This is a genomic window from Desulfovibrionales bacterium (genome assembly GCA_028715605.1).
In the GTDB taxonomy this organism is placed as follows: domain Bacteria; phylum Desulfobacterota; class QYQD01; order QYQD01; family QYQD01; genus QYQD01.
Map to the genome: position 1 here is coordinate 57672 of JAQURM010000001.1, position 57671 is coordinate 115342.

The following is a 57671-nucleotide window of genomic DNA, read 5'->3' on the forward strand; positions in this document are numbered from 1 at the left end:
TTCGTGGGGCATGCAATCATCATTATGTATGAAACTCCGTAATTGGATCTCAATCCCCTCATTTAGTACTTCTAGCTCATTTAGATAAGCTCTAGCTGCTGGACCGGTTAGATATTTTGTTGACTTACATTTTTTCAACAGTTCTAGCACTCTTTCGCTTTTTCCTCAGCCGATCCCGCTATGACCGCAAACAATTGCCCGTCTTAGTATGTTGAACAAATTTTTGCCTTGTTAGCCCTGCCATAGGGAAAGGATGATTTATTTTTTGTTGAAATATGGATAATTGCATAATTTTTCGCTGTTTTCGGCAAAAGTAACCTGTTTATCCTTCTCCGTCAATAAAATTGGGAAGAAATCGCTCTTTGAAAACCTATTTCGCAGGGGCACTCATTCTTGCAGCGCCACCGCGCTACCAGGTGAAGCAACTTCTTCTCACTCTATTTCACGTGTCCACCGACTCAGCAAATTCGGATTTACCCCTAAATTCCGTCCGGCTTCAGCATATGAATATCCTCGTTCGCTGACCAGTTTGACCGCCTCTTCCTTGAATTCTTTTGAATAGTTACGTCTTTTTCTTGCTCCCATCGAACACCTCCAGAATGATGATTAAATCACTCTTAAGAAAGTGTCCATTAATTCATTACCACTTCAGCCAAAAAGGGTTTGGTAATAATCTACATCAGTAGGTAATTTGCTTTTGAACATCAAGAGATGTAGTTTTCAAAACCTCAATAATCTTTTCAGCCGCATAACCATCCCCATAAAGATGATCAGTTTCATATGGACCATGTTTTATCTGATACTTGACGGCGCTTAAAATTTCAGTGCGATTATAACCGACATCTATTACGTTTTTTCCACGCTCCCTGCCATTTTGCCGTGAGCCAATATTGACAGCCGGCGTCCCAAGAAAAGCAGCCTCCCGTATGCCACTTGATGAATTTCCCAAAATACATACCGCATTTTTCAAAACAGGTGCATAATATTCAATCGGCAGGCTCTTAAAAAAATGGATATAATCGGGTGATTCACGCTCCCTTAACCTGCGAACTGCTTTATTAATGCCGTCAGCGCCAGCATCCATGTTCGGCATAATCCACAGGGTTGGCATCCTAAGCTCTCTTAAAACCGCAATCGTTTCATTAATATGCTCAAAATTATATTCATATTCAGTGGTAACGGGATGCTGAATAAGAACGAGATATTTATTAGCCTCAATATCTATTAACGGCCCCATACCCCATTCCTTTTGATAACTTCTTACCGGTTCCAGGTCTTCAAGATCCAATTGACGAATGATATCCATGCTTGTTCCGCCGACAGGAAATATGGTAGATTCATCCTCGCCCATGCGCTTAATACGCTCGGCAGCCTCCTGCGAGGCAGGGAAATGGATATGAGATAATTTTGTTATGGAGTGCCTTATGGATTCGTCAATGGATCCTGAAACTTCACCTCCTTCAATATGGGCAACGACAATATTCATATAAGCGGCGGCCATTGCGATCGGCAAACACTCAAACCGGTCCGCAATAACCAGAACAATATCCGGCTTAAGCTCTTCAAAAGCATTTGCAAATTCTATCACAGCCAACCCTGCCGATTTGGACATTGTTGCAAGATTTTCTCCTTCAATAACAAAATTAATCCTTCTTGCCACAAACGATCCGCCATTCTCAAGGGTCTGCAAGATGCGTCCATACTTTTCAAGAACAATCATGCCGCCGATTACAAGTTGTAATTCCAAATCGGGAGCTTCCTGAATAAGGGCCATAACAGATTTCATTTTCGCATAATTGCCGCGAGTAGTTAATACCGCGCATATCTTACGTTTTTTCATTCCAAATCCTCAAATTTTATGACGTTATCCCTTCGTATATTGACCTTTATTTTACGACCTACTACCTGTTCAATCTGTGAAGGCGGGATACCAGTCCCCGGTCTTTTCGACACCACATCATCACGTGTTAACAATGATCCTGCGGAAATGTCATGTTTTGCCACCAAACTCTTTCCCGCCCAAACCAAACTCTTTTTTTCGCCCTCGGTTGGTCCGCTTTCTCGAACTCTTAGAGCAGCTTCGATCTGCCGAACTTGTCTTATGAAGATCCCCAAATTATGCGGCCCGCACGATACCTTCCAGTCCTGTGCATCCGGCACATCAAAATCGAGGCTGATATGTTTTTCTATAATTGCTGCGCCTAAGGCCGCTGAAGCCAGGGGGATATGATACCCCTCAGTATGGTCAGAATATCCGGATATGACATTAAAACGTTCTCGAATCAATGCGATATTGCCTAGACTTACCTCTTCCGGCGGAGTAGGATAACGAGTCACGCAATGCAATACTGCCACGTCTGTATTGCCGGTTGCAGCCACTGCATCTAACGCCTTTTTGATTTGGCTAATTTGATACATACCCGTTGAAAAGATTATTGGCTTTCCAAGGGCTGCCACACGGGATAAATATGGCCAATTGCCTACTTCGCCTGAACCGACCTTATAAACCGGAACATCAAGACTCACCAGAAAGTCCAGAGATGGTTCATCATGAGCTGTAGCAAAAAAAGTGATCCCTTTTTCACGGCAGTACCTCTGTATTCTCTCAAAAGCCTGAAACGGCAATTGTCTGGACCGAAGACGATCCTTCCAATCATTAAGTTCGTCGGAGATTAATGCATTAACATCAAAGACTTGAAATTTAACCGCATCGGCACGCGCTTCAACTGCAAGGTCCACCAATCTATAAGCTTTTTCTTCATTGCCGAAATGGGCCACACCCGCTTCTGCAACGATGTATATCGGATTGCCCTCTCCAACAGTTCGGCCATCAATACTAATATTTTTGGAGAATATCATTTTAATTATCTCAACACTTATTACCTTTTATGAGCGCATATTGTGATTTCCCACGTATCTCATGCACAAGTATTTCAGGGTTGGGAAGATACTTTTGCAAATCATTTTTAATTGACGTAATCAATAGTATCATCCGGCACGAATTAACAATCTTCTTGATAAACTCACCATAACCGTCGTACCCGTAAACATGGTTGAGCCAACTATTTATAAACACATAGTCACAACCATCTGGGATCAATCTTTCTAAAACACCTTTCTCAAGTGAAGAAAGCGAATAAAATTCTACATGCTTATCCCAACTTGCTCGCTTAGCCACCTCAATCGCTGGTGAGTAAACATCAACCCCAATGCCTTTACAGCCAAATTTATCGACCAGATAAAGAAGATGCCTGCCTGTGCCGCAGCCAGGATCAAAAATCAAAGTATCCTTATTAATATTGATGTGACCATTGCATAATTTAAGCAGAAAATCTGCATCAGCGGTAGATCTGTTGAGATAAAAATGTTCTGCAGATAACTCCTCATCATTTTTGATCTTTACTCGACACAATTCACGATTAAGAAATGTCAGAGCAACCTCTTTTCCAATCACGGCATGACCTACATTCTTCTTGCTCTCACGAAGGCATTGTTTATGTCTGTATATCTCATCATAATCACGCAAAACAACCCTCTTACACCCATAAATGAGATTAAAAATTCGAAAAAAAAAGGAGATGCCCGCCGTTGGGTATGACTTAATAACTAACAAAAAGCGAAGCGCCGTCCTCAAAGGATATGTGAACCTTTTTTTCATTACGAGTAATTTCTTGATATTGAGGCGACACCGGGAGCTAAAACATTCCGGCCAGTTTGTTGCTTTGCCAATTAAAGCGTCACGGATTCAGGAAATTAGGCTTCCAATGCCTCCTTGTTTTTAAACATATCAATGGCTTTTCGTATGGATGCTTCCGTTCTTCTACAAGCTTGACCATCAGGTATGTATATTCTGTCACATAACAATGACTTCAATTCTTCATTATTAATAGCAATGGCACTACCTTTTGAAACAATACGTTCAATGTCTTCCATATTTTTTGCATAATTAGCCAAATTAGGATATTCCTCAAAAAAATCATGAATTATTCCGCCCCTAAAGTCTGGTGTAATAATCAGCCGGCAAGCGGCAAAACCTTCCAACAATGCCGTTGAGTTATAACCAATAATAGCGAAAGAGTTTTTTATATGGTCGTATACATTTCCAGTGTTTGTGATTAAAAGATTTTTTAAATTCGAATATCCGTTATTTTTAGCTATTTTTTTCACATAATTCAGGTACCTAATATTGCGTTTAGTTTTTATAACTACATTCTGCCCAGAATTGGATTTTGCATACCTCATTACCTCGATGTGGAATTTTTCACTCTTATCTATATATTCATTGAGCACTTCTTCAGATAGCTCCAAGTGACGAGCCTTATCCTCTATAGAAAAAGAAAAAAATACAATATTATTTCCTTGTGTCTTCAATTTAAAGTATCTATCAAATCTTGGTATGCCGACAATCTCTACCGTATCTCGGCTAATTCCTTCAATATTTGCATTGACAAAAGCATTTCTTGTTTTTTCGTTATAAACAAGCAGCTTAGTGCCTATAAATTTATTATTGGTATAGGCGTTCACTAATAGATCATGGGCATCTTGTGAAGCATCCCCCCCCTTATACACGGGAGAAATCCCTTCTTTAAACAACACAACAAAAGGTATCTTGGCCTCATTACAAACAACAGCTAACTCCTGTTGCCATGCATAGACATAATTTGCAGACATTACAGCGTTAATGCCAGAACTCTTGGACAACTCACTCAAAAGTGCTTTAAGAAACCGCCTATACATCTCTTTCTCATGATTGAAGCCCTTAAATTCATGATACTTAATATGGCTTTGACTTAATGGCATTTGCGAAAAATAATGATTAAATATGCTTATAAAAACAAATTTTGGAATAATGAGATAATTAAGTGTTGAACCATATTTTGCCAACTCTTCAATGTCTTCATCAAAAATCGAGCGTCCTAGACAAAGAACATTATACTTACTGCCCGTATTAAATGATTTCGATAAAAGCATTGCAAGTCTTGCCGTAAGAATAGGCATACCGAGGCGAACACTCAATTGAACCAGGTTAAAATGAACAATTAAGCTTTTAGCAATACGAGAAAATTTCAATCCTATCCTCTATTGTTGAGAAATACCGGCATGCTAAAGAATCACGGCACTGTTGGATTATTACTAAACTACTTCATACGCACCGAAACCTTCAACGAAATATTCCAGGCCCAAGGCACGGGCTAGAGGTTGGCAGAAAGGACGAGACATTTATCGGAATGATTTATCTGGTTGCTGCACCGATTCAAAATATCTTGGAATCCACATAAAAAGTCGAGGAGCCAAAACTAAAACTTGCTTATCAAATATTTTCCGTAAATCGCAAAACACTGTGCATTATGGACTGACTTTACTACGAAGAGTTACTCGACAACCCTCGCCTTTAAAGCTCCCCTCTAAGACCAATTCCCCCGTCAGGGCACTATATGCGGAAGGTTCACCAAACCATTGGCGAGCAAGTACTCGGCGACGCGTAATTCCCATTCATGATCAATGTCCCATGAGTAAATAGGGTCAATCAGCACCGCGCCTTTGACGCGTCCAAAACGGCCAACGCTGAGCATGGTCTCGGTACGGGCAGCAAACAGATTGCCGAACTTCAGCGCACTCGGTTTGCTCTGACGGCTACGCGCCTGATTACGTTCTTCTTCGAAAAGAAACTCCCAGCGGCCGTCCGCCTTCATGAAGGCCAGGTTGTAAGGATGGTGGCGGTGGTCCAGCTCTGCCATAGTAGTCACCGAATCCAAGTCGGGCTCGGCACGCAGGAGTTCCACCGCCGCGTCAATGTGAGCAGCAGTGACAAACGGGGAGGTGGGTTGGATCAGCACAACCATATCAATATTCAGACCGTGCTCGCCCTGCAGACGACGCACCAGATCAGCCACTGCCGCATCTGCAGGCACTTGATCACCAGCCAGTTCCTCCGGACGGCGGAAGGGCACCTGTGCGCCATAGCGTTTGGCTACCGCCGCGATCTCGTCGTCCTCCGTCGAAACATACACAGCATCGATACTCCGTGCCTGCTGCGCTGCCGCAATGGAATAGGCCAGCAGGGGACGCCCCGCCAGTAACGCAATGTTTTTGCGCGGGAAGCGCTTCGACCCCCCGCGTGCCGGCACAACAACAATTGCCCGCCCCTCACCGGAAACAACGGGCTGTGAATCCGTACTTGTCATTATGCCAGACACAACTTTCCAGTCTTCAAATAGTGCTCGTAATCGCGGTAGACAGCCTCACTTAGACGCTTCTCTTCGTCAGTCTGACCCCGGAAGGGCTTGGCCACATATTCCTTACAGATGCCGCGCAACGACAACAGATATTTGACCTCCGCAGCTGACTCCCCGTTGTGCCAGTAAGCTCCTTTAGGTAGGCGCTTGAGAAAGCTCATGATCTCGTCGTTCTTGGCGCGCGCCCTACTCAGGCTATCGGACTGGATTGATACATAGAGCTCTTTAAACAGTTCAGGAAAACAAGCCGCGGTGCTGCTGGAACTCGCTTCCAACCCATGGCATAGGAACGAAAACATCTGGCAATCGGCCGAGCCAAATACCTGGAAATCCGGTGAGTTGAGCGCCATGAACCCCTGGTTTACCCGCAGATCGAACCCCGCCAGCTTGACGCCGTGAATGTTCGGGTGGCTTTTCAGGGACTTGACCACCTCAATGGGAATACCACTGGTACGGGTGGTATTCTGATACAGCCAGATAGGAAGCGGCGATCTATCGGCAATCCCGCGGTAGAGCAATTCCACTGCCTCACCGCTTATCTTTTTGTCATACGGGATGACGTGAATACCGTCAATACGGCAGTCAGCGACAGCGCCGATAAATTCCAGTGAGTCGCGCACGCTAAAACTGCCGCCACCTACAAGCAGTGGTACGCGTCCGTCGTTGACCTCTGCCATCTTGCGCGCAACCGCAACACGGGTGGCGAAAGAGAGGTTCATGCCTTCGCCGGCCGAACCGAGCGCGAACAGCGCAAGGCCATGACCAGCGAGGAAATCTATCAGACGCTCAATGCCTTCCAGGTCAGCGTCTTCATTTGCTGTGAGTGGCGTCGGTACGACCACCATCACCCCCTTAATTCTTCTCATAATAATTCTCCAGTGAGACTGTCAACCGATCTTTCTGCCAATAGTAATCAATTTGTAACCCAGCTTGTTTTTATCCATATAGCGCTCCAGCGCCTCCCGCACCTCGGTAGGAATGGTAAACTCCTCAGCGCACTCTACGTCGGGCTCACGGTAGAGCGTATTATATTGTAGGAAATGCTCGATTTCGTGTAGCTGTGGCAACACAGAAAACTCAACGACCTTTTTGAAGCCGCTCTTACGCAGAATTTTGTCCATGGTTTCAGGGGTGAAATACCACAGATGGGCGCGCCCAGATACCGTGGAATTGTGCTCCCGGGTCATGCGAATAATCAGGCTGTGACCATTAGGCACGAAAAACAGCACTAAACCATCATTCTTAAGCACACGGCGGATAGTTTGCAACATGCCATTGGGGTCGGTGAGGTGTTCTAAAACACCCCAGAGAGTCACAACATCGAATTCGCCACCGGCAAAACCAGCCTCTTCCAATTTCTTCTCGTGGATCGTCAAACTGTAATCACGGCGTGCGATGGCCGCCGCGTCGGCATTCAGTTCCACGCCCATGACATCCCATCCGGCGTCACGAGCCAGGCTCAGGAACTGGCCGATGGAGCAACCCACATCTAGCAGTTTTCCACCCTGCGGGTAGATGCGACGCAGTTCCTCAAGAGCAGGCAAGTACTTCTTCTCCGCGTTCCAGGTCTGTTCCTTGGTCTTCTTCTGAACCTTGATCCAGTGGTCAGCAGTCTTGGACTGCTTGTAGATGGAATCCTGTATCTCGGCGGTGAGTTGTGGGTTGACGTACAACAACCCGCAATGACGGCACCTTACGAAGTCGAATCCAGCCTTGTCGAACACCCACACGGAATCGTCCACATCGCATACCGGACAGTTGATGCGCTCGACCATATGCGCATGAATCTTCCCTGTGTCAGGGTCGATGAAACGCTGCGCTTCCTCGTGCTTGATACGCAAGAACTCCTGCCTGTCCTTATCCATGAAATCAAAAACTTTAGCCATAGGTTAGCTTCTTGTTTTGCTGCCGGGTCCTAGCCTACAACACCCGCCACGTTTAGTTTAGGGAAACTCCGATTAATCAGAGTTTCCCTAGATATTTACTATTTTTAAATTTCAAAGTTAACGTTGTATTTCCGAAGATCTTAAAGCTTTCAGCGAAAGCGTCAGAAGGTGTTATTTCGTCAAAATGCAGGATATCCTCTTTCGAGCATGGATCCACGAAGCCCAAATGTTTTAATGCATTATAACGTACTTTCTCTGTTCCAAATACTTTCTGGAGTACATAACAGGTACTTACTCTTTTATCAATTATAGCAGATACAGGCGTTTTTGAATTTTTTACGATGTACAAGTAATCATAGTCAAAAGCAATTGTTCCATCTGAAGGCGCTATGTAGCTTGGTCCATCGACATAAACAAAATCGTATTTTTTGTTAGGGATATTTTTGTATCGTACACCTCGAAAAAGTGAATAATAATCTTCAATGACAGGACTAAAAATAATATCAACATAAGGCATCATAAATTTCGGCAATAGTATTTTTGCCATGTTATAATATTCTTCAACTGATTCCATCGAAGTAATACTTCCCCTAAACCCCTCTTTTTCATTTTCGATTAGAGCATAGGCTATTACAATGGTTGAAATTCCGGTACCGCACTCCAAAATTTCTTTTGGTTTATTTTTTCGTACAAAATTATAAAGCGTCCAATAATCACCGAAACCACAGCCTGTCGATCCTGATGCTAAAATATAACTATTCAATATCTCCCATAACTCATTATTTTTTTTAAAATTTGCTAAATATCTTTTTTCGATCTCTCGCCTTGTTATATTTAGCGTATATGATTTTATTCTATTTGCGACTGTTATCATTCAGTTACTCTCAAAAATCATTTTTTTCTCTTCAGAGAATTTTAACTATCTATGATTTGTCTTTATCGCTTGAATAATGCTGCCGAATCATTTTCATCGTTTTATACTTATGCCAGCTTTGTCCGGTTATACCGTAACAATGAACGAAAGTTGTTATCTTATCAATAGGCTGTCAATTCCAAGGGTGCTGCATAACAAACGAAGACAACTCTCGCAAATCTTCCAGCATGTATTCAGGACTAATGTCAAAACGGGAAATATCTTTGCCGACTCCTGCAAAATAACAGCCTGCCCGCAAGGCAGCCCGCCGATCGACCTCACTGTCGCCCACATAAAGGATATTTTCTGCCGAACATTGCCAGGTTCTCATGATTTCAGCCACGTGTTGCTCCTTACTTGCTGGACAGCCATATATCTTATTAAATACAGGCCCCCATCCCCGCTTAAGTATGATATTTTTTAAGGTTAATTCCGGGGTCGCGGAACTGATCATCAATTTGATACCCATGGCATATAGTTCAGCTAGCGCTTGCGTTGCTCCTTTAATCTCATGAGCTTGTATAATTTTTTCCTCACACAACTTGGTATAGAGGGCAGATAGCTCCAGGGAATCAACAACGACTCCTTGATTTGTTGAATTTAACCGTTCAGAAACGTATGTAAATATTGCATTACGGTCTCCAAACTCAGGATCCGACAGTACTTTATCTAGAAGTGGCTTAGCGCCAGGCAAGTGATCGGTAACTTCAAAAAAAGTCTGCCGCTTAATCTCATTTGATTCAACTAAAGTACCATCAAAATCAAACACCACAAGCTTTATCATAAAATCACTATCAATCAGCCCCAAACTGGAATCGGCCCCAGTGTTCCACAGCGGTTTTCCTTTCACTTCTATCAAGCGCGTTTATCCGCCTGTCATTATACACGGAATCATTATTGTAATGTGTGGTGGAAACCTCTTCCACAATGCAGCCGGTATCGGACCAAAAATGATGCCAAACCCCAGGCTGCACCAGGGCAATGTTACCAGGATGCAATGTTCTCCTGTGTCCATCTATCTCACATTCAAAAACTCCGCTAAGAACCTGAAAGGATTCCTCCTTGCGTTTGTGGTAATGCGCCGGATGTCTTTGCCCGGGCAAAACAACAATTAGTTTTTTACAATACTCACGGTTTATGCAATCAATAATTACGGCGCCAACTTCTCTGAAATTTTTTGCTCCATAATGATGGGAAAACTCAATATGGAACCCACTATCAAGCGCTATTGACGCCTCGTTCAACATGGCTTTTACTTCATGAATCGCCTTTTTAAGCACCGAAGTATCTGTAGCGGGCGGGATGGATACGCTGTTTTTCCAGAGCGGATCATCTTTTTTTAGCGATTCTTTAGCAACTATTCCCTCTTGCCAAACCCCGTTTGGAAGTTGCCCCTCGGAAAATGGCATTGCAAAATAAACATCATCACGAGTTAATACTGTGCCCTTTTTAACATTCCTCTTTAAGAATACGCCCCTTTGCAAATCATCTAATGATTTTTTTTCCAAGTCCGTAACAGGACGTTTATTTTTTATTCCACAGAGAGTTACGGCATGTTTATAGGCCTCCAGCCATTTATCGAGTTGCTCGGGCGTAGATGAATAGGAATTAAGTTTGATTTGGTCGGTCTCAACTCCCACATGTCTCTCAAATATCCTGGCGCCTTTTGCAACCGCGATTTGAATAGCAACAGTTTCATTAGGATCTTCATGTGTCGACCAACCGATTGTATGATCCCGATAACGGCTGCGCATAACGTCAATATAGTTCAAGTTGAACAGATTGTTAGGGATTGGGTAAACCGAAACACAGTGCATCAATGCATGTTGTACGCCTCTATGTTCAAAAAAGCTGGTGATGTTGTCTATATCGCTAATTTCCAATCCCCCGGTTGAAACAAGCACCGGCATAAAAGAATCAGCAATTGCCTCAAGCAAAGGCCAGTCTTTTGCAGAGCAACTCGCAACCTTAATAATATCAAAGCCCATATCGGTTATTACCGGCACCGACTCATCATCAAACGGGGTACACATCGTCAGCATGCCTTCATCCTTGACAGCATCGAATAATGTTTGCCACTCCTTGTCACTGAGACGAGTTGCGAGAAAACGTGGTATGTGTTTATTATCGCTTGATTTTTTATGCGCAGGATGAATGAATGTGTCTAATTGGCGGAACTGGAATTTTAAGGCGGCACGAACCTTATGCTTTCTCACAATTTTTCCACATTCTCTGATCACCTTAAGTCCATGATCCATGCTTCCTTGGTGGTTATTGGCCAGATCCAAAACAAACAAATCATTAAAATCAAACTCTGTCATAATCGTCCCTTTACTATTTAAGATTGAAAGAAAATTAGCGATCTTAAAAACCAAGCTAGCCGAACAAGCCGCCTGTTTGATAGACGAAAAAACACACCGATAAATTATTTCATGAGTGAAAGAGCATCAATTTTATAGCCGGCTGAATAATCAATCTTGACGGAACATTTTTTCTGCGCAGAAAGATGTGCGGCAGCGATAACCAACATCGTATCAAGCCCATGTGCTAATGAAATGGGAGAATCCTTACGGCTTCCAGTACCTAAGATTGATTCAATATGCCTTAATTCCTGAATAAAATCATCCGGCCTTGTCTTTGTAATTTCTGATGTAGTCACTTCTCCTGTATTTAAACCAGATTCCACTGTATCTAGTCCAGGTTTGTTGCCACAATACCATTCAACATATCCGTTTTCACACTGAGCCCGCGCCCATTTCCTTGTCGGCCGGGTGACTACGTCCTGAACAACCCGACCGACAAATCCGTCTTCGGTGACAAGCTGGAGCAAACAGATACTGTCGTAATCAATGACACCATCTCTGACATATTTCATCGTAGATGAAACCTCAACAACTCTTCCTTTTCCTGCCTGACGGGCCAAATTCTGCCAAAGGTTAATGGCGTGAGAATGTTCGCCGCACGCGCCACCGCCACGCTCCCAATACCCAAGATATGTATCAGCCGGCCCATTAAGCCATGGATGAGCCTTGAAAATCCCCCCCCAATGTTCACGAAATTCAACATCCAGTGTTTGTATTTCCCCTACTTCACTGGACATTAAATAATCCGCCATCCGAGTTGCGGATTTACCAACAGCATGATCGTAGCCGACAAAAACTGTGCAACCAGCCTCATTGGCCTCTTCAAATAGCTGTTGTGCTCCCTTTAGATCTGGAGTACAGAACGGTTTTTCAACCAGTAATGTTTTTGCGCCTTGTTTAATGGAAGAACGAGCAACCGGCATATGACTATCAGGGGGTGTTCCAATAACAATCAGATCGTAATTCCCGTCCGATATCTCGTTGCAATCATAAAGACCTATGGAGTCATCCCACTTACCATATCGTGAGGGATATATTTCATTCTTAGCTCTTTCTAGAGCATCCTTATTAATATCACAAAGATCAACACTCCACCCCATCTGCCGTGAGGCATAACTGAGATGGTTTCCGATGGACCCGGCCCCGTAAATTTTAACTTTTTTCATCACTCCCTCATGTTAAACCATCAAATCATGTATTATCATCATTAATAACTGGAACAAAAAATCACACCTTGCCTATCATATTGGTCCCGACTATTTTCTCGTAATCACCCTTGCGAACTATACGTCCATTATCAATTTCATATATAATATCACAATGCTTTAGCGTAGTAAGCCGATGTGCAATGACGATTAAGGTTATCGAACCTTTCAAGAGCGATATTTCATCAACAACTTCTTTCTCTGTTTTATCATCAAGGGCGCTGGTTGATTCATCCATTACTAAAATTTTTCTATTATGATAAAATGCGCGCGCAATAGCAATTCGCTGCCGCTGTCCACCGGATAGCCTCATGCCCCGCTCTCCAACAACACTATGAATACCATTCGGCAAGTTATTGACCAGATCTTCTAATCTGGATTGCTTTAATGCGTTAATGACTCGCTTGTCGTCAATCTCACAACCTGGGACACCAAGGGCGATGTTGTTGCGGAGTGTATCATCAACAATGAACACATCTTGAGGCAAGTATGCAAATTCCGACATCCAGTTACATGAATTATCATCAACCGGCGTATGATCAAATAAAATCTCTCCACCCTGGGGCTTTAATAAACCCAATATAATATCAACCAACGTCGTCTTACCAGACCCAGACATACCTATTATGCCAACAGAGGTCCCCCTTCCTATTTCCAAGTTTATATTAGAAAGCGTGGGCGACAAATTTCCAGGATAGGTAAATTCAACATTCCGGAGTCTCAGTACATTGAAATTATTGCAATTACTGTGAGCGATTTTTGTATTTTTTCTGCAAGCCAAATCGTATTTTTCAAAATCCTGCCTCACCCTGTTGCTATCTATCTTTTTTAAATCGTTATATAAAATATCCACCGTGTTTTTCCCATAACGTATTTTTGTTGCACAGCTCAATATTTGATTTGCAGACGGCATTAACCTCATTGCAGCAATAGCAAATACAGCTATTGTTGCAATAATAGAATCAACCGTTCTACCGGTCAAAACTGAGACTAAAACCAACAAAACAACGAACAGAATCAATACAAATTCAACGACATATTGGGAAGAAGTAGTAATAACCTGAGACTTAACTCGCGCATCAGCCAGCCCCTTTGCGTTATCATTCACCATTTTATTGAAATAATGCGCAGTCCCATAAATTCGATTTTCGCGAAAGCCATTCATTCCTTCTTGTATGGCTTGAACCATTCGTGTAGAAAATTTATTTGAGATTATGCCATAAAGCTTATTTTTGTTTTTAAAAAACTTATCATAACAAACAATAAGAGCAGCCAATAAAACTATTAAGATACTCAGAGACTGCCAATCATTGATGGCCAAAAAAACAATTATTGCTAAGCAGATAACGCCGTCACTTATTATCCGCAGTAGAGACTGTGTAATACTAACTGCGAACTGACCAACAATTGTCTGGATATTATACACATATTCAGAGCTATTCCGACGCAGATAATCTACATAATTCATTTCCTGATAAGCGCTCATAAGATATGAACGCAGCTTCACAGTCTGATCGAAACATAACCGAAATATTTTTTTGTTGATCAAAATTGCCGTTACAGTTTTGGTAAAAAAAGCTAATATGATAAAAAAGCAACCGACAAAAATTGCTACCTTAAGCTCATCATTCCCCATAAATTTAATGCGGCCTAAGTAGGGTGCAAAAAATTTCCCCGATAACCTATCATGGTTAGTCAAAATAGTAACAAATGTTGCTACTAAACTGATCCCAAGCAAATCAAGGATTGATGAAAATAGGAATAGCGGCACCAGCCAAAGAATTTTATTCCTATCTTTGCCAAGAATATAATTAACTTTATGAAAATACTTTTTAATGTTTAAAGGAATCACTGTCTTATTCAATTAAGTGATTAGAACTGTGTCGATTAAGCACTCATGGATATTTGTATAAATTTACTTCCCCTCTTTTTACACTTCAGCCGCCCCTTTGCATCCGCACCAAACGAAGAAAGAACTCCCCGTATTTCATCAACGGTAAAATTATCAAACTTATGAGAAGTGTAATCACGCCAAACGCTGTTCCTCCGTATAACCATTGCTGCGACGTCTCGCAAAAAAAATAAGAGCCTGCCTGTATATTCATGATAGCATCTGTTATTATTCATACTGCTTTTGTATTTCTCCGACCTTCGGTTGGCTATAGATGATATCTCGTCAACCATCAATTTTGCAGACACAATATCACCAATATTCAATACGTAATCCGAATAATCTTTTTTAGGTGTCACGCAATGTTTTTTGGAGGAAGAATCAACCAAACAATCATGTACAGCCTTAACCAGTTCCTCAGGCGAAGAACATACCTTAGAACATTCAAAAGGAATTTCCTTCTCACTTAATGGATCCGCTTCAGGGCGCAAGGAGAACCTCGGAACATTAGCGGCATATGCTTCAACTGCAGTTGCACAATAATGATGAACAAGCGCTTCCGCTGCCAGTATCCACGGATGCACAGAGAAAATGTTACTTTCGACGTGAACGTTGTTAAATTCCCTGGCGAGTTTGACATAAACCTCTTTGTTCTCAGAGGGATGAGGTCTGACAACAATATCTGTGCCCGGACACTTTTTTGCGAGTAGAGGTATTGCCTCCAAAAATGAATGCAGGGTTTTTGTCTTGATCTTTTGATATCTTTTGAAATTATCGATAGATTCTTGGCTCTTAAGAACCTTTTTGTCAATTAAAGACTGGACATAATCAATGCCGGGCACAAAGTGGTTACAAGAGGGGAAAGAAGTACAGATTAATATGTACTTATTGTATTTTTTCCTTATAATAGCAATTTCTTTTTTGTAAACATTCGAAAATTCCGGTTTTAATAAATCAAATCTAGGGTGTCCTGTTATCTTAATTTTATGAGACAACTCCTTTTTATTAGATGAAATTATGTTTCGATTATCCGCTCCCCAGCTGAACAATAGATCTACGTATTCCATAGCTTTTGAAGAAATCCTCATATCTAAATACATATCATCAGTATAAGTAATGAGTCCCTCTTCTTCGCATACGACAACAATATTTCCTAATTCAAACAAGGTGCGATAAAAATTCTTATAATTCTCAGGAACACCTAATCCGAAGTATATGCCTGCAGGCATTCGCAAAACAAGTCTATTTAGATCGTTTTTCCTGCCCAAAATTACATTAAAGCCCTTTTCAGCCGCATATTTTGCAAGCAACACTTTTGAGTATAATTCTCTATTCTTAACTTCAACCGGAAGATATAAATTCATAAACATCTCAACGCGCTTTATTGCGCAACTGCCATTTTTTCGTTATTAGGGTTGTCTCCCCCAACCAGCCCTGAATCCATCATAAAATCAGGCAGACCCTCCCTCTCCGCTAATTAGTCTTTTGCGAAAACTACCATTTAACCCCCTTAAATATTACTTCCTTACGAATGTTACTTTTGTATTGCTCAACAACCGCCATCATATTTTCCAATAGTTCATGCGTGAGATAATGCGGCTTAACGCCCAGGTCCAAAAGCCCTTGGTAGCGCGGATTATAATAATGCCCTTCCGCTTCCTTGCGAGGATTTTCAAGATGATTTATCGTTACATCATAACCAAGCTTTTTAGCAACGTTCTGCGTCATCTCCGCCAACTGATTAACGCTGAAGGTTTCCATGATTTGGTTGAATATGCGCAATTCTCCCTGGGCAGGCGGATTTTTCATAGCGAGATGAACGCACTGTAATGTATCGTTGATATTCAAATATCCTCTTGTCTGACCGCCTTTTCCATATACGGTCAAAGGATAACCAATAATAGCCTGGACAATAAATCTGTTTACCACGGTTCCAAAGATTTCGTCGTAATTGAAAATTGTCTTCAGCCGGTCATCTATTTTAGATTCCTCCGTCTCAATTCCGTAAACCGGACCTTGCATAAGGTCAGTGACCCGCAGATTCCACATTCGAACGCCAAACCAGAGGAGATCAGTATCCATAATCTTTGATGTATGATAAAGAGAACTGGCCTGGCGCGGATAAAGAAATCTATCGCTTCTGCCGTTGTGCTCAATATTCAGCCATCCTTCCTCAATATCAATATTTGGGGTGCCATATTCACCCATGGTGCCAAGCTTTACAATATGTGTATTTCTCGAAAAGTCACGGACCGCAAACATCAGATTGTTTGTGACCAGCAGATTATTGGTAATGGTCAGATTGGCATAATGATAATTGAGAAGGGAATAGGGGGCAGACGGTTGTTCGGCATAATGCACTACGGTTTCAGGCATGCCTGTAAATTTTCTGTTAACAGCCCATGCGTAATCAATATTACCGGTAAAAAGAGAACGCATAAGAATTGGATCCGTCAGGTCGCCAATTACAACCTTGATTTCCTTTGCTGTGTGTTCGTGCCAGATTCTAGCCCGTTCAACCAAAGAAGGAACAGGGTAGAGCATTCCCACATCAAGCTCGAGACAGCTATTTCGCCGAAAATAATTATCTACCACCGTTACATCATAGCCCCGGTGAGAAAAATACATGGCGGTCGGCCAGCCCAGATAACCGTCACCCCCGAGAATTAATATGCGCATCAGGCCAGTTCCTCCCTTTCCCCTGGCCAATAGCATCGATCAGGGAGATCTGTCCGCTTGTTCTTCATCGACAATAGATCATTAGTTATTAAGAAGTTTCGCAACTCATCCGGGCTTAAGGGCGTTTCGTTTGCAGAGATGTAAGGATTTCTGACTTCGGTGGATACAATAACTGGGTAGCTATAGTTAATATTCCGATAGATGCCACGAAATGCAGGCAAGACGGCAAAGTAGAGAGGAAGCTCAATAGCCCGGCGGGTTTCTTCCAGGCTGAGGAGTTCCTCATACATTTTCTCCCCTGGTTTTGCTCCGATGTTGAGTATTTCAACACTAGCTGGTTCATGACCATATACGGGAGCAAGCTCCTGGATCATAACCTCAGCCAGATCCTTAATACGAATGACAGGCATTTTAGTGATAAAAACCTCCCCGCCCCGGGCTAAGCTGGCTGAATCGATAACTAAACGCACGGCCTCTCGGATGCTCATGATAAAACGGGTCATTTCAGGATCAGTAAGGGTAACTGGCCCTCCCTTCCTAATCTGTTCATGGAAAATAGGAATTACCGAACCGCGGGAACCAAGGACGTTTCCAAAACGGGTGGAGGTAAACAAGGGGCCTTTATTGCGAGAATTGCTATTGGCCGCAGTCATTAGTTTTTCGCCCATAAGCTTTGAAGTCCCCATTACATTAGTCGGGTTTACTGCTTTATCAGAACTGGTGAAGATAACCCTTTCCACATGGTTTTCACAGGCGGCATAGATAATGTTTTGGACACCAACGATATTGGTCTGTACGGCCTCAAAAGGGGATCTTTCGCACAAAATAACATGTTTGAAGGCAGCTGTGTGGAAAACAATATCAACGCCGTGCATTTTTCGGCATAATTTGTCCCGATCTCGTACATCTGCCAAGAAAAAACTGGCACGACTGTCGGATATAAACCGCTGCTCTAAAAAGAACAATCCACTTTCGTTGTTGTCCAGTGCTATGACTTCCGCAGGCTGGTAGTTATCCTCAAGGAGCTGACAAACCAGCTCGGAGCCTACGGTGCCGCAAGCACCGGTAACTAATATGCGTTTGTTGTTTAAGAATATATTCCGTTTATCCATTAATTATCTCAAAAACCTATGTCATTCATATACCGTTTCTCAAATTTGCTAAGTTTATGGCCTTTATCAGAATCACCAGTATGCGTTTGTAATGCGGGTCACCGTCACCTCATTAGTTATTTATTGATTTTATATTTTCTGGATAACCGTGCTTGCCATGCTTTCAGAGCCCACATTCCCTATGCTTCCTATTTTCAAAATCAGCTCAGAGCAGTAGCTCTTGGGGAGCAGAAAGCTTATGCCGGCAGCCGATATAGCGCAGAGGAGGGTAATAGACAAAATAAGCGCCTTTCTTTTCCAAAGAACTTCAAGATAAGCCCATAAGTCTATTTCGTCTTCGTAGATATCAGGAAGTCTTTCGTTGGTATTCATGGGGTCTCCTTAGCAAACTAACAAGCTGACAGGCTGGCAAGCCTGCAAGCCGATATTTTCATCTCCCTTTTATATCTTCAGGCATTCTCTTGAAGGGCAGGAATCAGCGTCGCATTTTCATTTATCATTTGACGCATACTTGGAAGCTCAGAGCTGAAGGCTTAAACGCATAAGGCAGAAGAAAGGCCTAGTTCTCTAAAGATATTCCCACTTTTCAAAAGAAATTTTCTTGCCTATCCCATGTTCAATCTCATTGAGAAGCATCTTAACTTGTGGAACAGAATATTCTTTGCTGCTTGGCAGAGTAAGTGTATATGTACCATAACGCATATAGAAATGACGTCCTCCCGGTTCGGGTAACCCGAAACCAAGTTTCTTTAACTTCCTTATGAAATCTCTTCGCTTACATGGTCTCCATTTAGCCATGGGCGACGGCCTCGGCCTTTGTTGAAGCAGGCATTCTTTTGTTCAGATTGATCCTGCCCATCACCGGCAAGTTATCACCATGTCTAATTTTTACGATCAGCCACCCCTCAAGCGCAGACCTCAATTCTTGCTGGCATTGGTACAGCGTTTCTCCAAAGGCGATTACTCCCGGACATCGCGGAATTTTACCGGAGAAACTACCATCTTCCAGCTTATCATAAGCCGCTTTGCTCATTGCTTTATTGATATATTCGATAAGCATACAAAATACCTCCTTGGGCAAGGTGGTCTATTTGGTTTGAGACTATTCTTTTGAGTGACTGTAGCAAGGAGCGGTAGCTCTTAGGGAGAAGAACGTTTCCCATTCCCAAGAGTTTAATTATCCGAGAATCTTTTCAAAATCCTCATTTAGGGGCACCGGGTTTCTTGGCCTGTTCCAGGGCGATCTCGCTTACGGCAGAAAGTGTGCGGGCCCCGGAAGCCCCTTCAATAGCCTTCACGGCGATGTTCTGTACCTTTTCATTGGCATCGGTCAGTTCCTGCATCAGGCGCTGGAGCTTTTCCTCCTGCTGTTTGACCGTGGCCTCCAGGGTCTTGATCCTGAGTTCAGCCACCCGTCGCTCCGTCTCCACATCTTTAGCCGCCAGTTGGGCCTCAATTTTGGCCTGGTCAGTGGCCTTCTTGTAAGCAGCCGCCTCCGTCTCCTTAACTGTCTTAGAAAGTTCTGCCGGGAATGACTCCACTTTCTTGGTCAGATCCTCAAGCTGCTTTTCCCTGGCCGCAATTAAGGCCTCTCTTTCTCCCAGCGTCTTTTCCTGATTGACCCGCATCTCTTCCAGTCTCGCCAGCAAGGTCTTCTTTTCCTCTTCATAGGCGTCCTTTTCCTTCTTGCGCTGCAGGGCCAGATTATACTGATATTCTTCCTCTTCGCGCTGCCGGAACTTCTTTAACTCGGCTTCTTTTTCTTTCCGGGCCAGTTCGTACTCTTCCTGTTCCTTCTTCCACTCCGCTTTTCTTCGTTCCATCTCCAGACGAAAGTTTTCTTCCCGTTCTTCCATTTCCGCTTCAAAAGTCTGGCGTCTTTCCTCGTGTTCCCGCACCAGTGCAGATAAGGTGTCCGCCGCCAGATGGATATCGTGCAGCTCCTCCAGGTTGGCTCTTTGTACGACAATAGCCTGTTGAATCTCCTTAAGTTTGTTTGCCTCCCCGACCAGTTGCTCGGAGAGTTCTGAAAGCGCCTTGCCCACCCCCAGATGGAGGTCGGCCAAGTCCTTCACAATGGATTCCACCGTGTATGTAGAGGCCTTTGCTACAACCTCTTTTTCGATCTTTTTCTGTTGTTCCACCTTTTTCTCCGGCAGACCGGTCTCGACCTTCTCTTCCAGTTTCTTCAGTAGCTCATTGTAGGCCTTGATCATCTCGGCCTTGGTCTGCTTCGTGCTCAATGGCTCGTATTTACCCGGCATGGCGTCCTCCTTTGCTATAAAGTTGAATCGCTTTTATGTGATTTCAAAAAATATTTAATTTTTTCAAGGACAAAAGACAGGTTGTGTTTTTTGGTCCTTTCTCCTTTCAAGCGGGAATACGCTCGCTATGCATGTTCAAAATATATAATGGTCTGTTTTAGGCCCTCTTCCAGGCCGATCTTCGGTTCCCAGCCGAGTTTCTCTCCGGCCAAGGTGATATCCGGTTGTCTCTGGATCGGGTCGTCCTGGGGGAGTGGTTTGAAGACGATCCTAGACTTTGAGTTGGTCAGGCCGATGATTTTTTGAGCCAGCTCCAGGATAGTAAACTCTCCTGGGTTGCCTAGATTAACCGGCCCGGTAAAATCATCCGGGGAGTCCATGAGGCGGACAAAGGCCTCGATCATGTCATCCACATAGCAAAAGGACCGGCTCTGAGCGCCATCGCCAAAGACAGTGATGTCCTTTCCAGAAAGGGCCTGCACTATAAAGTTGCTTACCACCCGGCCGTCGTTGGGGTGCATACGCGGGCCGTAGGTATTGAATATCCTGGCCACCTTGATGCGGAGCTTGTGCTGGCGGTAATAATCAAAAAACAAGGTCTCGGCACACCGCTTTCCTTCATCGTAACAGGAGCGAATCCCGATAGGATTGACGTTCCCCCAGTAGTTTTCCGGTTGTGGATGTATTTTCGGATCTCCATAGACCTCGCTGGTCGAGGCCTGAAGTATCTTGGCCTTGAGCCGTTTGGCCAGCCCGAGCATATTGATGGCGCCGTGTACGCTGGTCTTGGTAGTTTGGACCGGATCGTGCTGGTAGTGAATGGGACTGGCCGGGCAGGCCAGGTTGTAGATTTCGTCCACCTCAATATATAGAGGGAAGGTGATGTCATGACGCAACACCTCAAGGCAGGAGTTGGCCAAGAGGTGCTGAATATTCGCCTTCGTACCGGTAAAGAAGTTATCGACGCATATTACTTCATGACCGTCTTTGAGTAATCTCTCGCAGAGATGGGAACCAAGAAATCCGGCTCCGCCGGTAACCAGAATTCGCTTACGTAGGTGCATGTAGATAATCTCGCTTTCTTTATTATTAGGAGCTTAAGGGTTAAATTATTGCCAAGACGGCAAGGAAATTTTAGCCACAAAGGCGCCAAGACACAAAGCCATTCACGAATTCCTTCCGCAGATGCGCCGTAGGCGTGCGTGCCTTCATGGCTTTGTGTCTTCGTGGCAAATTTGGTTCTCCGCCTTCGGCGGATCCGGGTTAGGGATTAGACGCAAATTGGTGCGGCGCCAATGAGAGTAAATCAAAGATCATCCGCTCAGAGCCGCCGTTTTCTCTTATGTCTCTTATTTTTTCATCACAGTCTTCTATAGTGGTTATAAATATCGCGGCCTCGGGTAGCGTGGAAAGGTCCTCCGGCGAACAGATCGGATGACCGAAGAAGGTACCCCCTTCTTTTTCCCTGTCAATTATACCCACCAGTGTTATGGAGCTTCCGTACAAACAGTGGTACAACAATTCCGCTGTCTCTCCGGCGCCGTAAAAAATGATTGCCCGGATGCGGTCATTCTCAATTTCCCGGAGTCTTTTCTGAATAGCTTTTCTTATATCCCGGTAAAACCTGAAACAATAGTCGAAGTACTCCGCAACCAGGCGTGATTTTGCATCCCGGCCTTTAGGCGTCAATACGTATGCTGAATGCCTGGACGGCAGGACACAAACCTCGAAATACCCCTCTCTGACAGCGCGTTTTATAAAGAGGTTGATGAGGCCGAGGGATATATTGAGCCTTTTTGACAACTCCCGCTGGGTCACGCGGCCGTTTTGTTCAACGGCATCAAGCAGGCGCAAAAAATGACGTTTTTCTCTTTCCATTATTGAAGCTCCCTGCAGTCCGCCTTGGGCGGACAGGGAATCTCCGTATGCAAGGTATAGACATCGTATCCGCTCGCATTCCCCGCAGCAAGCAACGGGGAATGCGCTCGCTGTGCATGTTCAAGAGATGCGTAATGGGTTATGAGTGATTAGCAAGAAGAGGACATAGCTCCGCTTTGTCGGTTACATACGTATTACCTGGTAACCGATTAAGGGGTGATTGATGGGTAGGTTAAATCACAGCGGCGTTACATCCGCCGCATCCAGTTCTACAGAAACAGATCGTTGCAAAAGTTCAAGAGAGATAACCAGCCGGTCTTTCCCTGTATTCATACGAACCAGTAAACCCTCACACCCTTCAAATGGCCCTTTGCGGACACGCACCCTCTGGCCGACCCGGAGATAGGCAAACGGCAAGATCTGCTCACCGGATGCGATAACAGTCTTTAGTGATTCAATCTGGATATCGGGTATGTCCACCGGGCGTTGGTTGTTTTCTCCGAGAAAGCGAACTACACCATTTATTTTTAAGACCTCAAGGGCGTTATAAGGGGTAAAATTGATTCTTATGAAGATATAGCCAGGGAATAGCGGCACCTGGATTTTTAGCTTCCGGTCTTTTCTACGACTCCACCGGGTAACACAGGGGAAGAAATTTTCAATAGATTTTTTTTGTAATTGAGACCAGATGGTAAACTCGTGATGGCATCGGGTATAGATGGCATACCAACCGGGTGAAGGCGCCAGACAGGTTTGATCCGGAACGGTTCCAAGGCATGCCTGATTTTGTCCTGAGATATCTTCGTCCCTGAAGAATGGTTGATAGTTTGACATATCCACGCTCGATTTTCGGCACCCAAGGCGTTCAGTTTGTGAACACTATAGGAACACGAATAACTTGTCAAGCAAAAACGCTAACAATTGGAATAAATCAGGGCGTGGCTGAGGCGTTACAATGGCCATATCTCTGGGTGGCTACTTGGTTATGGCCTGAGAACAGGATTGGGTAGGATTAGAATATAGTGAATTTTTCTTTAGCCACCCAGATGTCGTCCCCGGCCTTTACCGAGATATGGGCCTGACTTTTCAGTACCCTGACCAGGAGATCGTTTTGGCGCTCCAGGAGGATGCCGGCGAAGACCTTATTTTTCCGGTCGTCCCAGCAGGGCTCAATCTCGGCCGGGATGAAAAACCCATATTTTTTGTAGTGCGGCATGGTGTCACCTCTTGATTGAGTAATGTTTCACAATTAAATACCGCAAGACAAATCCTTTGTCAAGCATATTTTGTGAAAAAAAGAACAACACAATTTTCGGTGAATTCGCAAAAAAGCCTTTTCACCGCTGAGTACGCAGAGCCCGCAGAGAAAAATATAAACTATTCAAGGGGTTATCTCAGCGTTCTCCGCGATCTCTGCGGTAATTTTTTTACTTTTTACGAAGACATCAAAATTGGATGCCTCTATTATTATTTGACCATTTCCTGCAAAAAGATATAAAGTCCAACGTTAGGAAAAGAGGAGCTGCCTTTGAAGACAAAGAGTGTACGAACTACATTTAATTGCCAGGTCTGTGGTTACCAGAGCATCAAGTGGCTGGGCCGTTGTCCGGACTGCGGCGAATGGAATACCATGGTAGAGGAAACGGTAGTGAAGGACGCCGGGTCTGGCGCCGTAGCCATGGGTCTCAGTTCAGCAGATAAGCCGACGGCCATAAACGAGATCGCCCTGACTGAAGAAAAGCGCCTGTCCAGCGGCAGTACAGAACTGGATCGCGTCCTGGGAGGTGGACTGGTTTCAGGTTCCATCGTACTTATCGGCGGTGACCCGGGCATCGGGAAGTCCACCCTTCTCCTTCAGATGCTCTATCACGTGAGTTGTGGAAGGGCAAGAATTTTGTACGTCTCAGGCGAGGAGTCCGTCAAACAGATCCGATTGCGGAGCGAACGAATCGGGGCCGTCCATCCGAACATGTACATTGTTACGGAAAGTTCTGTAGAAAAAATTATGGGCCTGTTTCAGGATATAAAGCCTGACCTTCTAGCTGTTGATTCCATTCAAACCCTCTATACGTCTGAAATAGGGTCTGCCCCGGGAAGTGTCAGTCAGGTACGGGAATCAGCCGCCAAACTTATGGTGCTGGCCAAGGAGACCGGCGTGCCGGTCATCCTGATCGGGCATGTGACTAAGGACGGGACCTTAGCCGGTCCGCGTGTCCTTGAACATATGGTGGATGCCGTCCTCTATTTTGAGGGAGACCGGGGACATGCCTTTCGTATCCTGCGCACGGTTAAAAACCGCTACGGCTCGACCAATGAGATCGGTGTCTTTGAGATGAAAGACCGCGGGCTGATGGAAGTAGCCAACCCCTCGGAGATCTTTCTGGCGGAACGCCCGGTGGAGGCCTCGGGATCGGTGGTCGTACCCTGTTTGGAAGGGACGCGTCCTATCCTGGTAGAGGTACAGGCTTTGGTGAGCCCCGCCGGGTTTGGTATGCCCCGTCGTACTGCCATCGGCGTCGATCCACAGCGGGTATCACTACTTGTGGCCGTCCTGGAGAAAAAAGTCGGCCTTATGCTGCACGACCGGGATATCTATGTGAATGTGGCGGGCGGAATCCGGATCGATGAACCGGCGCTGGATCTGGGGGCGGTAGTGGCTATTGCATCGAGCTTTTTGGACCGGCCGGTTGATCATAAGATGGTGGTCTTTGGTGAGGTGGGTCTGGCCGGAGAGGTGCGTGGGGTAAGCCAGGTGGATATACGGCTGACAGAGGCCGCCAGATTGGGTTTTACACGTTGCCTGCTTTCCCGAAACAATCTCGATCAGGCCAGGGAAGGGCAGGTTATCAGCCTGACCGGCGTCTCTAATCTCCAGGAAGTCATGGAGAATATATTCTAGCTATCGGCTTTCAGCTATCAGCCGTCAGCAAAATATAAGGTAAACAACATAAAGCTGAATGCTGAATGCTCATTGTTAAGTAGCCTGCAAAAATGCCCGGAGGGCCTTGTAAGTCATATAGAGATCGCCCTTATGAGCAACCTCAAAAGGCGAGTGCATGGAGAGGAGCGGCGCACCCATATCCACGATCTCCATACCATAAGTAGCCAGGAACTTGGCCACGGTGCCTCCGCCTCCCTCATCAACCTTTCCCATCCCGGCGGCCTGCCAGACGACCTTGTTTTCATTTAGAATCTTTCGAATCCAGCCCATATATTCGGCATTGGCATCGCTGGCCCCGTATTTGCCTCCGGATCCGGTGTACTTGGTCAGACACACGCCATAACCCAGTTTGGCATCATTTCTCTTTTCATGGACATCCTGAAAATCCGGATCTATGGCCGCATTAACATCGGCCGATATGGCCTTGGAGCGCATTAAACAGGCATCGATGGTGTCTGCCTCGATGGGAAGTTTGGTTAACCTGGCCAGGTCAAAGACAAAGCTTTCCAGGAACCTGGACTTGGCCCCGGTACTGCCGTCACTACCGATCTCTTCTTTATCCAGAAACAGGGCGATGCAGGTATAGGCCGGATCTTTTATGGACAACATGGCCGCCAGGCTGGCATAGGCTGAGGAACGATCGTCCTGCCCGTAAGCGCCGATCATGCTGCGATCCAGACCTATCTCCCTTGCTCGGCCGGCCGGGACCACCTCCAGCTCTGCGCTGATGAAGTCTTCTTCTACGATGCCCAAATTTTCTTTTAAATAAGCCAAAATCTGTAATTTAAAACGCTCCTTGGCCTCTTTCTCCGGAAAAGGAAGGCTTCCGATCAGGACGTTTAGTTTTTCACCGATGATTATTTCGGGTAGTTTTTTCTCATATTGCGTGCGCCGGGCCAGGTGGGGCAAAAGGTCGGTTATGGTGAAGACGGGATCGCCCTCTTCTTCACCGATCGCTACCTTCACCCTGGATCCATCCGTCTTGATAATGACGCCGTGCAGGGATAGCGAGCGGGTTACCCACTGGTATTTTTTAATGCCCCCATAATAGTGGGTCTTCAGAAAAACCAGGTCTCCATCCTCATAGAGTGGTTTTTGTTTTAGATCGAGGCGCGGGGCATCCAGGTGCGAGGTTACGATACGCAATCCGTCCGAGAAAGGACGTTGACCAATAACCGCAAGGGCCATGCATTTTCCTTTATGTATCCGATATACCTTAGTCCCTTTCGCGGCCGCCTCTACCGGCACACACCCCTGGCCGGAGACCTTTTCTACTATGGTTTCTACGGCCTCCCGTTCGGTCTTGGCGGCGTCCAGAAAAGCCATGTATTCCCTGGCAAAGGAGAAAACCGCCTTTTTGTCCTCATCATCGACTGCATCCCAGACCAGCCGGGTGGAAATGGTCAGTTCTTCCTGTAGCCGCTTTATATCTTTTACCGTCTTTTTTCGCGCCATAGTAGGTCACCTCTCCCATCCTTTCCCGTTTTCCTAACATAATCACAGGTAGGGGTCAAGATGGAAAGAGAAGTCCTATTTCTAAAAAATCCTTGACAAGGCTGGCTTACATGGTTATTACAGGCATACATTGCTCCTTGCCCCTGCACTAAGGCAGTGGCCAAAAGTCCATAAGGAGGTTCTATAATGGGAGTCCCAAGGAGATACGAAACTATTTTTATTGCCAAGCCAAATCTGTCCCCTGATGATCTCAAAAATCTGGCCGACAAGATGAGAGATATCATGGTTCAGAGTGGCGGCCAGATCGTTAAGTTTGATGAGTGGGGTGTAAAGCGCCTGGCCTATGCGGTCAAGAAGCATAATCAAGGCTTTTATTTCTTCACTGACTACGCCGGCACCCCGGATTTGGTCAAAGAACTGGAAAGAAATCTTAAGATCGACGACCGGGTGATAAAGTACCTAACGGTCAAAATAGAAGATGCCCTCCATGCGGAGTCGCTCCAGGTAGAAGCCGAAGAAGAAAAAGCGAAAGAAGAACCGGCTTCGGTGGATAAACCACCTGCGGAAGTAGCCGAGTAATCCCGTAGGGTAAGAAAATGACCTTGACAAGGAGGCATCATGGCTAATTATAATCCAAGAAAGAGAACATTTATCCGTCGCAAGATATGTCGTTTCTGCGCCGACCGTAACTTGAAAATCGATTATAAGGATTCCCGCACCCTTAGATTCTTTATTACCGAAAGAGGCAAAATTTTACCGAAGCGTATCTCCGGTAATTGCGCCGTACACCAACGCCAACTTACCTTGGCCATTAAGCGCGCCCGTAATATTGCCCTGTTACCATACACGATTACTATCACTAAGTAGGAATACGTGGTTTGGAAGAGAGCGCTGGCGGAATCCCTTGGAAAGATATCCTCCGGGGGACAATGGTGGTTTCTTTCTTTTGCTTATCCCCGGGGGCCATACCAATCTTAGGTAGCATCCTAGGGATGTTTACGCCTATAGCTACCCTTTTTTATCTGGTCAAACTAGGATGGGGCTATGGCCTGGCAGTCCTGGGCATCGCCCTTATCTTTTCCATCTTTTTGTGGCCCTTGGCTGGAAGTGGCTCTGAGTACTTTTTTGTAGAAATTCTAATATTAGGGCCAGTCCTCTTTAGCCTCCTCAAGAGGGGTTTTTCCATCACTAAAACAGTAGGTTATGCTACCGGCCTCTTGCTTTTATTGCTATCCGCATACCTGATCTTATGGGGCATTAAGACCGGACATAATCCTTATCAAGTCGTAGGTTCTGAAATTAACCGTGGCATGGAATCCTCCCTTCGTTTTTATAAGCAGTTAAACCTTCCCGAGACCACCGTGGGAGCTATGAGAGATGCCTTACAGGATATTAAAATACTGGTGGCCAGGTTTTGGCCGGGCTTTTCCGCAGCCTCTTTATTGGTATTGGTATGGATGAATGTCTGGCTTGGTGACCGCATCCTGGAGCGCTATGGTTCAGTAAACTTTCAATTTGGCGATCTGTCGCAATGGAGCCTTCCGGAAGTTCTCGTCTGGTTAGTCATCTTGGGCGCCGGGTTGGCCCTCCTACCCTACCCCGGTCCACAGACTGTGGGCATAAACCTTCTGATTTTTTTTGCTATGGCCTATCTTTTCCAGGGCTTGGCTATAGTAAGTTTTTATCTCAAAAAACATGGATTTTCCCGCTTTAAAAGGATATTATTATACAGCTTAATCTGGATTCAGACCTACATGATAATAATTGTAGCGGTGGTGGGGCTGTTTGACATATGGGCGGACTTCCGGAGATTGAAGAAAGTAGCGGATTAAACTATTCACCGCAGAGACACAGAGGGCACAGAGAAAGAATTAAGCGGCAGACAGCTATCAGCATTCGGTAGTCAGCTTACCGTGTTGTTTGTCTCAGTTTTTGAGGAGTTCAAGTTCCCCCTTTCGCAAAGGGGGATAAGGTAGTCAATGGTCAGAAGTAAAAGCTGAAAGCTGATGGCTGAATGCTGACAGCTAAACAAAGTGGTAAAGGGGGTATCTTATGCAGGTCATACTAATAGAAGATATAAAGGCCATGGGCAAAGAAGGGCAAATAATAAAGGTTACCGATGGCTATGCCCGGAACTTTCTTTTGCCTCAAAGCAAGGCATTAGAAGCCACACCCAAAAATATAGCCCTCTGGGAAAAAAAGAAGGCTGAGATACGATCCAGACTGGAGAGGGAAAAGGCTAAGGCCGTTGAACTATCTAAAAAAATAGAGTCCGGCTTGTGTACCATTAAACACAAAGTAGGTAAAAATGACAAACTCTATGGCTCGGTAACTACATCCGATATAGCCGATTGTCTTGCGGCGCAGGGTATTAACATAGATCGTAAGAAGATACAGATGGCCGAACCCATAAAGAGTCTGGGGGAGTTTTCCGTATCTATAAGGCTTTATCCTGGAGTTACGGCTACTGCCAGGGTACAGATTGTAACGGGTGAATGAGTAGAGATGGAAACTGTCATGCCTTCGCTTCACAACTTGCGCAGTGACCCTTTCGGGACTCGCAGGCGGGGAACATTTTCCCCTTCCCGCCTCTAAAGGGCGGGTTTTCCCCTACCTGCTCGCCCTCGAAGGGCGCCCCACTGCTTCAGCAAGTTTCGCTCAGAAACAACGGTTTCCATAAAAATAAAGAAATCCTATAGGAAAAATGGTAGAGTTAAGAGCACGATAGGTAGTTTATGGCTAGAAAGACAAGAGAAACTATAACCCCTCCGGCCAGGGTTCCGCCGCAGAATATCGAGGCTGAGCAGTGGGTCCTAGGCGGCATCTTAATCGAAAACGGGGCGCTCTTCCGGGTCTTAGAAGTAATCTTGGGAGAAGAGTTTTACCGGGAGGCACACCGCAAGATATTTGCCGCCATGCTGGGTCTCTATGAAAAAAATGAGCCTCAGGACATCGTCACGGTATCGGATTTCCTCCGCAATAGAAATGAGCTGGAAGACGTAGGGGGTATGTCCTATTTAGCCACGTTAGCGGATACCGTACCCACTGCTGCAAACATCGTCCATTATGCAAAGATCATAAGGGAAAAAGCCATCTTACGCGCCCTGATCCAGAAAACCTCAGAGATCAGCTACCGCTGCTATGAAAAGCACGACGATGTGGATAATATCCTCGATGAGGCCGAGCAGGCCATCTTTGAAATTTCGCAGGCCAAGGTCAAGCAATCTTTTTATCCAATAAAACATATTATAAAAGACAGCTTTAAAAAAATCGAACAGCTTTATGAGCGTAAGGAGCTTATAACCGGTGTCCCCACTGGATTTGATGATATAAATAAGCTCACAGCCGGGTTTCAACCTTCGGATCTTATAATTATCGCCGGCCGTCCCAGTATGGGCAAGACCTCCCTGGCCCTGAATATTGCGCAACATGCCGCTATTAAGGCAAACATCCCGGTGGCCATCTTTTCCCTGGAGATGTCTAATGAACAATTGGCAATGCGCATGCTCTGTGCCGAGGCCACGGTTGATGCCCGAAGTGTGCGAACCGGTTTTTTGACTGAAAAAGATTGGCAGAAGTTGACGCAGGCGGCCAGTCACCTTTCGACCGCACCAATCTTCATTGATGATACCCCGGCGATTTCCATACTGGAGATGCGCGCCAAGGCCAGGAGGCTGAAATCGGAGCATGGCCTGGGATTGGTTATAATCGACTACCTGCAACTGATGCGTAGCAGAGGGCCTGTTGAACGGCGGGAACAAGAAATATCCGAGATCTCCCGCTCCTTAAAAGCCATGGCCAAAGAACTCCATGTGCCCGTGGTTGCCCTTTCCCAGCTCAACCGGCGGGTGGAAGAAAGGCCGAACAAGCGGCCTCAATTGTCGGATTTGAGGGAGTCCGGCGCCATCGAACAGGATGCTGATGTCATCATGTTCATTTACCGGGACAAGGTCTATAACAAGAATAGCGATGATATGACTGCCGAAGTCATTATCGGTAAGCAGCGCAATGGTCCTACCGGCCTGGCTAAGCTAACCTTCCTCGAACAATATTCATGCTTTAAGGATCAGTCTCCTGCTGATCTCGCTGTACAAACTTGAACACAGGCTTCTAGCGGGCTCCTGAGAATGCCAGCGGGCCAAAATCACCCACCCCATAAAGAGAAAAGAGGACAAAGAAGCGGCGATCTTCTCGTGTCTTGCTAAACTGGACACTGACCCCCCAGCACTGGGCCTGGTAATTAAGGCCGGCCTTTGATTCCAGATTCTTATCTAAATCCAGAGAACGTCTGTTTTCATAATTAACGGTAACGGCCGGGGTCACAACCACCGAGAGACCTGTATTGAGTTCATGCAAACTGCCTTTTGTGTAACGATAATCGACAGAAAGGCTGTCTCTGCGCTTATCTGAAAGCCTCAACAATCCGTTATAACTCTCACAGGTGCTATCATATGTATTATAAGATGTATCATACCGGGCATATATCCTGTCTGTGGGGGCAAGCTCGGCCTCCAAAGACACATTGGAAAATGGCCGCCGCCTTTCTTCGGCAGCCAATAGCCGGCGTTCCTCTCTGATATTGTAGCTCTGACTCAGTTTAAGACGGAAAATATCTTTATAGACCGACCCGCCATCATCTCTGACCTGCTTGGTGGTCAGGTAGTTTGTCAGCGAATAGGTAACGATATTTTGAGAGCTTATACGATCAACGTCATCCAGATTGGGTAGGTCGTTCTGGTCCTTGGTCGGCAGGTAATCATAAACCACCGATGGTTTAATGGTATGCTTGATCTTGGTTATTGATTTCCCGGCCAGCTTAAAGACCCGGCCTACTTCGGTGGAAAGGTCGGCCTGGAAGTTATGGAGGGTGCGTATGGGCCGGTCTTTTTTTATCTGCGCGGCATAAGAGTCATCGCCATAGTTTTTCACATCATAGACCGTCTCCCTGACGCCAAAAAGACCCTGAAGATCGAGATAGGGACCGATCCTCAGCGGCCAGGAGATCTTGGGATAGATATCAAGGCGATGCATACCGACGCCCTGTTTACGCCAGTAGTGGATATAGTCGATATTTCCTTCATAATAGAGCGGCGTATCGGGTAGGGCCTGCCTGGAGGCCTGAAAATTGAGCGAAGGCAGGACTTGCAGGGTAGTCTCACGCTCGGCGCGGTTAAGGTTATCATAGTACTTACACTGCCCGGATAAGTAAAAATTCGTCCACCGTCTGTTTACCTGGGCGGTCGATTCTCTGACTAGAGCGGTCTTATCCGCCAGACTCCGGCCGAAATTATCGAGAATCGCCTGATTGGTCTTGGTAAAACCGGTGAGGCCGTCATCAAACTCATGGAGATAGTCACGATCGCTTACCAGGTCCAAATCCAGGATGGTCATGATATCCAGCGGGAGGTATTGATCTATCTTGCCCCGTATCCACCAACGGTTTCTGCTGCTGCGAAAGACCCCGTCCTTGTCGTAGTCGTCGTCTTCCAGGCGGTCATGGAGATAGTTGGCCAGCAGGATGCCCTTAGAATTTTGATCGCCGGCATAGCGATATTCCACCCCTTCCATCCACCCCCGTTTAGACAGGTAATGTTGGTAAAATGTGGCATCAGAACAGGGATCGATGGCCCAATAAAAAGGTAGATTCAAACTCAGCCCATCCCTTTCACCGTAAGAAAACTCCGGGAATAATAACCCGGACTGCCTCTTCGTTTTCGCCGGTAACACAAGATACGGGCTGTATATGACAGGGAGAGACCTGACCCAGAAGGCCGAATGTTGAGCCTTTGCATAACCCTCCACGGTTACGTCCAGGTGGCTGCAGGAAAACCTCCAGGCGGGACGTTCTCCGTCACAGGTAGTAATGACGGCCTCCTTAAGACTATATTGATCCTCAGCTACGCGCACTATCTCTGCCGCCTTCAGGTGTACATTATTTTTCTTTAGGAACAATCCTCCGGGCTTGACCGTACCGGTTTGTCTATCCAGATTTATCTCGCCTTCTTCCCCGGTGAGGATGTCTTCCCCCATAGTGATATTCAGATGTCCCTTGGCCCAGGCCAGGCTATCCACCCGGCGATAGCGTATGTAATCGGCCCTTACCTCCATATCGCCACGGCTGAGGATAACGTTACCTTCAGCTATAATTATCTTTCCATCTTCCAACGTGGTAACCTTGTCGGCGTACATAAGCCACGGCTGATTATCGGGGCTTGCGCCTCCTTCAATGGCAATAGCATTTGTCGGCAGTACGGTAAGATAGAGCAGGCATAGGGATAAAATAATCGGGGTTAAGAGAAGCCGGATGGGCAATTGTCACAAACCTCTGCACCTGTAGGCAACGTCACTGGTCATTAGTCATCGGTCATTGGTTAAGCCTGGAAGACTGCTCACTTTTACCAGTGACAAATGACTATTGACTAATGACATTCACTAGTAGTGAGAGGTTACTATCATATCAGAAGCTTTCTTTCAATGAAGAAATGAGGATTGTATTATCTCGCGGGCTTCGCCGATCAGATATAGAGAACCCGCGATGCAGATGAGGTCGTTTTCTTCGGCCAGTATTTTGGCTTTGTTAATGGCCTCAGAGACCTGACTAGTCAGATAAACCGCTCCGTCAAGGAGTCCCGTCTGGGCTGAAAGCATATCCGGATCCGCAGCCCTTCTATTCCGGGGCTTTGTAAAGATGATGGCCTGGGCCATAGGCGCAAGTTGCTTTAACATGGCCCGGTGATCTTTATCCGCCATCCCTCCCCAGATCAGGATTAACCGATTATAGACAAAATCCCTGGACAGTGCCCGGCAAAGGGTCTTTACCCCGGACGGATTATGGGCTCCATCAATCAATATGGTAGGGCTCCCATCAAATACCTCTTGCCGTCCGGGCCAGTTAACCTCCTTTAAGCCTTCACCTATCGTTTTTTCATCTACAGATAACCCTTTGCTGCCCATGAGTTCTATGACAGCCAGGGCTAAGGCAGCATTGCCAAGCTGGTGTTGCCCCTGTAATTTGACTTCGAGGCCGGTCAGTTTACGCCACATTCCTTGATAGGAAAATCCGTTCATCCCAACCCGGCGGATGCGAAAATGCTGCCCGAAGACATAAATAGGGTTATCAAAGGCTAGGCAATTTTGTTGAATAATGCCAAGCAATTTAGGCTGGTGAACGCCGGTAACCAGGCTAAGTCCTGGTTTGATGATCCCGGCCTTCTCTTTGGTTATAGAAAACAGAGAACTGCCCAAATGGGCCTCATGGTCACGGCCAATATTGGTGATGACCGCCAACTCCGGAGTGAGAACATTTGTGGCATCCAGCCGCCCCCCCATGCCCGTCTCCACAATAGCTAAATCCACCTTTTCCTGGGCAAAGAGTAAAAAGGCCGCGGCCGTGGTAAATTCAAAATAGGTTACTGGGATATCCGCGGCCAGAGCGGCCTTGACCTCCGTAGTCAGCCGATAAAAACGCTCTTCCGAAATGATACGCTCATTAATACGAAATCTTTCCCGGATACTGACCAGGTGAGGTGAGGTATAAAGACCGACTTTATATCCTGCTTCGGTAAAAACGGCCGAAAGCATGGCGCTTACAGAACCCTTGCCATTGGTTCCGGCGATATGCACAGATTTAAACTGACGGTGGGGATTCCCCAGGGCAGCAAGCAGGGTGGTGATATTTTTCAATCCTAGCTTGATGCCAAAGAATTCCAGACTGGTTACGTAATCAACGGCTTCTTGATAATTATTCATAATAGAACCACAGGTTATATAATGATAAGGTCGCCCTGTGTCAAGGGCTTTACCAGGAAGGGGGAAAGATATTTTAGCTCCTCTTGAATACGTTCCAGATGCATGGGTTTCATATGAAAGACATAGACGGGCACGTCCGGGCGATTCATTTTAGATAGTTCCTTATGCAGCAGGGCCGGGGTAAGGTGACCGCTTAGTGCCGCCAACTCACGCAACTCGTCAGGAAATGATACCTCCACGATAACCGCACGGAGGTCTTTAAGGGTTCGCGCCAGATCCCAGATGCGCTGCGTGGCGCCGGTGTCCCCGGTATAAATTATGGCGCCATTACAGTCTCTAACTATGTAGCCTACCGCTTCTACCGTGTGGTCCACCTTAACTGCCTTACAGGTAATTTCGTTTAGCTGAATGTCCTTTTCCTCATCAAGACAGAGACAATGTAAAGCCGGGCCTCTCTCCGGTATGACCGTAAAGTCAGGCCAGATTGAATTATTAAGTATATGTACCTTAATCTGTTCAATAATCGCGGGTAAACTGGCGATACATATCGGGTGGTGATTTTGTTCGATAATGTTGTCAGCCAGGAAGAGGATGTCTTTAATGTGATCTAAATGGGAATGGGTGATGAGGATATGGGTTATCTGCAATTGCTCTTCGAGACTAAGTACGGAAGTTATGGCCCCGGCATCCAGCAGTAACCCCTTGTTGATCAAAAAAGAGGTGGGCCGAAAACCGGGCAGTTCAGAGCCATAGCATCCCAGGACTCTTATTTCCATCGCTCACCGTGCTACAACTGGATTTTTATGAAAGCATTATCCGTACCTTACTACAGATAAAGTCGTATATCCAAGGTGGAGGGTTTTGAGCCCGGTCCCTTCAAAGTGCACAACCACCTTTTGTCCATCCAGGACCTGTATTATCCGGCCGGTCCCAAATATAGTATGGTGTACACGCGCCCCTGCCTGTAGCATTTCATTTTTTGTCTCTAATCCAACCCCGGCGTCTCCGTCTATTATTTTGTCTGTTGTTCCTTGTCCATTGTCGGTAGTCTGCGGTCTGAAGTCTCTGGTCTCTGGTCTGCGGTCTGTAGTCTCGAACATAGATCGTGGGATATCATTTATAAAACGGGATGGCCGGGCCATAATATGACCGTCTTTCGGGGTATAGGTAGAAATCGGATAGGAAAGGAAAAGGGTTTCTTTGGCCCTGGTCACGGCTACATACATTAATCTTCTTTCTTCTTCTATGGCCTCATCGGACTCACAGGCATAACTGGAAGGAAACCGCCCCTCGGCGAGGGATATAATAAAAACAGTGTGCCATTCCAGCCCCTTGGCCGAATGTATGGTGGATAGGGTCAATCTCTCTGTATCTCTGTCACTCATAGCGATATCGGCTGCACCGGTCTCCGGAGGTTCCAGGACCATATCGGCCAATAATGCCTCCAGCGATTCATAATTATTTGTAATAACGGCCAATTGTTCCAAATCCTTTAATCTTTTAGGGTAGTCGTCATAATATATGCGCCTTAAAATCGGTTCGTAGTAAGCCGTTAACCGCTCCAGGCGCTCCTGGGGTTTCAATCCCGGCGTGCTGATAGCTTCCAGCGCCTTGCAAAGATTCGCAAGACCTTCTTCAATCCGGGGGCCGATGGGATATTCTCCAAGGCGGGAAATGGAAAACCCTGTATCCCTTAGCCAATCCATTATGCGCTGGCACGTTTTATGGCCGATGTTATTTATTAAAAGCAGAATACGATGCCAGCTTAACAGATCACAGGGATTCACCACCACGCGGAGGTGCGCCAGCACGTCTTTGATATGAGCGGCTTCCATAAGCTTAAGTCCGCCATATTTAACAAAGGAAACCCCCGCCTTAGTAAGTTCAAGCTCTAAATTAAAAGAATGAAAGCCTGCCCTGAAAAGAACCGCTATCCCGGATAGGGGGACGCCGCTTTTTCTTAGGGATTGTATCCTTTCGCATATAAAACGTGATTGGGCATTTTCATCCGGGACCGGTACCAGACAAGCGCTGACTCCGCTTGGCCGGCGCGTGAAAAGGCATTTAGTATATTTTTCCCTGGCCTTGGCAATAAGGGAATTGGCCAGGGACAATATCTGTTGGGTGCTGCGATAGTTTTCTTCTAATTTTATGATGCGCGTCCCGGGGAAGTGGTTTGGGAACTCCATGATATTCTTAAAATTAGCCCCCCGGAAGGAATAGATAGACTGAGAGTCATCGCCTACCACCATGACATTGTTGTGGGTGGCCGCCATAAGCCGGACAATATCGGCCTGGAGCCTGTTGGTATCCTGATATTCGTCCACCATGATATACTGGAAACGCCGGGAAACCAGGTCACGGATATCGGATCGCTCTTCCAGGAGATTCTTCCATTTAACCAGCAGGTCGTCATAATCCATGAGTTGATGGCTATTTTTATATTCTGTATAAAGAAGATATAAATTTTTCAAGGCCTCGCTATGTTCCATGAAATGGGAAAACTCTTCCTCCAGGGCCTGTTCTATAGTTATAGCCTTATTGGCTGCCTTGCTGAATATCTCGGCGATGGTATTCTTTTTGGGGAAACGCCTGGCCTTTTCATCCAGGCCAAGGCTTAACCGGAGCAAATTGATAGCGTCTGCGCTGTCGGAGCGATCCAGGATGGTGAAAGAAGGGGAAAAGCCAATATGGTGGCTGAATTTTCGGAGCATCTGGTTGGCCAGAGAATGAAACGTACCGCCCCTCACCTGCTGACAGGTGTCTGAAAGTATGAGGCTGGCCCGCTGCAGCATCTCCCGCGCCGCCCTGCAGGTAAAGGTCAGCAGCAAGATAGACTGAGGCGGGATGCCTTTTTCAACCAAGCTGGCTACCCGATAGACCAAGGTGCGCGTCTTGCCGCTGCCCGCACCGGCTATAACCAGAGCAGGACCGGTAAGTATGCGTACAGCTTCTAACTGTTGAGGATTCAGGGCTTTTTCGTAGTCAATCCCCCCTAAACCCTCGTCTTTCCCCAAGGGTGGAATGGCTTCTATATTCCTTTGAAACTCATAGGGCATAAATATCTCGCTATTGAACGTCATTAGTCAATAGCCGACAGTCAATAGTCATTGGTCACTGGTCATTAATTTCATTGACTAGTGACTATTGACCGATGACTTCTTCCTGTGACCGGTGACGTTGTCCATAGTTACCGGTGACGTTTCTTAAAAATCCAGATCAGGCCTGCACCGGTGATAAAGCCTCCTATGTGCGCGAACCAGGCTACACCTCCTGCCAACGCGTGGGTGGTTATGGCCAAACTGCCACTGAAGAATTGCATAATAAACCAAAAGGCGAGAAAAAAGAAGGCGGGAATCTCTATTATCTGAAAAAAGAAAAAGATGGGGATCAATGTCAAAATACGGGCATGGGGATATAGGAAGAAGTAAGCGCCCATGATACCGGCGATGGCGCCACTGGCCCCCACCATCGGCATTCTTGCGTAGGGATTGACCCAGAATTGAGTCAGCGCCGCGGCTATCCCACAGGCCAGGTAGAAGAGGATGTAACGCAGATGTCCCATGCGGTCTTCGACATTATCTCCAAATATCCACAAGATCCACATATTGGAGATAAGATGCACCCAACCGCCGTGCATGAACATGGAAGTAAAAATGGGATATATCCGCAGGGGAATATTTGCCGGAGCCACCTCGGAAAGGTATTGATATACCGCCGGCGTAAATCCATAATGCAAAATGAATTTTTCTATATATGGCCCCAGGGAAAGTTCATAAATGAAAACCAGGGTGTTGAGAATAATTATAGAGACATTGACCAGAGGCCAGCTACGGGAAGGGATGTTATCTCTTAGGGGGATCATTAATTATTGGAGCAGGGAAGGATGAAATAGAAATTGTTTCCCTCCGGAACCGGTTCATAGCCCACCACGCCGCCGTGTACCTCGATGACGCTCTTTATAAAGTGTAGGCCGTGTCCGGTGCCTGATTGACCTGTGGCATTGGCGCCGCGGTAGCCTTCATCGAAAATACGGGCCGCCTCTTCCGGTGCAAGGTGAGGGCCGGTTGTAAATACGTTGAATTTAATCCCGCACTTACCCTGGCCGAAACAATCACTGATCCGCTCCCGACCAAAGGCCAGGCGCTTCACACGCCGGCCGTCAGCGGCTATTACTCCCTGCGTGTACTTGACGGCATTAGAGAACAGATTGGCATAGACCTGTGCTATTAAACCGGCATCGACGGTAAGTTCGATATCCTCTTCCGGTATCCCGCCCATACGGTTATCAATCTCAACGCCCCTGTCTATTAGTTGTTTTTGGTAGCGTTCCAACTGGGGGGTGATAATATCCCGGTTAAAGTTGATATGACTTTTTCGCAGGGTCCATTGCCCGCGCTCGAAATGCCCGCGACGGAATAAGGTCTCCAAAAACAGGCTGGTGTTTCTGTAATGCTGATAGACCTGCTCATAGTCCTGCTTCATTTTATTTGTCAATTCATCCAGTTGATCTAAGATGCCGTCCGGGTAATCTCTATTTTCAACTAAAACCCGGGAGAGCGTCTCTCTCAATTTATTTTCAACCACCTGACATTGCGCTATCTTTTTTTGGAGGTTTTTAAAAAACACCTGGTAGTAAATGTTGGGCGTAATTACATTGTGTTCAATATCAGCCACCAAGCTGTTTATAAACTTGATGTGGTCGATATTTTGTTGCCAGACGATCTTGGCATTGATGTTATATCCGATACGGTTTGCGTATTTTTGGAAGAAAAATTTATCCTGATCGGCAAAACCTCTTGCCGGAAACACTTCAAGCATGCCGATAAGCTGGTCTTTGGCATAGAATGGTAGTCTTTCCGTCAGGAGGCGGTTGCCTTTGATAGGAAAGACGTAAGACTCATCGGCCAGGTAGGCCTGATTTTCTATACGTACGGCCGCATTGGTATCCGATTCTTCAAGATAGAGGTCTTTGGCGCTGGAACAGACCAGCCTCAAGTTATTTACAGGACTGACCAGGTAGAGCCTGCTTTCCAGGTTAAAATATTCCTTCGGGACTATAACGCAGACCCGGTAGAGATTCTGTAGGGTATCGTATTCCTGGGCCAGGTCAAAAAAAGTCTTTAAGGCATTGCTTTGTATCTCTGAAAAATTATACCGCGCGTAATCTCCCCTCTTTTCCTGGACGCGTCTTCTAACCAGATCCATATCCGCTGAGATGGCCACTTCTCTATCCTTACCCCTGTTAATTAGTGTTCACCCATTTCCGGTCATGCCGCAGGCAGATTCGCCGGGGCGAACTTAACTCTTTCCGCGATTAGCCCACAACGTTCGGCGTTCAGGCAGAAGCTCAAAAAAGCCTTCAGCTTTTTTGATCCCTGAATTCTGTCTCCTGTTTTCTCTATGCGTCCCGTGGCATTTGTTTATAATAGCATCTGTATCCAAAAAAAGAAAGGCGCAGGTTGAGCAGCCTGCGCCTTTCGAAATATTACTAAATCCAGGACAGTTATGCGGTCTCACCGGCCAGCTTTAGCAGCTTTTCATATTCTTCGTCCACCTGTCTCTGGATCTGGGCAATAAGGTCATCGGTCAAATGACGGAACCGGCCCTGCTTCTTCAGATACTCGGCTACGGGTTTTGGTTTTGTAATCTTACGGTTAATTATATACTTACCTTCTATGACCTCATAAAGTGGGAAGACATTAGTCTCTACAGCTAATTTACTTATCTCAATGGCCAGGTCGCCGCCGTGTCTCCAGCCGGTGGGACAGGATGAGTAAATATGCAGGTAAGCGGGCCCCTTGACTAGGGCGGCCTTTTTGGCCTTGTTCATTAAGTCCAGGAAATAGGCCGGCGAAGCCGTCGCTACGTAAGGAATATTATGAGCCACGGCAATAGCCGGAACGTTCTTTTTCTTCGTCGCCTGCCCAAAACTCTTTTTCCCCGGCGGAGAAGTGGTGGTCATGGCGCCATAGGGCGTAGAGCTTGAACGCTGTACGCCGGTGTTCATGTAGGCCTCGTTATCCAGGCAGATATAGACAAAGTCGTGGCCCCTCTCCATGGCGCCGGATAAGGACTGGAGACCGATATCGGCGGTTGCCCCGTCTCCGCCTATGGCTACGACATCGATATGTTTTTGTGGAATTTTGCCCTTGCGCATAAGCACCTTCAGGGCCGCTTCCGTGCCCGAGGCCACAGCAGCCGCATTTTCAAAGGCTACATGCAGCCATGGTACATTCCAGGCCGTTTGCGGGAAGGTGGAGGTAATAATCTCCATACAGCCCGTGGCACTGACAACGATACTGTTCATACCGATAGCCTTCATAGCCAGTTTAAGCGCCAGGACCTCGCCACAGCCCTGACAGGCCCGGTGCCCGGAGGCCAGAGGATCTGCGAGAGGCAGCTTCTTTGCCGAAAATCCCTTGAAGTTTTCAAGCTCTTTGATCATATCTCCCTCACTCCGATCATTTCGTAAAGTTGCTTCGGTCTCTTTTTGGCATAAGTAAATGCCTTTGAAACTATCTCTTCAAAATTTTCTACCGTAACATCACGACCACCCAGGCCGGCAATAAAGTTATAGACCTTTGGCCGGCCACGCTCTGCATAGAGGGCGGCCTTAATCTCTTCGGCCACCGGGCCGCAGGCCCCACCCGGAGATAAAGCCCGATCTACTACGGCCAGTGTCTGGACGCCGGCGATAGCCTTTTTGAACTCCGGAGCCGGGAAAGGCTTCCAAAGGCGGAAACGTACCAGACCTACCGGCATCCCTTTTTCGCGCATCTTATCAATGGCGGTCATGGCGGTCTCGGAGATGCTCCCCATCGTAATGAGAATAACTTCGGCTCCTTCAGTCTTATATGACTCTACGGGGTTGTAATAACGCCCGAAGAGGTCGCCGAATTCCTTCCAGGCCTTGAGAACGACCTTTTTAGAGTTAATCAGGGCCTCATCCGTGGCCTTTTTTGCCTCCGTATATATCTCTGGTATCCCTACCATACCCATAGATACCGGCTTTCTCGGATCCAGGCGCACCTTCGGCTTGTATGGGGGGAGATACTTATCCACCTCGGCTTTATCCAGTATCTCAATGGGTTCAATGACGTGGCTCAAGGTAAAACCATCCAGGTTGACAATGACCGGCAACAAGACCTTAGAATCTTCGGCCACCCGGAAGGCATGCAGGACCAGGTCAAATACCTCCTGCCCGTTCTCCGCAAAGGTCTGTATCCAGGCGATATCCTGCTCGGACATGATGTCGCTATGGTCGTTCCAGATGCTGATTGGGCCGGAAAGCGCGCGATTGGCTACTACCATGACGATAGGCAGTCTCATGGCAGGGGCGATAAAGAGAATCTCGTGCATAAGGGCGAGGCCCTGTGAGCTTGTAGCCGTAAAGGTTCGGGCGCCGGCGGCTGAAGAGCCGATACAACAGCTCATAGCGGAATGCTCGGATTCTACCGGAACAAAAGCGGCGTCCAGTTCCCCATCTGCCACTACCTCCGAGAGGTGTTCAACAATATGTGTCTGTGGAGTGATCGGATAAGCCGCAATAAGATCGACATCCGCCAATTTGACGGCCTCACTGGCGGCTATGGAAACCTCCATCCCAATGCGTTTTGCCATATTAACTAATCCTCCTCTAAAACCATGGTAATGGCGTCTTTAGGACATTCTTTGGCACAGATGCCGCAACCCTTACAGTAATCCAGATTGACCTTGTAATACCCCTCCTCTGCCGGGACCATAGCAAGATCAGGGCAATAAACCCAACATAACCCACACTTAATACATTTGTCCCTATCCACAACCGGCCGTTGTGACCGCCAATCACCTGTTTTGAAGGTGCGGGAACTGCCCGGCTGCCGTATGACACAGCCCAAATCGAGTTTTTTCCAACCCATTACGGCGTCTATCTTTGCCATATTACGACTCCCTTATGATAGTTTCAGTCATGGCCCGGTTGAAGGCTGTCTTGTTCTTCTCCGCAATGCGACCGAAGCGTTTATCAATGGCCTTTCCTAACGCATCGCTACTTACTATACCGGTAGATTTAAGTAAGGCCCCAAGCATGGTCGTATTGGTTATGGGGACCCCCATACTCTCCATGGCGATCTTGGTAGCGTCAACCGTAGCAATCTTTGCCTTGACATTTAATAACCCGGCCATCTCTTCCGGTGTCTTGGAGGTATTTATAATTACCGTCCCTCCGTCTTTCAGTCCGGCGGCCACGTTGACGATTTTAAGAATGCTCGGGTCGAGGACCATGACCACATTTGGTCCATAAACCTTTTCCCGCGTCCTGATGGGCTTATCGCTTACCCTTATAAAGGCCGCTACAGGCGCCCCCCGCCGTTCCGGGCCGAAACTCGGAAAGGCCTGCGCATACTTCCCGTCGTCAATGGCTGCAATAGCCACCAGTTCGGCTGAAGTAACCGCCCCTTGGCCACCCCTCCCATGGATTCTGATCTCGATCATGATTTGATTCTCCTCCACCCGGTTTGCTTCTTCTGTAAATTGGTAACCGATTTATTGCTAACAGTGAGGCCTTTGCGTAGCACGCAGCATTTCTTTTGTCAAGCCTTTTGGCTTGTTATTAATTTAACAAAGACTATTGCCTGTCGCTTTATGCCCCGGTCCTGGCTTCTAATGCCCGCCTGAGGGTCATTTCATCATTATATTTAAGGTCTGTACCCATGGGAACTCCGCAGGCAATGCGGGTCACAGTTACATCTTCATTTTGAAGCAATCCGGCCAGGTAGGCAGCCGTGGCTTCTCCAGCCACAGTTGGGCTGGTCGCCAAGATTACCTCTTTCACCTGATCGTTTTTTATACGTAAAAGAAGCTCTTTTATCTTAAGCTCGTCCGGGCCAATCCCATCCATAGGCGAAAGCACACCATGCAAGACATGATAACGCCCCTTAAAGCCGCCGGATTTTTCTATAGCCATCATATCCCCCGGGTCTTCGACTACGCAAATCGCGTCAGTGGCTCGTTTGGGGTCTGCACAGATGGCACAGGGATCGGTTTCCGTAAAACTGAAACAGGTAGAGCAAAACCGTATTTTTTTCTTGACTTCGTCAATACTTTGGGCCAGTTCTTTGGCCCTCACATCGGGCCAACGGAGTATCGCCAAGGCAAGACGTGTCGCCGTTTTTTCTCCAATACCAGGTAAGTTGCCTAGATTTCGGATAAGTCGTAAAAGGGCCGGTGGGAAAACGGACATGGCTATGATTACAAGAGCCCCGGAATCTTAAAGCCACCAGCGACCTGGGCCATCTCTTCCTGCATCATCTGCTGAGATTTTTTCAGGGCATCATTTACCGCAGCCAGGATCAGGTCCTGTAACATATCAAGGTCGCTAGGGTCTACGACTTCTCGTTCTATCTTTATGGATACTATTTCCTGCCGGCCATTGGCTACGACCGTTACCATCCCGCCACCCGCAGAGCTTTCCACGGTCTTGTCGGCCAGTTCCTCCTGTATCTTGGCCATCTTAGCCTGTATTTTTTGTGCCTGTTTAACTAATCCTCCCAGATCTTTCACCATATACTCCTTAGAAACATTTTTACGGGCGTTCGGCTATCAGTCCGCCTGCGGCGGACGATCAGCTCTTTTTTCGATCTTGATCTCCTCAATATGTCCGCCTAAGATGCTTAACGCCTCTTGAACCAGGGGATGTTTTACTATCTCCTCCCGGACGGTGCGTTCCTGGCCTGTCTCCTCTGCTGTTTCACGACCAGGGGTTGCCACTGATTCTGAAAGTATGTCTATTCTTATGTCTCGCTGGTAATATTCCCGACAAATCTCGCGCAGCCGTGCGTTATAAAAAGGATCTTTTAAGAGATCGGAGAGGGAATGATCGGCAAACACAATAACCAGTGTATCATTTTTTACCGTCAACCTCTGACATTGCTGTAGAATCGAGACCAGAGGGAGGCTCTTGCTTTTAACGAAACCCAAAAAGACCTCCGGATCTTCCGGCCTGCCGGATACAAAGGGGGCTTCCGGTTCTTTCCCTTCGTGCCTGCAGCTATCCAGGCCTGACCCCGGAGGATAGGCCGTGGTTTGATCCTGGATGGGTAACGGACCCTCATTCTCTTTAATGCCAGAGGCCAGAATGGAAATCTTTTCCAGTATCCTTTCCACTGGAATAACATCCTTTAACAGGCTCGCTCGCATCAGTATCATCTCAAGGGTCAATCTAGGCTGTGAAGATCTTCTCAATTCCTCCCACCCCTGTATCAGCAGCTGGAGATACAGGTAAATGGTCTCGGTACTTTTTGTCTGCCCCAGTCTATCCAGTTCTTCTTTTTCATCGTCTGCAACATTTATTAACGGGCCTGGTTTCCGGCAGGTCTTAATAATGACCAGATTTCGAAGGGCCTCTACCAAGTCGGCATAAAACCGTTTTAGGTCCTGACCATGGGTATAAATCTGATCTATCAGGTCGATACTTCGCTCAAGGTTATGTTCAAATATGGCCACTATCATCTCTATAACCAGCCTCTGGTCAACAAGGCCAAAGACAGCGGCTATCTCTTCGTCCCCAACTTCATCCCCGCCATAGGAGATAATCCGATCCAGGAGGCTCAGGGCATCACGCATACTCCCCTCGGCCTCCCGGACAATAAAGCGCAGTCCTCCTGCGCTCAGCTTTATACCTTCCTGATCGATGATGGCCTTAAGGTGGCCTGTAATCACTGACGCGGGAATCCGTTTAAAGTCATAGCGCTGGCAGCGCGAAAGGATGGTAATGGGAATCTTGTGCGGTTCTGTAGTAGCAAAAATAAAGATGACATGTGCCGGCGGCTCCTCTAAGGTCTTGAGAAGGGCATTAAAGGCCGGTTCGGTGAGCATGTGCACTTCATCAATAATGTATATCTTATACCGGCATTTGGCGGGAAGGTACCTGGCATTTTCTCTTAACTCGCGGATCTCGTCAATACCGCGGTTAGAAGCCCCGTCTATCTCATAGATATCTACAGATGAACTAGTTGTGATCTCCCGGCAGACAGGACATTGATTGCAAGGTATTTCCGTAGGACCGCTTTCGCATTCTAAAGCCTTGGCCAGGATGCGTGCCACTGAGGTCTTCCCGACACCACGGGCCCCCGCAAAGAGGTAGGCATGGGCCACCCGTCCCTGCCGGATGGCATTTTGCAGGGCCTGTACCACATGACTCTGACCCATGACTTCAGAAAAATTTTGCGGCCGCCACTTTCTGGCCAGGACGAGGTAGGCCATTTTCTTTGATCCCCGTTTCGGAAACGCTCCGGTATCAGCGTTCAGACCCTCTGTAGGCAGACTGATCGCTGAACGCTGATAGCCAATAGCTAAAATTAATGATAGCCAGGCGCCCCTGCGGCACACGAAAGTTCTCGCTGCCGTTGCTTCCTTCCGGACCTGGCGGGGTTCGCAAGTTTCCGTTGCGCAGGACCCGGCTATCAAATTGTTTAGTGTTCATCCGGAAACTACCGTTTCCGGCTTCACGCTTTCAGCCATCAGCTATTAGCTGTCAGCGAAAAAACAAGACAACCGACATCTGATAGCTGACTGCTGGTTGCTATTTAAAAATGGCGGAGAGAGTGGGATTTGAACCCACGGTCCCGCTTTTGGCGGAACACACGATTTCCAGTCGTGCTCCTTCGGCCGCTCGGACATCTCTCCACGGATTACCTACATACATACAAAACACTAAGCTATTTAGATAGGCCTAAGCCTAATACTACGATAAACTGCGTCACTGGTCATTAGTCATTGATTAACTATAGAAAATTCTTAGTTATTAGTATCTCTTGCCAGTGACTAATGACTATTGACTAATGACGTTACTATATTTTTTTGGCGGAGAGGGTGGGATTCGAACCCACGTAGGAGTGATTAGCCCCTAAGTCGATTTCGAGTCGACCCCGTTACGGCCACTTCGGTACCTCTCCCCCGATCGCTTATGCCGGAAAAAGGCCTGCATTATGGACTGGGCTTCACCAGCCAGAATACCTGAAATGACCTCGATGCGATGGTTTAGCCTGTGGTCTTGAGCCAGATTATACAGCGAACCGAACACCCCTCCCTTAGGATCATACGCACCAAAGACCAATTTCTTGACCCGGGCCTGCAAGATAGCGCCGGCACACATCAAACAAGGCTCGATAGTGACGTAAAGAGTTGTTCCCGGTAATCTGTAGTTAACATGGGTCGCCGCCTGGCGGAGAGCCAGTATCTCCGCATGGGCCGTGGGATCACTCAGTGCGATGACCTGGTTGTAGCCCACCCCTAAAATCTGGTCATCTTCTCCCACAAGAACCGCCCCCACCGGAACCTCCCCTGTAGTTTGGGCCTGGCCGGCGGCCTCGAGGGCCTTACGCATAAAGCTTTCGTGATACCCCGGGCTTTCCTCTTCTTTTAACATTTCAAACAGCAATTTTGATTCTATAAAGGCTCTTGCAAAACTCCATTTTTTGTCATTTCCGCAACGCTTTTGATCGGGAATCTGGTTTTATTCAAGTAAAAACAATATCCCTGATAGAATCATTCGGGGATGACAGACAATTTTGCAAGAGGCTCTGTTAAAGTTAGAATCCTTATATTACCGAGTGAGGCCGACTTGTCAAGGTGAATCAGAAAAGCACTCTTATACCTAATCTAGGCGGCAGTATAACTGATTGACTTTGCTTGCGCAACTGTGGTAACCATTAACAAATGGGCACATAGTCCATTAGCGGGAGGACGCTATGCCTGGATTTTTGGAAGAAAAAGAAAAACTTACTAAGGATCGGGTTAAAGAAATTATTATAAATAAGGAATACTCATATCTTGAGGAGAAGGTCTCTCTGGAGGGCATAGAAGGCGACAACTTGATATTTAAGATATCCCTCCTGCTTGACTATAAGAAGCAAATGATATTCATTGAAGAAAAAGATAAGATCGTTATCCCGTATAAAGAATTCAAGGTAGAAAACTGGGGGGAAGGAATTCGTAAGATTGAGGATATTGCCTGAGGTCCTCAGCCCCCAATTTGCGACATCTGACGGCGGCACTGATGTATTAAACGGCCATATCCCGCATGCTCAAGGGGTTTTTGTTTAACCGCTTTTAGTATTAATCCTGCCAATTCTGCATCCTGCATACCAGAGCGTAGATATTTTTTTACATCCAGTTCGTCATCTGAAAAAAGGCACATCCTCAGTTGTCCATCCGGTGTGATACGCATCCTGTTACAGAAAGCACAAAAACTCTGACTAATAGAGTTTATAAAGCCTATTTCACCTGCCGCCCCGGCAAACGTGTAAACTACGGCCGGCCCCGCATCCTCTTTATGCCTCAGAGGCAACAGGTCCCCCACTTTCCTTACCCGCTCCATGCACTCAGCCCCGGGCATATAGACATCACCGTTCCATCGGCTTCCACAGCCAACCGGCATAAACTCTATGAACCGCACCTGCAAGGGATATTTATAGGCCAGACGGGCAAAGGCCTCTATTTCGTCATCGTTTATGCCCTTCATAACTACCACATTAAGCTTAACCTCGACATCACCGAATGACAGGGCCTTTTCAATAGCTTCCCAGACCTTATGCCAGAAAGGGCGGGTGGTTATCACATGATATTTCTGCGCGTCTAAGGTGTCCAGGCTTATGTTTATCCTATTAATACCGGCCGCATACAGTTCATCAATTTTTTCCCCCAGAAGGGTGCCGTTCGTAGTGAGACAGACTGCCCGGAGCCCATCGATGCGCCTGAGTGACCGGATAAATTCGGTAATGCCGCGGCGAACCAGGGGTTCTCCTCCTGTCAGCCGAACCTTCTTTATGCCCAATGGGATTAAAACCTGCACCAGGCGTAAAAATTCCTCATAGCGCAATATCTCTTCACGGGCAATCTTCCGGACACCACCGGGGGGCATGCAGTATTGACAACGCAGGTTGCAATGATCTGTAACCGATAAGCGAAGGTAGGTAATGGTCCGGTTATAATTATCGACGAGCATCTCTGTCAAGACCTGTCCTCTGCGCTGCGCGGCAAGGTAATATTAACACGCACCCCGGCATCTAACCCGCTGGAAATATCCATTTTGCCTTTGTGCGCCCTGACAATCTGTTCCGCTATATTCAATCCCAGACCAACGCCGTAAGTTTTGGTTGTAAAAAAGGGTTGTCGGGCCCTATCCAGCATCTCTCCGTGCATGCCCATTCCGGTATCACTAATCTCAACCTCTATGTTCTGGGGGGTAAGCCGGGTGCTGATCCTGAGCCGCCCACCTGAAGGCATAGCCTCGACAGAGTTTTTGCATATATTAATAATAGCCTGTCTCATCTGATTACCATCAAGCTCTGAATCAGGCATATCCGGGGCAAAATCTGTTTCTACCTCAACGTGAAATTTCTCAAACGAAGGGCTGAGGGCGCCAAGGGAGGAAGACACTATATCATTCAAATTTTGCCGGCTCAGCGTCAATTGCGGAGATTGAATGAATTTAAATACCTGGGCCAGAATCTCTTCCATTTTCTCCGTCTCTTTTACAATACTATCCAGATGCTTTCGGTGTTTATCCTCCTTCGTATGCCTCTGTATAAACCGGGCCAAGCCTCCGATCGAGGCCAACGGATTCCTCATCTCATGGGCTATCTGGGCAGCCATCTCGCCTATGGCCGAAAGCCGCTCAGCCCGGATCAACATATCCCGGCTTTCCTGTAAGTCTTTATTAGCGGTCTCCAGCATAGCCAGTTTGGCAGCCAATTCTGAGTAAAGTCTGCTCTTTTCTATGGCCATACTGGCCTGGTTGGCAAAGAGTTCAATGGCGGCGATGTCCTCTTCCTTGATCGGCTTGCCGGTGATAAAATTATCGGCAATAATAATGCCCTGTACCCGGTACGGGGAACAGAGTGGAACAACCGCAAACTCGTCAACACCAAAGAGATCTACAATATCGTCTCTCACCGGCCGGCCATCAATACGTCTCCCCAGCACATGAAATGCACGCCGTTCCTGTGCCGCCCGTATAAAAACATGATCCGTGTCTGTGCCGGGCACCGTTATCCCGCGAACAATCCGGTTAACCCTTGCGTCCTGAGGCTGACAGGCCCGACCACATTTCTCAAGTGCCTCGGCCAGTGTATATTTCGTCTCCTGCAATGCCGACCATATCCTTCCGGCTTCTTCCGGGCTGTCCGGCCCAACGGCCATTTTCCCCCGCAACACGCCGCCATCATCAAATAATGCCAAAAAGGCACGGTTAAACCCTAATCCCACGCCTGCAGTGATACCAACCAGTATGGTCCTGAAGATGTCTTCCAGTTCGACTGTGCTTAAAAGGTAATAAGCCACCTTTACGGAGAGGTCATGCAATATCTCCAGCCTAAGGTTCTTTTCTTCTATGCTTCGCTGGTACTCTTTATTTTCAATCTCTAAACGTCTTTTATTAAGGGCCCTCGCTACCACAACATGCAGCTCATCCACTGTGAACGGCTTGATAATGTAATCAAAGGCCCCGCTCCGGATGGCAAAGACTGCGGTTCGAATATCTACTACACCGGTCATCATAACTGCACAGATATCTTCATCTCGTTCCATTATCTGTGGCAAGAGGCTCAATCCGTCCTGATCAGGAAGCTTAATGTCTAATAATATGAGCGAAATCCGGTGCTCAGCCATTAGAGCAACAACCTCCCGGGCCATCGAGGCCTCAAGACACTCATAACCGCTGCCTGTAAGGGCATCATTTATAAAACCCCTGACCACTGCATCGTCATCTACAATCAGTATTTTCTCAACCGTAGGCATAATTCTCGCTCATATCAATGTACAAAATAGATATTGCCCCTGGAACTTCCTGCTTTTATTATTAGTCTCAGCTCCCCTGCTGGGGTATAATCTCCATCTCCACGCGACGGTTCTTCTGCCGGCCGGCGGCCGTACGGTTATCAGCTACAGGAAATGATTCTCCGTAACCAACGCCGGTTACACGCCCTGGCCCGACCTTCGCTCCTACCAGAAAGTTTCTAACCATTAAGGCCCGGCGCTCCGAGAGCTTAAAATTGTATTCTTCAGAACCGACATCATCTGTGTAGCCCTTAACAATTATGCGGGTCTCCGGATATCTTTTTAGAATATCGGCCGTCTTTTCCAGTGTCACCGCAGAATTCTTACTCAATTCGGCCGAATTCGTCTGAAAGAGGATATTGTCCTGCATGGTCACTACCAGGCGGTCCTCTTTCCTATCTACCTGAACACCGGGTACCTGCTCAAGTTCCTTAGCCTGCTGGTCAAGATAGTAACCGATGCCTGCCCCAGCCAACCCACCAATAACGCCACCAACTACCGCGCCCTTACCCTCGCCGACGATGGCGCCGGTTACTGCCCCTACGCCAACCCCAATCGCCGCCCCCTGGGCAGTCTTGGTCTTAGCCCATTCCGGGGCTGTAGCGCAGGATACAATGAAGGAGACAAGGCCAAGGACAACAACAGTTTTCGGTAACTTCATTTTTTGTTCCTCCTGAAATCCCTATAGTCTTGTCAAGAGATTAACCACAAGGCACACAAAGTTTTAAAAATTCTTTTCATGTTATTCCACTATCTTAGCAAATCAGGACTTAATAGCAATCCCAAAATAACCGATCATATCTCTTTTACCTGGGTATGAGCCTTCTCCACTATGCCCTGAATGGTTTCAATAAATGGCGACAGGGTGTCAGGGTTCATGGCCGAAATGGCCAGGGCATTATAGGCCCGGCTTTGGGTAGCGACATAATCCGGCGATACCCGGTCTATTTTATTGAAGACTTTAATATTGGGAACGTGATGCAGTTCCAGGGTCTCCAGAATATGTTCTACTGCCTCTATATGTTCTCGAAAATTTTTATTACTTATGTCTATGAGATGAATAATAACATCGGCATGCTGAAGTTCTTCCAGTGTGGCCCGAAAGGCCTCGAATAAGGCCTGGGGCAGATCACGAATAAAGCCTACCGTATCGGTTATTATAGCCTCGGCCTCCCGGGGGAAGCGAATCCTCCGGCTGGCCGGGTCGAGGGTGGCAAACAGGCGGTCCTCGGCCAGAAATTGACTTTTGGTAAGGGCGTTCAGCAGCGTAGATTTTCCGGCATTGGTGTAACCAACAATGGATATTATCGGTATATCTTTCCGCTTGCGCGTTTTGCGCCTTAGCTCCCTCTGCTTGCTGATGGATTTGAGTTCTTTGGTAAGTCGCGTGATGCGCTCGCGCACCCGGCGGCGATCTATCTCCAGCCTGGTCTCACCAGGGCCGCGTCCGCCGATGCCTCCGGTAAGCCTGGAAAGCGCATCGTCTCTGGTAACCAGCCGCGGTAAAAGATAGTTCAACTGGGCCATTTCTACCTGTATCTTGCCTTCCCGGCTCCGGGCGCGCCGGGCAAAAATATCCAGGATAAGCTGGGTGCGGTCAATAACCCGCATATCTGTAAAGTCGGTAATGGAACGTATCTGGGAAGGATTTAACTCATGATCAAATATCAGCAGATTGGCGCCCCTCTGCAGTGTCTTTATCAGTAAATCGCCGAGTTTCCCCTTACCCATTATGTACTTGGGGTGTATTTTATCTCGCCGCTGAATAATGGAATCCAGCACCTCAACCCCGGCGGTTCGCGCCAAATCCCTCAGTTCCTCCAGAGACTCCTCCGCCGCTTCACGGGAGGAGGTGGTGACATCAATAAGGAAGGCGCGATCTTTTTTCCCGCCCACTGTTTCTAAGGCCTGCTCACGGGCAATCTCGTCCTCAAGAGATTGAATCAAGCCCTGAAAATCAATATCCAACTGTGCCGGTATCTTAGGCTCTAGAAAAAAGATGTTTTCTCCCCTTACCGGTCTGGGCAGGAGGTGGGCGGCATGTACCAATCCCGGAAGGCCATCTGGTCGGGCAATTATGCCGGCCATGATATCCAGACGAAGGATGGCCAAATCCGTCAAATCATCCTGGGTAAGGGGCTCATCCTCCAGATGGGTGTGAATGCACCTCAAGCCCCGTAAACGGCTGCTCCCTGCACGGTAATCCGATAAAGCCGGAATAGTAATATTCCGGTGGTCGCCGACCATGACATATTCTATCTCGCCGGACCGCTTTATCAATATGCCTATCTGACGATTGATCTCCCGCGACAACTCGGTAATATATCTGGCTAGTTCAGGGGTGATTATGTCTTTAGGTGGGATCTTACGGCGATAGATATTTTCCAGTCTTTTTACCTGGTTAACCTTAAGGCCGATTATATTTCCGGATATTTTTCTAATAGATTCAGCCCCCTTTTTCTATAGATCGTATTGTCAAAAAATTTACCGCAGAGAACGCAGAGACCGCAAAGCATTTATCGAAAAACAAGATGTTAGATAATCTTCTGCTCCCTTCCTCTTTGCGCTTCCTGCGGTTAACTTTTCATGAAACTTTTGACAGTACCCAACCCAAACATCAAGGTCGTTCGTGTAACAATGTAATGGGGGGCGCTGTGGGTCGTCTTTGAGAAGCTTGAAATTCTTTTCGGGAAGCCTCTGGTTAGCCACCGATAATTTCATTTAGGCCTTCGATTACGAGATCAATTTCTTCCGGCGATACTTTCGCAATTCGCTTTCCGAGACGTTCCTGCGATAGGGTACGTATCTGGCTGATCTTTACCCACGATTGCTTTGGAAGAGCTCGACTGGAAAGAGGGAGGGTAAGAGGAAATCCTGCTTTTGGCGGTTGACTTGTGAGGGCAACGGCAATTACGACGCCCGATCGATCATTGAAAACATCCTGGCTGAGGACAAGCACCGGCCTTTGGCCGGATTGTTCGTGCCCTTTTATCGGATCCAGATTCGCCCAGTAGATATCGCCCCTCAGTATTCTGGCCATTTTTCGATTTCCCGCGAGAACCCTTCCTCGGCAACAGCCTTTTCAAGGTCCGGATCGAGCTTGGCGCACTCTCTCGCTAAACGACTCCTGTTGACACGAGCAAGTTTTTCTTTGATGGCCTCCTGTATTGCCTTGCTCCTATTGGGGAAGACTTTGGAAGAAACTAATCTGTCCAGCTTCCCAAGTACTTCTTCTTCGATAGTGATGGCAATCTTGGCAGTGCCCATATTTTCACCTCTGGTATTACAATATATCATACCATCAGGTTTTTCAAGTCCTTTTGTGGCTAATAAATCTGTTAAAAAGCCCGCTTTTCAGTATCTCCATATTCGTAACTATTTGATTTTATTAATGGCAAAACTACGAAGAGAGACTTTCCCGACAGACTCAACACTCGGGTTCAGGCGATCTCTTCATATCGGTACATGCTGTTTTGGTAATTGACCTATGACAATCGAATTGAGATCAATGCCGGACAGCACCATGACTGCTTTGTATGCTTCAAGCAATGTGTCATGTATTGATCCGAGGTCTTTCAACATGAGTGCTCTTCCTTCTTCCGAGTTTCTGCGAAAGTTGTGACGCCGATAAAATGAATGCGAAAGGCGATTGCGCTCTGTGAGAGCACGGGACAAAAGTGCTTCGAGATGACCAACAGATTCAGATGAACTGCTTACGTTCTTAAGAAGCTGCCCAAGAGTTTGGCGATTTATCTTCTTGAAAAGCACCGATGCTAGCTCTGGATTCGGTTCGCCTAAGAGGTTCTCTTCAGCCACACCAATCTTGATGAGGATATTGCCGAGTTCGGTCTCAAGCAGTTGAGCCGCTTCGGAGGCCTCACCGAACTTTCGATACACGTCATCCAAGGTTGGCACATAACCTCCTTGATCGCTTAACGTCGGGCGGGTCCCTCCGCACGCCCTGGTTAGGTCGCTTGTTTTGGGATTTTGTGTTCGTCATAGACTCGAGCTTTCGATAAGTCAACCCAGTGGCTGTGAGGGAACGTAGGTACTTCGCGATCGAACTCCTTCAGGATCTCATCTCTGACATCTTTCCACAGGGCGAATACCTTTTTATGGCAGGTTTGGGCTTCGCATCGCTGAATGCTTGGCCCGAACCCAAGGTCTTCTACGAGGAGGTAGATATTTTTAATCGGCTCAAAGGGATACAGTCCACTCTTGATGTTGGCATCTGGCAGATTGCAGAATACACCTCGGACTTCGTCTATAGCAACACTAAGCTTAATCAGCACAGTGCGATATTGTGCCTCGGTCGTGATTTCAAACTGGCAATACTGAAGTGCACAATGGGCGGCCTCAACAAGACTTGACCACAAAGATCTTAACTGTTGCTGATAGGCGTGGCGCCTTTGTGCGCAGTAACCCAGCCATACCGCAGTAATGCCGATAAATATGGGCAGGAGATCCTTGAATGTCGAGAACACGATTCGCTCTTCGGTGCAGTCAAAAATACTGATCAAAATTCCGACAATTGCGAGGATCGTAAAAACAGCGATGGCACCGATGAACCACCTCCTGATGGATTTCTTGGTCATTCCTGACTTACCTCATGCGACCTAACATTATATTTAGCTATTAACTGTCTTTTATCATAGTCATAGAGAAAAAAGATAGTGGCGTCAAGCAAAAAGGGGGTTTTGGGGGTAAAGGGGAAAGTCCCCAAAGCGATGGCCAGAAGACCAGGTCTTGCGTTTTTCGATGTCGCTGATTAAAGTAACGTTTAATGAACTCGTAAAAAGTCGAGGGTAGGACGGCACAGTAAAAAGCTCCAGTTGCAAGGCGCGCAAATCCTGAGGAATGAGGCGTACTTGTAGCTACGCCGCAGTGACGAAGGATGCGGCGCAACGCAGCAAATGGACTTTTTACGAAGCCGTCAACGTTTGAGTGATTACCGATACCCATTACCTAACCGACCTGAAAAAATCCATTACACGAGGAGGCCTTGTAGATGTTACCGGGCTGAAAGGCTCTTCCCTGGCCTTTGCCCTGGCCGAAATCGAAAAAACACTCTCCGGCCCTGTCATATGTGTAACCCCTGGCTTAAAGGAGGCAGAACTCTATGCCACGGAGTTTGCCTTTTTCTGTAAACGGCCGGTCTTTGTCTTCCCGCCCTATGAAGTCTTTCCTTTCAGCGAACTATCCCCCCACAGGACCACGGTAAGCCGCCGTATCGAGACCCTTTACCGCATGGTCTCCGGTGATCCTAACTTTATCGTCGTGGTTCCGGTGGAGGCCCTATTACAAAAGTTGCTGCCCAAAAAGGCGCTGACCGATTTTGTCGATTATATCGTTACTCATGAAGATATCGACCGCCAGACCTTAAGAGAAAAGCTGATAGCCGGCGGCTATACCGCTACCTCGCTCGTGCAGGAAGTGGGAGACTTCAGCATCCGGGGTGGCATTATAGACGTTTTTCCCCCCTGCACACCAATCCCGTCCGTATAGACTGTCTTGGAGATTGGGTGGAATCCATCCGTGAGTTTGATCGCCTCACCCAGAGGTCTATACGCGAGATCAATGAGATCATACTCCTTCCGGTACATGAGGTTATTTTGGGAGAGCAAGAAGCCGCCTATGCCCTGAAACATATCCGCCAATATGCTATGGAGCGGGATATTGCCCTCGACGGGATAAAAGAAATCGAGGCCCAGATAGAACAGCGCATTCACTTCACCGGCTCTGAATTCCTCCTGCCTTTATTCTATCCCGAACTTTCCGCCTGGCACGATTACCTCCCGGCCGCCGTGCCTGCCGGCAGGCAGGAGGGTCTCCTGGTGAGTATAGATCCTGCAAGAATAGGAGAAGAACAGGCCCGTTTTCAGAACAAGATCAAAGAAATTAATATAACCGCCCGTGCTGACTCCCGTTTTTGCTCGGAGCCGCAGGATCTTTATCAAATTGACCAGGACTGGGCAGATTTGATCCCGGCTGCCTCCCATGTACGCATCATATCCTTACCCATAGAAGATGAAACGGGTGCCGGCGAAAAATTGCGCCTGGCTACGCTGGGCAATGAAGATATAAGGGCTGAATCACAGCCTGGTCATGAGCAGGAAGACCTTTTCACGGCCTTAACCCGGCGGATAACCGCCTGGCTGGACGAAGGAGAATCTGTTTACCTCGTATGCCGCACGATTCATACTGCGGAACAGGTTAAGAGGCTTCTGGCCGATTGCCGCATCCAGGCCGAGGTACTGGATACACCTTTCCATTTTGCCCTGGAATCATCGAATCAAAAGGTGCGCATCCATACCGGAGATATCTCGCGCGGCTTCCGCTTTCCCGCCTATAGGCTTATTCTGATGACTGAGGGCGAGCTGTTCGGTGAAAGGGTAAAAAAACCGGCTGCGGCCATAAAGAAAAAGTTTTCCCCCATTTTAGACTTTAGCGAGCTTAAGCCTGACGACCTGATCGTTCATCGCGACCACGGCATTGGCATGTATCGTAATCTGGTCCGGCTGGAGGTAGATAACACCGCCAACGACTATCTGTTATTGGAATACCGGGATGGAGATAAGCTCTATCTGCCTGTATATAGACTCAATGTACTGCAAAAATATATAGGCGTAGAAGGTTATAGCCCGCAAATCAACAAATTAGGCGGAAAGTCCTGGCAACTCGCCCGGAAACGGGTCCAGGAAGCCATCTGGAAGGTGGCCCTGGAGCTGCTGGATATCTACGCCCGGCGGAAGGTGGAAAAGGGCTTTGCCTTTTCACCACCTGATAGTCTTTATAAGGAGTTCGAGCTATCCTTTGAACATGAAGAGACCCCGGACCAGATAGCCGCCATAGAAGATACCATAGGAGACATGACTTCACCCCGGCCTATGGATCGATTGATATGCGGGGACGTAGGTTATGGAAAGACCGAGGTGGCCTTGCGCGCGGCATTTAAGGCCGTAATGGACGGCAGGCAGGTAGCCATACTGGTACCCACAACTGTCCTTGCCGAACAACATTTTCAGACCTTCAGCCGCCGTCTTTCTCCCTTTCCGGTAGCTGTGGCCTGTCTCAGCCGCTTCCGCACCGCCAAGGAACAAAAACAGATCCTGTCCAGCCTGGCGGAGGGCAAGGTAGATATCGTCATCGGTACGCACCGCCTGTTGCAAAAGGATATTAAATTTCACGACCCGGGACTACTTATTATAGATGAAGAACACCGTTTTGGCGTCAGGCATAAAGAACAACTGAAAAAAATTAAGAAGACCTTAGATGTCCTC

General features: G+C 47.0%; 55 protein-coding genes, 2 tRNA genes, 1 other RNA gene and 1 pseudogene (1 of these 59 only partly in view). 9 read left to right on the forward strand and 50 right to left on the reverse strand.

Features of this window, described 5'->3' with window-relative positions; all coding sequences use genetic code 11:
- Positions 1 to 441: 441 nt before the first annotated feature.
- The 24 genes and pseudogenes from PHT49_00265 to PHT49_00380 form a co-directional block, all read right to left on the reverse strand.
- Positions 442 to 585, reverse strand: a pseudogene (locus tag PHT49_00265) (transposase).
- A gap of 94 nt (positions 586 to 679) precedes the next feature.
- Complete coding sequence (gene neuC / locus PHT49_00270) at positions 680 to 1840, reverse strand: UDP-N-acetylglucosamine 2-epimerase (protein ID MDD5450325.1); 1161 nt, start codon at positions 1838 to 1840, stop codon at positions 680 to 682.
- Positions 1837 to 2859, reverse strand: coding sequence for an N-acetylneuraminate synthase family protein (locus PHT49_00275; protein MDD5450326.1), 1023 nt, complete (start codon positions 2857 to 2859; stop codon positions 1837 to 1839). The genes neuC and PHT49_00275 overlap by 4 nt, the downstream gene beginning before the upstream one ends.
- Positions 2860 to 2869: 10 nt before the next feature.
- Entirely contained in the window at positions 2870 to 3526 is a 657-nt protein-coding gene (locus PHT49_00280; protein MDD5450327.1) for a class I SAM-dependent methyltransferase, read from the reverse strand.
- Between the two features lie 227 nt (positions 3527 to 3753).
- Positions 3754 to 5070 carry a hypothetical protein gene (locus PHT49_00285; GenBank protein MDD5450328.1) on the reverse strand — a complete coding sequence of 439 codons (1317 nt, stop codon included), beginning with the start codon at positions 5068 to 5070 and terminating at the stop codon, positions 3754 to 3756.
- A 353-nt stretch (positions 5071 to 5423) separates the two neighbouring features.
- Positions 5424 to 6185 (reverse strand): acylneuraminate cytidylyltransferase family protein, encoded by a 762-nt coding sequence (locus PHT49_00290; GenBank protein MDD5450329.1) that lies wholly within the window; start codon positions 6183 to 6185, stop codon positions 5424 to 5426.
- Complete coding sequence (locus tag PHT49_00295) at positions 6185 to 7102, reverse strand: dihydrodipicolinate synthase family protein (GenBank protein ID MDD5450330.1); 918 nt, start codon at positions 7100 to 7102, stop codon at positions 6185 to 6187. The genes PHT49_00290 and PHT49_00295 overlap by 1 nt, the downstream gene beginning before the upstream one ends.
- A gap of 21 nt (positions 7103 to 7123) precedes the next feature.
- Entirely contained in the window at positions 7124 to 8122 is a 999-nt protein-coding gene (locus PHT49_00300; GenBank protein ID MDD5450331.1) for a class I SAM-dependent methyltransferase, read from the reverse strand.
- A gap of 76 nt (positions 8123 to 8198) precedes the next feature.
- On the reverse strand, positions 8199 to 8996 hold the full coding sequence (locus PHT49_00305) for a hypothetical protein (GenBank protein ID MDD5450332.1): 798 nt from the start codon (positions 8994 to 8996) through the stop codon (positions 8199 to 8201).
- A gap of 172 nt (positions 8997 to 9168) precedes the next feature.
- Complete coding sequence (locus PHT49_00310; protein ID MDD5450333.1) at positions 9169 to 9843, reverse strand: HAD hydrolase-like protein; 675 nt, start codon at positions 9841 to 9843, stop codon at positions 9169 to 9171.
- On the reverse strand, positions 9830 to 11410 hold the full coding sequence (locus tag PHT49_00315; GenBank protein MDD5450334.1) for an N-acetylneuraminate synthase family protein: 1581 nt from the start codon (positions 11408 to 11410) through the stop codon (positions 9830 to 9832). The genes PHT49_00310 and PHT49_00315 overlap by 14 nt, the downstream gene beginning before the upstream one ends.
- A 50-nt stretch (positions 11411 to 11460) precedes the next feature.
- The gene (locus tag PHT49_00320) at positions 11461 to 12564 is read right to left on the reverse strand and encodes a Gfo/Idh/MocA family oxidoreductase (protein ID MDD5450335.1); all 1104 of its coding nucleotides are present in this window, start codon (positions 12562 to 12564) and stop codon (positions 11461 to 11463) included.
- A 61-nt stretch (positions 12565 to 12625) separates the two neighbouring features.
- The gene (locus tag PHT49_00325) at positions 12626 to 14467 is read right to left on the reverse strand and encodes an ABC transporter ATP-binding protein (GenBank protein MDD5450336.1); all 1842 of its coding nucleotides are present in this window, start codon (positions 14465 to 14467) and stop codon (positions 12626 to 12628) included.
- A gap of 23 nt (positions 14468 to 14490) precedes the next feature.
- Positions 14491 to 15858 carry a hypothetical protein gene (locus PHT49_00330; GenBank protein ID MDD5450337.1) on the reverse strand — a complete coding sequence of 456 codons (1368 nt, stop codon included), beginning with the start codon at positions 15856 to 15858 and terminating at the stop codon, positions 14491 to 14493.
- A gap of 130 nt (positions 15859 to 15988) precedes the next feature.
- Complete coding sequence (locus PHT49_00335; GenBank protein ID MDD5450338.1) at positions 15989 to 17173, reverse strand: NAD-dependent epimerase/dehydratase family protein; 1185 nt, start codon at positions 17171 to 17173, stop codon at positions 15989 to 15991.
- A complete protein-coding gene (locus PHT49_00340) occupies positions 17173 to 18285 on the reverse strand; it encodes a polysaccharide biosynthesis protein (protein MDD5450339.1) in 1113 nt (370 codons plus the stop codon). Before PHT49_00340 ends, PHT49_00335 begins: the two co-directional genes overlap by 1 nt.
- 129 nt (positions 18286 to 18414) lie before the next feature.
- A complete protein-coding gene (locus tag PHT49_00345; protein ID MDD5450340.1) occupies positions 18415 to 18657 on the reverse strand; it encodes a Wzz/FepE/Etk N-terminal domain-containing protein in 243 nt (80 codons plus the stop codon).
- A 195-nt stretch (positions 18658 to 18852) separates the two neighbouring features.
- Positions 18853 to 19083, reverse strand: a complete 231-nt coding sequence (locus PHT49_00350; protein ID MDD5450341.1) for a type II toxin-antitoxin system HicA family toxin — start codon at positions 19081 to 19083, stop codon at positions 18853 to 18855.
- Positions 19076 to 19345, reverse strand: coding sequence for a type II toxin-antitoxin system HicB family antitoxin (locus tag PHT49_00355; GenBank protein MDD5450342.1), 270 nt, complete (start codon positions 19343 to 19345; stop codon positions 19076 to 19078). Before PHT49_00355 ends, PHT49_00350 begins: the two co-directional genes overlap by 8 nt.
- A 142-nt stretch (positions 19346 to 19487) precedes the next feature.
- Entirely contained in the window at positions 19488 to 20549 is a 1062-nt protein-coding gene (locus tag PHT49_00360; protein ID MDD5450343.1) for a hypothetical protein, read from the reverse strand.
- A gap of 125 nt (positions 20550 to 20674) precedes the next feature.
- On the reverse strand, positions 20675 to 21613 hold the full coding sequence (locus PHT49_00365) for an SDR family oxidoreductase (GenBank protein MDD5450344.1): 939 nt from the start codon (positions 21611 to 21613) through the stop codon (positions 20675 to 20677).
- Between the two features lie 199 nt (positions 21614 to 21812).
- Positions 21813 to 22427: a winged helix-turn-helix transcriptional regulator gene (locus tag PHT49_00370; protein ID MDD5450345.1), complete on the reverse strand. Its 615-nt coding sequence runs from the start codon at positions 22425 to 22427 to the stop codon at positions 21813 to 21815.
- A gap of 237 nt (positions 22428 to 22664) precedes the next feature.
- Entirely contained in the window at positions 22665 to 23261 is a 597-nt protein-coding gene (locus PHT49_00375) for a UpxY family transcription antiterminator (GenBank protein ID MDD5450346.1), read from the reverse strand.
- Positions 23262 to 23439: 178 nt separating this feature from the next.
- Positions 23440 to 23643 (reverse strand): hypothetical protein, encoded by a 204-nt coding sequence (locus PHT49_00380; protein MDD5450347.1) that lies wholly within the window; start codon positions 23641 to 23643, stop codon positions 23440 to 23442.
- A gap of 312 nt (positions 23644 to 23955) precedes the next feature.
- Here PHT49_00380 and radA point away from each other — a divergent pair, with 312 nt between their 5' ends.
- Entirely contained in the window at positions 23956 to 25326 is a 1371-nt protein-coding gene (radA, locus tag PHT49_00385; protein MDD5450348.1) for a DNA repair protein RadA, read from the forward strand.
- Between the two features lie 75 nt (positions 25327 to 25401).
- On the opposite strand, the gene PHT49_00390 is transcribed toward radA, so the two are convergent.
- The gene (locus PHT49_00390; protein ID MDD5450349.1) at positions 25402 to 26823 is read right to left on the reverse strand and encodes an aminopeptidase; all 1422 of its coding nucleotides are present in this window, start codon (positions 26821 to 26823) and stop codon (positions 25402 to 25404) included.
- A gap of 186 nt (positions 26824 to 27009) precedes the next feature.
- On the opposite strand from PHT49_00390, the gene rpsF reads away from it, so the two are divergent.
- The 5 genes from rpsF (at position 27010) to dnaB (ending at position 30923) form a co-directional block, all read left to right on the forward strand.
- Positions 27010 to 27402 (forward strand): 30S ribosomal protein S6, encoded by a 393-nt coding sequence (gene rpsF / locus PHT49_00395; protein MDD5450350.1) that lies wholly within the window; start codon positions 27010 to 27012, stop codon positions 27400 to 27402.
- Between the two features lie 39 nt (positions 27403 to 27441).
- Entirely contained in the window at positions 27442 to 27690 is a 249-nt protein-coding gene (rpsR, locus tag PHT49_00400; GenBank protein ID MDD5450351.1) for a 30S ribosomal protein S18, read from the forward strand.
- Between the two features lie 62 nt (positions 27691 to 27752).
- Positions 27753 to 28655, forward strand: a complete 903-nt coding sequence (locus PHT49_00405) for a DUF2232 domain-containing protein (GenBank protein ID MDD5450352.1) — start codon at positions 27753 to 27755, stop codon at positions 28653 to 28655.
- A 220-nt stretch (positions 28656 to 28875) separates the two neighbouring features.
- Complete coding sequence (gene rplI, locus PHT49_00410; GenBank protein ID MDD5450353.1) at positions 28876 to 29322, forward strand: 50S ribosomal protein L9; 447 nt, start codon at positions 28876 to 28878, stop codon at positions 29320 to 29322.
- Positions 29323 to 29558: 236 nt separating this feature from the next.
- Positions 29559 to 30923, forward strand: a complete 1365-nt coding sequence (dnaB, locus tag PHT49_00415; GenBank protein MDD5450354.1) for a replicative DNA helicase — start codon at positions 29559 to 29561, stop codon at positions 30921 to 30923.
- 10 nt (positions 30924 to 30933) lie between these two features.
- Here dnaB and lptD read toward each other — a convergent pair whose 3' ends face one another.
- From lptD to tadA, 17 genes are all read right to left on the reverse strand, one after another.
- Entirely contained in the window at positions 30934 to 33135 is a 2202-nt protein-coding gene (gene lptD / locus PHT49_00420; protein MDD5450355.1) for an LPS assembly protein LptD, read from the reverse strand.
- 159 nt (positions 33136 to 33294) lie between these two features.
- Positions 33295 to 34572 carry a bifunctional folylpolyglutamate synthase/dihydrofolate synthase gene (locus PHT49_00425; protein MDD5450356.1) on the reverse strand — a complete coding sequence of 426 codons (1278 nt, stop codon included), beginning with the start codon at positions 34570 to 34572 and terminating at the stop codon, positions 33295 to 33297.
- A gap of 14 nt (positions 34573 to 34586) precedes the next feature.
- A complete protein-coding gene (locus tag PHT49_00430; GenBank protein MDD5450357.1) occupies positions 34587 to 35348 on the reverse strand; it encodes a 3',5'-cyclic-nucleotide phosphodiesterase in 762 nt (253 codons plus the stop codon).
- 36 nt (positions 35349 to 35384) lie between these two features.
- The gene (locus PHT49_00435) at positions 35385 to 37655 is read right to left on the reverse strand and encodes an ATP-dependent helicase (GenBank protein ID MDD5450358.1); all 2271 of its coding nucleotides are present in this window, start codon (positions 37653 to 37655) and stop codon (positions 35385 to 35387) included.
- Positions 37656 to 37762: 107 nt separating this feature from the next.
- Positions 37763 to 38437: a rhomboid family intramembrane serine protease gene (locus PHT49_00440; GenBank protein ID MDD5450359.1), complete on the reverse strand. Its 675-nt coding sequence runs from the start codon at positions 38435 to 38437 to the stop codon at positions 37763 to 37765.
- A complete protein-coding gene (locus PHT49_00445; GenBank protein ID MDD5450360.1) occupies positions 38437 to 39780 on the reverse strand; it encodes an ATP-binding protein in 1344 nt (447 codons plus the stop codon). Before PHT49_00445 ends, PHT49_00440 begins: the two co-directional genes overlap by 1 nt.
- Positions 39781 to 40078: 298 nt before the next feature.
- Complete coding sequence (gene porB / locus PHT49_00450; protein MDD5450361.1) at positions 40079 to 41020, reverse strand: pyruvate synthase subunit PorB; 942 nt, start codon at positions 41018 to 41020, stop codon at positions 40079 to 40081.
- The gene (locus PHT49_00455; GenBank protein ID MDD5450362.1) at positions 41017 to 42195 is read right to left on the reverse strand and encodes a transketolase C-terminal domain-containing protein; all 1179 of its coding nucleotides are present in this window, start codon (positions 42193 to 42195) and stop codon (positions 41017 to 41019) included. Before PHT49_00455 ends, porB begins: the two co-directional genes overlap by 4 nt.
- 5 nt (positions 42196 to 42200) lie before the next feature.
- Positions 42201 to 42494 (reverse strand): pyruvate synthase subunit PorD, encoded by a 294-nt coding sequence (porD, locus tag PHT49_00460; protein ID MDD5450363.1) that lies wholly within the window; start codon positions 42492 to 42494, stop codon positions 42201 to 42203.
- Between the two features lies 1 nt (position 42495).
- Positions 42496 to 43047: a pyruvate ferredoxin oxidoreductase subunit gamma gene (locus PHT49_00465; protein MDD5450364.1), complete on the reverse strand. Its 552-nt coding sequence runs from the start codon at positions 43045 to 43047 to the stop codon at positions 42496 to 42498.
- A gap of 148 nt (positions 43048 to 43195) precedes the next feature.
- Entirely contained in the window at positions 43196 to 43795 is a 600-nt protein-coding gene (gene recR / locus PHT49_00470) for a recombination mediator RecR (GenBank protein MDD5450365.1), read from the reverse strand.
- A gap of 8 nt (positions 43796 to 43803) precedes the next feature.
- Positions 43804 to 44118 (reverse strand): YbaB/EbfC family nucleoid-associated protein, encoded by a 315-nt coding sequence (locus PHT49_00475; protein MDD5450366.1) that lies wholly within the window; start codon positions 44116 to 44118, stop codon positions 43804 to 43806.
- Positions 44119 to 44154: 36 nt separating this feature from the next.
- Positions 44155 to 45816: a DNA polymerase III subunit gamma/tau gene (dnaX, locus tag PHT49_00480; protein MDD5450367.1), complete on the reverse strand. Its 1662-nt coding sequence runs from the start codon at positions 45814 to 45816 to the stop codon at positions 44155 to 44157.
- Between the two features lie 100 nt (positions 45817 to 45916).
- Positions 45917 to 46015, reverse strand: an RNA gene (gene ffs, locus PHT49_00485) — signal recognition particle sRNA small type.
- A 131-nt stretch (positions 46016 to 46146) separates the two neighbouring features.
- A tRNA-Ser gene (locus PHT49_00490) sits at positions 46147 to 46239 on the reverse strand.
- A 175-nt stretch (positions 46240 to 46414) separates the two neighbouring features.
- Positions 46415 to 46508, reverse strand: a tRNA-Ser gene (locus tag PHT49_00495).
- Positions 46460 to 46939: a tRNA adenosine(34) deaminase TadA gene (gene tadA, locus PHT49_00500; protein MDD5450368.1), complete on the reverse strand. Its 480-nt coding sequence runs from the start codon at positions 46937 to 46939 to the stop codon at positions 46460 to 46462. The genes PHT49_00495 and tadA overlap by 49 nt, the downstream gene beginning before the upstream one ends.
- Before the next feature lie 364 nt (positions 46940 to 47303).
- Between tadA and PHT49_00505 the strand changes: the two genes are divergently transcribed.
- Positions 47304 to 47570, forward strand: coding sequence for a hypothetical protein (locus PHT49_00505; GenBank protein MDD5450369.1), 267 nt, complete (start codon positions 47304 to 47306; stop codon positions 47568 to 47570).
- 5 nt (positions 47571 to 47575) lie between these two features.
- On the opposite strand, the gene moaA is transcribed toward PHT49_00505, so the two are convergent.
- From moaA to PHT49_00545, 8 genes are all read right to left on the reverse strand, one after another.
- Entirely contained in the window at positions 47576 to 48559 is a 984-nt protein-coding gene (gene moaA / locus PHT49_00510; protein ID MDD5450370.1) for a GTP 3',8-cyclase MoaA, read from the reverse strand.
- 5 nt (positions 48560 to 48564) lie between these two features.
- On the reverse strand, positions 48565 to 50352 hold the full coding sequence (locus tag PHT49_00515) for a response regulator (protein ID MDD5450371.1): 1788 nt from the start codon (positions 50350 to 50352) through the stop codon (positions 48565 to 48567).
- Positions 50353 to 50419: 67 nt separating this feature from the next.
- The gene (locus PHT49_00520; protein MDD5450372.1) at positions 50420 to 51052 is read right to left on the reverse strand and encodes an OmpA family protein; all 633 of its coding nucleotides are present in this window, start codon (positions 51050 to 51052) and stop codon (positions 50420 to 50422) included.
- 134 nt (positions 51053 to 51186) lie between these two features.
- Positions 51187 to 52704, reverse strand: a complete 1518-nt coding sequence (hflX, locus tag PHT49_00525; GenBank protein ID MDD5450373.1) for a GTPase HflX — start codon at positions 52702 to 52704, stop codon at positions 51187 to 51189.
- 388 nt (positions 52705 to 53092) lie between these two features.
- Positions 53093 to 53431 (reverse strand): type II toxin-antitoxin system PemK/MazF family toxin, encoded by a 339-nt coding sequence (locus PHT49_00530; protein MDD5450374.1) that lies wholly within the window; start codon positions 53429 to 53431, stop codon positions 53093 to 53095.
- The gene (locus PHT49_00535; GenBank protein ID MDD5450375.1) at positions 53416 to 53658 is read right to left on the reverse strand and encodes a ribbon-helix-helix domain-containing protein; all 243 of its coding nucleotides are present in this window, start codon (positions 53656 to 53658) and stop codon (positions 53416 to 53418) included. The genes PHT49_00530 and PHT49_00535 overlap by 16 nt, the downstream gene beginning before the upstream one ends.
- Before the next feature lie 186 nt (positions 53659 to 53844).
- Positions 53845 to 54306 (reverse strand): hypothetical protein, encoded by a 462-nt coding sequence (locus PHT49_00540; protein MDD5450376.1) that lies wholly within the window; start codon positions 54304 to 54306, stop codon positions 53845 to 53847.
- A 50-nt stretch (positions 54307 to 54356) separates the two neighbouring features.
- Positions 54357 to 54986 carry a hypothetical protein gene (locus tag PHT49_00545; GenBank protein MDD5450377.1) on the reverse strand — a complete coding sequence of 210 codons (630 nt, stop codon included), beginning with the start codon at positions 54984 to 54986 and terminating at the stop codon, positions 54357 to 54359.
- Between the two features lie 349 nt (positions 54987 to 55335).
- Between PHT49_00545 and PHT49_00550 the strand changes: the two genes are divergently transcribed.
- Both PHT49_00550 and mfd read left to right on the forward strand, forming a co-directional pair.
- Positions 55336 to 55896, forward strand: a complete 561-nt coding sequence (locus tag PHT49_00550; GenBank protein MDD5450378.1) for a hypothetical protein — start codon at positions 55336 to 55338, stop codon at positions 55894 to 55896.
- Positions 55897 to 55913: 17 nt separating this feature from the next.
- On the forward strand, positions 55914 to 57671 hold the 5' portion of the coding sequence (mfd, locus tag PHT49_00555; protein MDD5450379.1) for a transcription-repair coupling factor. The gene runs 1161 nt beyond the window's last position; the window shows 1758 of its 2919 coding nt (coding positions 1-1758); it begins with the start codon at positions 55914 to 55916; the stop codon falls past the right edge of the window.

Coding starts and splice junctions, on each gene's coding strand:
- neuC (MDD5450325.1), bottom strand. CDS start 1,840: ATGAAAAAACGTAAGATATGCGCGGTATTAACTACTCGCGGCAATTAT.
- PHT49_00275 (MDD5450326.1), bottom strand. CDS start 2,859: ATGATATTCTCCAAAAATATTAGTATTGATGGCCGAACTGTTGGAGAG.
- PHT49_00290 (MDD5450329.1), bottom strand. CDS start 6,185: ATGACAAGTACGGATTCACAGCCCGTTGTTTCCGGTGAGGGGCGGGCA.
- PHT49_00295 (MDD5450330.1), bottom strand. CDS start 7,102: ATGAGAAGAATTAAGGGGGTGATGGTGGTCGTACCGACGCCACTCACA.
- PHT49_00300 (MDD5450331.1), bottom strand. CDS start 8,122: ATGGCTAAAGTTTTTGATTTCATGGATAAGGACAGGCAGGAGTTCTTG.
- PHT49_00305 (MDD5450332.1), bottom strand. CDS start 8,996: ATGATAACAGTCGCAAATAGAATAAAATCATATACGCTAAATATAACA.
- PHT49_00320 (MDD5450335.1), bottom strand. CDS start 12,564: ATGAAAAAAGTTAAAATTTACGGGGCCGGGTCCATCGGAAACCATCTC.
- PHT49_00330 (MDD5450337.1), bottom strand. CDS start 15,858: ATGAATTTATATCTTCCGGTTGAAGTTAAGAATAGAGAATTATACTCA.
- PHT49_00335 (MDD5450338.1), bottom strand. CDS start 17,173: ATGCGCATATTAATTCTCGGGGGTGACGGTTATCTGGGCTGGCCGACC.
- PHT49_00340 (MDD5450339.1), bottom strand. CDS start 18,285: ATGGATAAACGGAATATATTCTTAAACAACAAACGCATATTAGTTACC.
- PHT49_00345 (MDD5450340.1), bottom strand. CDS start 18,657: ATGAATACCAACGAAAGACTTCCTGATATCTACGAAGACGAAATAGAC.
- PHT49_00350 (MDD5450341.1), bottom strand. CDS start 19,083: ATGGCTAAATGGAGACCATGTAAGCGAAGAGATTTCATAAGGAAGTTA.
- PHT49_00355 (MDD5450342.1), bottom strand. CDS start 19,345: ATGCTTATCGAATATATCAATAAAGCAATGAGCAAAGCGGCTTATGAT.
- PHT49_00360 (MDD5450343.1), bottom strand. CDS start 20,549: ATGCCGGGTAAATACGAGCCATTGAGCACGAAGCAGACCAAGGCCGAG.
- PHT49_00365 (MDD5450344.1), bottom strand. CDS start 21,613: ATGCACCTACGTAAGCGAATTCTGGTTACCGGCGGAGCCGGATTTCTT.
- PHT49_00370 (MDD5450345.1), bottom strand. CDS start 22,427: ATGGAAAGAGAAAAACGTCATTTTTTGCGCCTGCTTGATGCCGTTGAA.
- PHT49_00375 (MDD5450346.1), bottom strand. CDS start 23,261: ATGTCAAACTATCAACCATTCTTCAGGGACGAAGATATCTCAGGACAA.
- PHT49_00380 (MDD5450347.1), bottom strand. CDS start 23,643: ATGCCGCACTACAAAAAATATGGGTTTTTCATCCCGGCCGAGATTGAG.
- PHT49_00390 (MDD5450349.1), bottom strand. CDS start 26,823: ATGGCGCGAAAAAAGACGGTAAAAGATATAAAGCGGCTACAGGAAGAA.
- rpsF (MDD5450350.1), top strand. CDS start 27,010: ATGGGAGTCCCAAGGAGATACGAAACTATTTTTATTGCCAAGCCAAAT.
- rpsR (MDD5450351.1), top strand. CDS start 27,442: ATGGCTAATTATAATCCAAGAAAGAGAACATTTATCCGTCGCAAGATA.
- PHT49_00405 (MDD5450352.1), top strand. CDS start 27,753: ATGGTGGTTTCTTTCTTTTGCTTATCCCCGGGGGCCATACCAATCTTA.
- rplI (MDD5450353.1), top strand. CDS start 28,876: ATGCAGGTCATACTAATAGAAGATATAAAGGCCATGGGCAAAGAAGGG.
- dnaB (MDD5450354.1), top strand. CDS start 29,559: ATGGCTAGAAAGACAAGAGAAACTATAACCCCTCCGGCCAGGGTTCCG.
- PHT49_00425 (MDD5450356.1), bottom strand. CDS start 34,572: ATGAATAATTATCAAGAAGCCGTTGATTACGTAACCAGTCTGGAATTC.
- PHT49_00430 (MDD5450357.1), bottom strand. CDS start 35,348: ATGGAAATAAGAGTCCTGGGATGCTATGGCTCTGAACTGCCCGGTTTT.
- PHT49_00435 (MDD5450358.1), bottom strand. CDS start 37,655: ATGACGTTCAATAGCGAGATATTTATGCCCTATGAGTTTCAAAGGAAT.
- PHT49_00440 (MDD5450359.1), bottom strand. CDS start 38,437: ATGATCCCCCTAAGAGATAACATCCCTTCCCGTAGCTGGCCTCTGGTC.
- PHT49_00445 (MDD5450360.1), bottom strand. CDS start 39,780: ATGGATCTGGTTAGAAGACGCGTCCAGGAAAAGAGGGGAGATTACGCG.
- porB (MDD5450361.1), bottom strand. CDS start 41,020: ATGATCAAAGAGCTTGAAAACTTCAAGGGATTTTCGGCAAAGAAGCTG.
- PHT49_00455 (MDD5450362.1), bottom strand. CDS start 42,195: ATGGCAAAACGCATTGGGATGGAGGTTTCCATAGCCGCCAGTGAGGCC.
- porD (MDD5450363.1), bottom strand. CDS start 42,494: ATGGCAAAGATAGACGCCGTAATGGGTTGGAAAAAACTCGATTTGGGC.
- PHT49_00465 (MDD5450364.1), bottom strand. CDS start 43,047: ATGATCGAGATCAGAATCCATGGGAGGGGTGGCCAAGGGGCGGTTACT.
- recR (MDD5450365.1), bottom strand. CDS start 43,795: ATGTCCGTTTTCCCACCGGCCCTTTTACGACTTATCCGAAATCTAGGC.
- PHT49_00475 (MDD5450366.1), bottom strand. CDS start 44,118: ATGGTGAAAGATCTGGGAGGATTAGTTAAACAGGCACAAAAAATACAG.
- dnaX (MDD5450367.1), bottom strand. CDS start 45,816: ATGGCCTACCTCGTCCTGGCCAGAAAGTGGCGGCCGCAAAATTTTTCT.
- tadA (MDD5450368.1), bottom strand. CDS start 46,939: ATGCGTAAGGCCCTCGAGGCCGCCGGCCAGGCCCAAACTACAGGGGAG.
- PHT49_00505 (MDD5450369.1), top strand. CDS start 47,304: ATGCCTGGATTTTTGGAAGAAAAAGAAAAACTTACTAAGGATCGGGTT.
- moaA (MDD5450370.1), bottom strand. CDS start 48,559: ATGCTCGTCGATAATTATAACCGGACCATTACCTACCTTCGCTTATCG.
- PHT49_00515 (MDD5450371.1), bottom strand. CDS start 50,352: ATGCCTACGGTTGAGAAAATACTGATTGTAGATGACGATGCAGTGGTC.
- PHT49_00520 (MDD5450372.1), bottom strand. CDS start 51,052: ATGAAGTTACCGAAAACTGTTGTTGTCCTTGGCCTTGTCTCCTTCATT.
- PHT49_00530 (MDD5450374.1), bottom strand. CDS start 53,431: ATGGCCAGAATACTGAGGGGCGATATCTACTGGGCGAATCTGGATCCG.
- PHT49_00535 (MDD5450375.1), bottom strand. CDS start 53,658: ATGGGCACTGCCAAGATTGCCATCACTATCGAAGAAGAAGTACTTGGG.
- PHT49_00545 (MDD5450377.1), bottom strand. CDS start 54,986: ATGACCAAGAAATCCATCAGGAGGTGGTTCATCGGTGCCATCGCTGTT.